The sequence below is a fragment of the Actinoplanes italicus genome (assembly GCF_003001815.1).
GTDB lineage: Bacteria > Actinomycetota > Actinomycetes > Mycobacteriales > Micromonosporaceae > Actinoplanes > Actinoplanes italicus.
On sequence record NZ_PVMZ01000005.1, the window covers coordinates 457,549 to 512,926 of the forward strand.

The 55,378-nt window shown below is 70.3% G+C and carries 58 protein-coding genes and 1 pseudogene (2 of these 59 running past the window's edge); 23 read left to right on the forward strand and 36 right to left on the reverse strand.

The genetic code is table 11. The features are described 5' to 3' along the window. The 14 genes from CLV67_RS15880 to CLV67_RS15945 form a co-directional block, all read right to left on the reverse strand. Positions 1-1,414, reverse strand: partial view of a PQQ-dependent sugar dehydrogenase gene (locus CLV67_RS15880; protein ID WP_106318938.1) — the 5' portion only. Its footprint begins 1,388 nt before the window's first position; the window shows 1,414 of its 2,802 coding nt (coding positions 1-1,414); the start codon lies at positions 1,412-1,414; the stop codon falls past the left edge of the window. Between the two features lie 135 nt (positions 1,415-1,549). Continuing rightward, a complete protein-coding gene (locus CLV67_RS15885) occupies positions 1,550-2,587 on the reverse strand; it encodes a polyprenyl synthetase family protein (protein ID WP_106318940.1) in 1,038 nt (345 codons plus the stop codon). An 11-nt stretch (positions 2,588-2,598) separates the two neighbouring features. Beyond that, positions 2,599-3,954 (reverse strand): alkaline phosphatase family protein, encoded by a 1,356-nt coding sequence (locus CLV67_RS15890; protein ID WP_106318942.1) that lies wholly within the window; start codon positions 3,952-3,954, stop codon positions 2,599-2,601. Next, positions 3,951-5,069 (reverse strand): metabolite traffic protein EboE, encoded by a 1,119-nt coding sequence (gene eboE, locus CLV67_RS15895; RefSeq protein ID WP_106318944.1) that lies wholly within the window; start codon positions 5,067-5,069, stop codon positions 3,951-3,953. Before eboE ends, CLV67_RS15890 begins: the two co-directional genes overlap by 4 nt. Continuing rightward, a complete protein-coding gene (locus CLV67_RS15900; protein ID WP_106318946.1) occupies positions 5,069-5,920 on the reverse strand; it encodes a TatD family hydrolase in 852 nt (283 codons plus the stop codon). Before CLV67_RS15900 ends, eboE begins: the two co-directional genes overlap by 1 nt. 19 nt (positions 5,921-5,939) lie before the next feature. Further along, positions 5,940-6,461, reverse strand: a complete 522-nt coding sequence (locus tag CLV67_RS15905; RefSeq protein ID WP_106318948.1) for an EboA domain-containing protein — start codon at positions 6,459-6,461, stop codon at positions 5,940-5,942. Between the two features lie 13 nt (positions 6,462-6,474). Continuing rightward, positions 6,475-7,308, reverse strand: a complete 834-nt coding sequence (locus CLV67_RS15910; protein WP_106318950.1) for a sugar phosphate isomerase/epimerase family protein — start codon at positions 7,306-7,308, stop codon at positions 6,475-6,477. Continuing rightward, on the reverse strand, positions 7,305-8,147 hold the full coding sequence (locus CLV67_RS15915; RefSeq protein ID WP_106318952.1) for an SCO3242 family prenyltransferase: 843 nt from the start codon (positions 8,145-8,147) through the stop codon (positions 7,305-7,307). Before CLV67_RS15915 ends, CLV67_RS15910 begins: the two co-directional genes overlap by 4 nt. Further along, positions 8,144-9,289: an inositol-3-phosphate synthase gene (locus CLV67_RS15920; RefSeq protein WP_106318954.1), complete on the reverse strand. Its 1,146-nt coding sequence runs from the start codon at positions 9,287-9,289 to the stop codon at positions 8,144-8,146. The genes CLV67_RS15915 and CLV67_RS15920 overlap by 4 nt, the downstream gene beginning before the upstream one ends. 324 nt (positions 9,290-9,613) lie before the next feature. Next, a complete protein-coding gene (locus CLV67_RS15925) occupies positions 9,614-10,828 on the reverse strand; it encodes a Gfo/Idh/MocA family protein (protein WP_106318956.1) in 1,215 nt (404 codons plus the stop codon). A gap of 22 nt (positions 10,829-10,850) precedes the next feature. Then, positions 10,851-11,906: a substrate-binding domain-containing protein gene (locus CLV67_RS15930; protein ID WP_106318958.1), complete on the reverse strand. Its 1,056-nt coding sequence runs from the start codon at positions 11,904-11,906 to the stop codon at positions 10,851-10,853. A 100-nt stretch (positions 11,907-12,006) separates the two neighbouring features. Next, on the reverse strand, positions 12,007-13,101 hold the full coding sequence (locus CLV67_RS15935; RefSeq protein ID WP_106318960.1) for an ABC transporter permease: 1,095 nt from the start codon (positions 13,099-13,101) through the stop codon (positions 12,007-12,009). Continuing rightward, the gene (locus CLV67_RS15940) at positions 13,098-14,648 is read right to left on the reverse strand and encodes a sugar ABC transporter ATP-binding protein (protein ID WP_106318962.1); all 1,551 of its coding nucleotides are present in this window, start codon (positions 14,646-14,648) and stop codon (positions 13,098-13,100) included. Before CLV67_RS15940 ends, CLV67_RS15935 begins: the two co-directional genes overlap by 4 nt. Before the next feature lie 58 nt (positions 14,649-14,706). Beyond that, positions 14,707-15,882, reverse strand: a complete 1,176-nt coding sequence (locus CLV67_RS15945) for an ROK family protein (RefSeq protein WP_106318964.1) — start codon at positions 15,880-15,882, stop codon at positions 14,707-14,709. 208 nt (positions 15,883-16,090) lie between these two features. On the opposite strand from CLV67_RS15945, the gene CLV67_RS15950 reads away from it, so the two are divergent. Then, on the forward strand, positions 16,091-16,411 hold the full coding sequence (locus tag CLV67_RS15950) for a hypothetical protein (protein ID WP_106318965.1): 321 nt from the start codon (positions 16,091-16,093) through the stop codon (positions 16,409-16,411). Here CLV67_RS15950 and CLV67_RS15955 read toward each other — a convergent pair. Further along, the gene (locus tag CLV67_RS15955; protein WP_106318966.1) at positions 16,373-17,371 is read right to left on the reverse strand and encodes a GlxA family transcriptional regulator; all 999 of its coding nucleotides are present in this window, start codon (positions 17,369-17,371) and stop codon (positions 16,373-16,375) included. The two genes, CLV67_RS15950 and CLV67_RS15955, sit on opposite strands and share 39 nt — an antisense overlap. Before the next feature lie 98 nt (positions 17,372-17,469). On the opposite strand from CLV67_RS15955, the gene CLV67_RS15960 reads away from it, so the two are divergent. Next, complete coding sequence (locus tag CLV67_RS15960) at positions 17,470-18,411, forward strand: NADP-dependent oxidoreductase (RefSeq protein ID WP_106318967.1); 942 nt, start codon at positions 17,470-17,472, stop codon at positions 18,409-18,411. On the opposite strand, the gene CLV67_RS15965 is transcribed toward CLV67_RS15960, so the two are convergent. The 6 genes from CLV67_RS15965 to CLV67_RS15990 all read right to left on the reverse strand — a co-directional run bounded on the left by CLV67_RS15965 (position 18,392) and on the right by CLV67_RS15990 (position 21,644). Then, positions 18,392-18,961 carry an AAA family ATPase gene (locus tag CLV67_RS15965; protein ID WP_106318969.1) on the reverse strand — a complete coding sequence of 190 codons (570 nt, stop codon included), beginning with the start codon at positions 18,959-18,961 and terminating at the stop codon, positions 18,392-18,394. The genes CLV67_RS15960 and CLV67_RS15965 overlap by 20 nt on opposite strands. Continuing rightward, positions 18,949-19,839 (reverse strand): PhzF family phenazine biosynthesis protein, encoded by an 891-nt coding sequence (locus tag CLV67_RS15970; protein WP_106318971.1) that lies wholly within the window; start codon positions 19,837-19,839, stop codon positions 18,949-18,951. Before CLV67_RS15970 ends, CLV67_RS15965 begins: the two co-directional genes overlap by 13 nt. Beyond that, positions 19,839-20,402: a carboxymuconolactone decarboxylase family protein gene (locus tag CLV67_RS15975; protein WP_106318973.1), complete on the reverse strand. Its 564-nt coding sequence runs from the start codon at positions 20,400-20,402 to the stop codon at positions 19,839-19,841. Before CLV67_RS15975 ends, CLV67_RS15970 begins: the two co-directional genes overlap by 1 nt. A gap of 68 nt (positions 20,403-20,470) precedes the next feature. Further along, positions 20,471-20,752 carry a winged helix-turn-helix transcriptional regulator gene (locus CLV67_RS15980; RefSeq protein ID WP_106319146.1) on the reverse strand — a complete coding sequence of 94 codons (282 nt, stop codon included), beginning with the start codon at positions 20,750-20,752 and terminating at the stop codon, positions 20,471-20,473. A gap of 140 nt (positions 20,753-20,892) precedes the next feature. Then, on the reverse strand, positions 20,893-21,414 hold the full coding sequence (locus tag CLV67_RS15985) for a GNAT family N-acetyltransferase (RefSeq protein ID WP_106318975.1): 522 nt from the start codon (positions 21,412-21,414) through the stop codon (positions 20,893-20,895). A gap of 35 nt (positions 21,415-21,449) precedes the next feature. Beyond that, a complete protein-coding gene (locus CLV67_RS15990; RefSeq protein WP_203736977.1) occupies positions 21,450-21,644 on the reverse strand; it encodes an imine reductase family protein in 195 nt (64 codons plus the stop codon). Between CLV67_RS15990 and CLV67_RS15995 the strand changes: the two genes are divergently transcribed. The 5 genes from CLV67_RS15995 (at position 21,643) to CLV67_RS16015 (ending at position 25,131) form a co-directional block, all read left to right on the forward strand. Further along, positions 21,643-21,912, forward strand: a complete 270-nt coding sequence (locus CLV67_RS15995) for a winged helix-turn-helix transcriptional regulator (protein WP_239166182.1) — start codon at positions 21,643-21,645, stop codon at positions 21,910-21,912. The two genes, CLV67_RS15990 and CLV67_RS15995, sit on opposite strands and share 2 nt — an antisense overlap. Before the next feature lie 101 nt (positions 21,913-22,013). Next, a complete protein-coding gene (locus CLV67_RS16000; RefSeq protein WP_239166181.1) occupies positions 22,014-22,538 on the forward strand; it encodes a SigE family RNA polymerase sigma factor in 525 nt (174 codons plus the stop codon). After that, positions 22,535-23,749: a hypothetical protein gene (locus tag CLV67_RS16005; RefSeq protein WP_106318976.1), complete on the forward strand. Its 1,215-nt coding sequence runs from the start codon at positions 22,535-22,537 to the stop codon at positions 23,747-23,749. Before CLV67_RS16000 ends, CLV67_RS16005 begins: the two co-directional genes overlap by 4 nt. A 74-nt stretch (positions 23,750-23,823) precedes the next feature. Further along, the gene (locus CLV67_RS16010; protein WP_106318978.1) at positions 23,824-24,501 is read left to right on the forward strand and encodes a class I SAM-dependent methyltransferase; all 678 of its coding nucleotides are present in this window, start codon (positions 23,824-23,826) and stop codon (positions 24,499-24,501) included. 48 nt (positions 24,502-24,549) lie between these two features. After that, positions 24,550-25,131, forward strand: a complete 582-nt coding sequence (locus tag CLV67_RS16015; RefSeq protein WP_106318980.1) for an NADPH-dependent FMN reductase — start codon at positions 24,550-24,552, stop codon at positions 25,129-25,131. Between the two features lie 213 nt (positions 25,132-25,344). Here the strand turns inward: CLV67_RS16015 and CLV67_RS16020 are convergent, their stop codons facing one another. From CLV67_RS16020 to CLV67_RS16035, 4 genes are read right to left on the reverse strand one after another with little or no spacing between them, the layout of a single operon-like run. Beyond that, positions 25,345-26,082: a VOC family protein gene (locus CLV67_RS16020; RefSeq protein ID WP_106318982.1), complete on the reverse strand. Its 738-nt coding sequence runs from the start codon at positions 26,080-26,082 to the stop codon at positions 25,345-25,347. 21 nt (positions 26,083-26,103) lie between these two features. Continuing rightward, positions 26,104-26,751, reverse strand: a complete 648-nt coding sequence (locus tag CLV67_RS16025) for a maleylpyruvate isomerase family mycothiol-dependent enzyme (protein WP_106318984.1) — start codon at positions 26,749-26,751, stop codon at positions 26,104-26,106. Further along, complete coding sequence (locus tag CLV67_RS16030) at positions 26,748-27,206, reverse strand: SRPBCC family protein (RefSeq protein WP_106318986.1); 459 nt, start codon at positions 27,204-27,206, stop codon at positions 26,748-26,750. Before CLV67_RS16030 ends, CLV67_RS16025 begins: the two co-directional genes overlap by 4 nt. Then, positions 27,203-27,550, reverse strand: coding sequence for an ArsR/SmtB family transcription factor (locus CLV67_RS16035; protein ID WP_106318988.1), 348 nt, complete (start codon positions 27,548-27,550; stop codon positions 27,203-27,205). Before CLV67_RS16035 ends, CLV67_RS16030 begins: the two co-directional genes overlap by 4 nt. A gap of 138 nt (positions 27,551-27,688) precedes the next feature. Between CLV67_RS16035 and CLV67_RS16040 the strand changes: the two genes are divergently transcribed. The 5 genes from CLV67_RS16040 (at position 27,689) to CLV67_RS16060 (ending at position 34,405) form a co-directional block, all read left to right on the forward strand. Continuing rightward, a complete protein-coding gene (locus tag CLV67_RS16040) occupies positions 27,689-28,630 on the forward strand; it encodes an SDR family oxidoreductase (protein ID WP_106318990.1) in 942 nt (313 codons plus the stop codon). An 11-nt stretch (positions 28,631-28,641) separates the two neighbouring features. Next, a complete protein-coding gene (locus CLV67_RS16045; RefSeq protein ID WP_106318992.1) occupies positions 28,642-29,526 on the forward strand; it encodes a helix-turn-helix transcriptional regulator in 885 nt (294 codons plus the stop codon). A gap of 165 nt (positions 29,527-29,691) precedes the next feature. Continuing rightward, positions 29,692-30,468 carry an inositol monophosphatase family protein gene (locus CLV67_RS16050; protein ID WP_106318993.1) on the forward strand — a complete coding sequence of 259 codons (777 nt, stop codon included), beginning with the start codon at positions 29,692-29,694 and terminating at the stop codon, positions 30,466-30,468. A 101-nt stretch (positions 30,469-30,569) separates the two neighbouring features. Further along, positions 30,570-32,978 carry a methyl-accepting chemotaxis protein gene (locus tag CLV67_RS16055; RefSeq protein WP_203736976.1) on the forward strand — a complete coding sequence of 803 codons (2,409 nt, stop codon included), beginning with the start codon at positions 30,570-30,572 and terminating at the stop codon, positions 32,976-32,978. After that, complete coding sequence (locus CLV67_RS16060) at positions 32,975-34,405, forward strand: chemotaxis protein CheW (RefSeq protein ID WP_146169172.1); 1,431 nt, start codon at positions 32,975-32,977, stop codon at positions 34,403-34,405. The genes CLV67_RS16055 and CLV67_RS16060 overlap by 4 nt, the downstream gene beginning before the upstream one ends. 11 nt (positions 34,406-34,416) lie before the next feature. Here the strand turns inward: CLV67_RS16060 and CLV67_RS16065 are convergent, their stop codons facing one another. Beyond that, positions 34,417-35,616 (reverse strand): DUF1996 domain-containing protein, encoded by a 1,200-nt coding sequence (locus tag CLV67_RS16065; protein ID WP_106318997.1) that lies wholly within the window; start codon positions 35,614-35,616, stop codon positions 34,417-34,419. Between the two features lie 450 nt (positions 35,617-36,066). Here CLV67_RS16065 and CLV67_RS16075 point away from each other — a divergent pair, with 450 nt between their 5' ends. From CLV67_RS16075 to CLV67_RS16085, 3 genes are read left to right on the forward strand one after another with little or no spacing between them, the layout of a single operon-like run. Next, a complete protein-coding gene (locus CLV67_RS16075) occupies positions 36,067-36,765 on the forward strand; it encodes an HAD family hydrolase (protein WP_106318998.1) in 699 nt (232 codons plus the stop codon). A 37-nt stretch (positions 36,766-36,802) separates the two neighbouring features. Continuing rightward, complete coding sequence (locus CLV67_RS16080) at positions 36,803-38,020, forward strand: RCC1 domain-containing protein (RefSeq protein WP_106319000.1); 1,218 nt, start codon at positions 36,803-36,805, stop codon at positions 38,018-38,020. Positions 38,021-38,071: 51 nt separating this feature from the next. Next, the gene (locus tag CLV67_RS16085) at positions 38,072-38,788 is read left to right on the forward strand and encodes a nucleoside/nucleotide kinase family protein (protein WP_203736975.1); all 717 of its coding nucleotides are present in this window, start codon (positions 38,072-38,074) and stop codon (positions 38,786-38,788) included. Here the strand turns inward: CLV67_RS16085 and yiaA are convergent. Then, on the reverse strand, positions 38,767-39,225 hold the full coding sequence (gene yiaA / locus CLV67_RS16090) for an inner membrane protein YiaA (RefSeq protein ID WP_106319002.1): 459 nt from the start codon (positions 39,223-39,225) through the stop codon (positions 38,767-38,769). The two genes, CLV67_RS16085 and yiaA, sit on opposite strands and share 22 nt — an antisense overlap. 227 nt (positions 39,226-39,452) lie before the next feature. On the opposite strand from yiaA, the gene CLV67_RS16095 reads away from it, so the two are divergent. Beyond that, on the forward strand, positions 39,453-40,004 hold the full coding sequence (locus CLV67_RS16095; protein WP_106319004.1) for a DMP19 family protein: 552 nt from the start codon (positions 39,453-39,455) through the stop codon (positions 40,002-40,004). Positions 40,005-40,050: 46 nt separating this feature from the next. On the opposite strand, the gene CLV67_RS16100 is transcribed toward CLV67_RS16095, so the two are convergent. Continuing rightward, the gene (locus CLV67_RS16100; protein ID WP_106319006.1) at positions 40,051-41,652 is read right to left on the reverse strand and encodes a peptide chain release factor 3; all 1,602 of its coding nucleotides are present in this window, start codon (positions 41,650-41,652) and stop codon (positions 40,051-40,053) included. Between the two features lie 133 nt (positions 41,653-41,785). Between CLV67_RS16100 and CLV67_RS16105 the strand changes: the two genes are divergently transcribed. From CLV67_RS16105 to CLV67_RS16120, 4 genes are all read left to right on the forward strand, one after another. Next, positions 41,786-42,697, forward strand: a complete 912-nt coding sequence (locus CLV67_RS16105) for an SPFH domain-containing protein (RefSeq protein WP_170153886.1) — start codon at positions 41,786-41,788, stop codon at positions 42,695-42,697. A 7-nt stretch (positions 42,698-42,704) separates the two neighbouring features. Then, entirely contained in the window at positions 42,705-42,926 is a 222-nt protein-coding gene (locus tag CLV67_RS16110) for a type II toxin-antitoxin system antitoxin (protein ID WP_106319010.1), read from the forward strand. A gap of 2 nt (positions 42,927-42,928) precedes the next feature. After that, positions 42,929-43,555 (forward strand): GOLPH3/VPS74 family protein, encoded by a 627-nt coding sequence (locus tag CLV67_RS16115; RefSeq protein WP_106319012.1) that lies wholly within the window; start codon positions 42,929-42,931, stop codon positions 43,553-43,555. A gap of 282 nt (positions 43,556-43,837) precedes the next feature. Further along, complete coding sequence (locus CLV67_RS16120) at positions 43,838-45,385, forward strand: ricin-type beta-trefoil lectin domain protein (protein WP_239166180.1); 1,548 nt, start codon at positions 43,838-43,840, stop codon at positions 45,383-45,385. Here CLV67_RS16120 and CLV67_RS16125 read toward each other — a convergent pair. Then, entirely contained in the window at positions 45,382-45,798 is a 417-nt protein-coding gene (locus tag CLV67_RS16125) for a winged helix-turn-helix transcriptional regulator (protein ID WP_106319155.1), read from the reverse strand. The genes CLV67_RS16120 and CLV67_RS16125 overlap by 4 nt on opposite strands. Before the next feature lie 60 nt (positions 45,799-45,858). On the opposite strand from CLV67_RS16125, the gene CLV67_RS16130 reads away from it, so the two are divergent. Then, entirely contained in the window at positions 45,859-46,725 is an 867-nt protein-coding gene (locus CLV67_RS16130; RefSeq protein ID WP_106319157.1) for an aldo/keto reductase family oxidoreductase, read from the forward strand. Here CLV67_RS16130 and CLV67_RS16135 read toward each other — a convergent pair. From CLV67_RS16135 to CLV67_RS16145, 3 genes are all read right to left on the reverse strand, one after another. Beyond that, the gene (locus tag CLV67_RS16135; RefSeq protein WP_170153887.1) at positions 46,722-49,232 is read right to left on the reverse strand and encodes an MGH1-like glycoside hydrolase domain-containing protein; all 2,511 of its coding nucleotides are present in this window, start codon (positions 49,230-49,232) and stop codon (positions 46,722-46,724) included. The genes CLV67_RS16130 and CLV67_RS16135 overlap by 4 nt on opposite strands. A gap of 59 nt (positions 49,233-49,291) precedes the next feature. Then, complete coding sequence (locus CLV67_RS16140; RefSeq protein ID WP_106319016.1) at positions 49,292-50,890, reverse strand: DUF885 domain-containing protein; 1,599 nt, start codon at positions 50,888-50,890, stop codon at positions 49,292-49,294. A 208-nt stretch (positions 50,891-51,098) separates the two neighbouring features. Next, positions 51,099-52,316: an MFS transporter gene (locus CLV67_RS16145; protein ID WP_203736974.1), complete on the reverse strand. Its 1,218-nt coding sequence runs from the start codon at positions 52,314-52,316 to the stop codon at positions 51,099-51,101. Between the two features lie 75 nt (positions 52,317-52,391). On the opposite strand from CLV67_RS16145, the pseudogene CLV67_RS53370 reads away from it, so the two are divergent. Continuing rightward, positions 52,392-52,619 (forward strand): annotated as a pseudogene (locus CLV67_RS53370) (sensor domain-containing protein); the annotation flags it as partial. Positions 52,620-52,677: 58 nt separating this feature from the next. After that, a complete protein-coding gene (locus tag CLV67_RS16155; protein ID WP_106319018.1) occupies positions 52,678-53,136 on the forward strand; it encodes a hypothetical protein in 459 nt (152 codons plus the stop codon). Between the two features lie 381 nt (positions 53,137-53,517). On the opposite strand, the gene CLV67_RS16160 is transcribed toward CLV67_RS16155, so the two are convergent. From CLV67_RS16160 to CLV67_RS16175, 4 genes are all read right to left on the reverse strand, one after another. Beyond that, complete coding sequence (locus CLV67_RS16160) at positions 53,518-53,847, reverse strand: STAS domain-containing protein (protein ID WP_106319020.1); 330 nt, start codon at positions 53,845-53,847, stop codon at positions 53,518-53,520. A 93-nt stretch (positions 53,848-53,940) separates the two neighbouring features. Beyond that, on the reverse strand, positions 53,941-54,609 hold the full coding sequence (locus tag CLV67_RS16165) for a hypothetical protein (protein WP_106319022.1): 669 nt from the start codon (positions 54,607-54,609) through the stop codon (positions 53,941-53,943). Then, complete coding sequence (locus tag CLV67_RS16170) at positions 54,606-55,322, reverse strand: hypothetical protein (protein ID WP_146169174.1); 717 nt, start codon at positions 55,320-55,322, stop codon at positions 54,606-54,608. Before CLV67_RS16170 ends, CLV67_RS16165 begins: the two co-directional genes overlap by 4 nt. Beyond that, positions 55,312-55,378 carry the 3' portion of a hypothetical protein gene (locus tag CLV67_RS16175; protein WP_106319026.1) on the reverse strand. 1,328 nt of this gene lie beyond the right edge of the window, so the window shows 67 of its 1,395 coding nt (coding positions 1,329-1,395); its start codon lies off the right edge, out of view; its stop codon occupies positions 55,312-55,314. The genes CLV67_RS16170 and CLV67_RS16175 overlap by 11 nt, the downstream gene beginning before the upstream one ends.

Sequence of the window (55,378 nt, forward strand, 5' to 3'; positions counted from 1 at the left end):
CGTCGCCGCTGAAGTAGCCGGTGCCGTAGTCGAGCACGTAGAGCGAGCCGTCGGGGCCGAACGCGAGGTCCATGACCTGCTTGCCGTTCCACGGGAAGGTCGAGATCTCGCCGACCGAGCCGTCGGTGCCGACGTGGATCGGCTTGATCCAGCCGCGCCCGAACTCGGCCGCGAAGAAGTGCCCGTCCAGCGACTGCGGGAACTTCGTCGTGGAGGTGCTGGACGCGTTGTACCGATAGACCGGGCCGCCCATCGGCGACTCGGAGCCGCCGCCGAACTCCGCGGGGGTGCCGGCGTCTCCGCCGTACCGGATCCATGAGGTTTTGGCGGCCGGAAGGGTCCCGAGGCCGGTGTTGCGCGGTGAGTTGTTGACCGGGCCACCAGCGCAGTTGTACTTCGCGCCGACGGTGCCGTTGGCGAAGTTGAAGTCGGCGTACGTCTCGGCGGCGGTGTTGGTGCCGGTGCAGTACGGCCAGCCGTAGTTGCCGGGTGACGGGACACGGTTGAACTCGACCTGACCGCTCGGGCCGCGAGTCGACGACGATCCGGCGTCCGGGCCGTAGTCGCCGACGTAGACGACACCCGTCGCCTTGTCGACGGTCATCCGGAACGGGTTGCGGAAGCCCATCGCGTAGATCTCCGCGCGGGTCCCGGCTGTTCCGGCGGCGAACAGGTTGCCGGACGGCGAGGTGTACGTGCCGTCAGCGTTGACCTTGATGCGCAGGATCTTGCCACGCAGGTCGTTGGTGTTGCCGGCGGTCCGCTGAGCGTCGAAGGCCGGGTTGCGGTTGGCCCGCTCGTCCAGCGGCGAATAGCCGTCGGACTGGAACGGGTTGCTGTCGTCGCCGGTCGACAGGTACAGGTTGCCGGCCGCGTCGAAGTCGATGTCGCCGCCGACGTGACAGCAGATGCCGCGGGAGGCCGGCACGTCGAGGATCGTGCGCTCGGCGCTGAGCTTCCAGTCCGCGGTGAGGGTGAACCGGGACAGCCGGTTGACGCCGTTGAACGCGGAGAAGTCGGTGCCGGTGTCCGGAGCGTCCCCGGCCGGGGTGCTCAGCGGTGGGGCGTAGTACAGGTAGATGAACCGGTTGGTGGCGAAGCCGGGGTCGACGCCGACACCCTGCAGGCCCTCCTCGTCGTGGGTGTAGACGGCGAGGTTGCCGACCACGGCGGTGTCGCCGGAGGCGGTGGTGCGGCGCAGCGTGCCGTTGCGGGCGGTGTGCAGCACCGAGCGGTCCGGCAGCACGGCCAGGCTCATCGGCTCACCCACCTCGGGCTCGCCCTTGGCCAGTGTGACCTGCTGGAAGTCAGCCGGGTCGACGGGGTGAGCCTGGGCTGGTGCCTCGAACACCGCTAGGGCGAGTGCCGCGACGGAGGCGACAGCCCACCATCGGCGGCGCAGTGAAATGGACATGGGGGTGCCATCCCTTCGAACCATGAGGAATGCGGGTGGTTGTCGCGCCGCCGACTACACCCTGACGTAACACTTAAGTGCCTTGCCCGAAACACTAAAGAAACCATCGACTTTTGTCACTACGGGCGGAACTTTTCAACGCTGGCGATCAACTGTTTCGTGCGCCAGCGCGGTCAGACGGGCCGCCACCTCGGCCGGGATCGGAGAACCGGCCAGCGCCGCCAGGGCCGACTCCACGCGCAGTTTGATCAGCCGCTCGACGCCGTCCAGAGCGCCGGTGTCGATGATGATCCGGCGCAGCTCGGCCGCGCCCTCCTCGTCCAGGTCCGCACGACCGAACAGCGCCCGGATCCGGGCCGTCTGCCGGTGGTCGGCCGCTTCCCGTGCCAGCGCCATGAGCACCGTGCGCTTGCCCTCGCGCAGGTCGTCCAGTATCGGCTTGCCGGTCACCACCGGATCACCGAACACGCCCAGCACGTCGTCACGCAGCTGGAACGCGTCACCGAGCGGATCACCGAACGCCGCATAGGTGTCCAGCAGGTCGTCACCGGCCCCGGCCAGGGCCGCGCCGATCTGCAGCGGCCGCGTCACCGTGTACCGGGCCGCCTTGAGCCGGATCACGGTCAGGGCACTGGCCGCCGACCCGTCACCCACGCCGGACACCAGGTCCAGGTACTGCCCGGCGATCACCTCGGTACGCATCGCGCCGTAGACGGCGTAGCCGCGGCTCACCTGCTCGTCGCTCAGGCCGCAGCTCTGGAACATCTGATCCGCCCACGCCGCGCACAGGTCGCCGCAGAGCAGCGCGGTGTTGCGCCCGTAACTGGCCGCGTCACCGCGCCACGCCGACCGGGTGTGCAGGTCGGCGAAGAGGGCGTGCACCGACGGCTCACCGCGACGGCGCTCACTGCCGTCCATGATGTCGTCGTGGATCAGCGCGAACGCGTGGAAGATCTCCAGCGCCGCGGCCGCCGTCACGATGCCCGGGCCGTCCTCGCCGCCCGCGCTGCGCCAGCCCCAGTAGCAGAACATCGGCCGCAGCCGCTTCCCACCGGACAGCAGGAACCGCTGCAGGGTGCTGAACAGCCCCCGCGGCGCCCCCTCGGGCCACTGCGGGCCCTGTCCGCTCAGGAAGTCGGCGAGCCGGTCGTCGAAACGGGCCCGCAGTGTCACGCCGCCCTCCCCTACCGCTCGGCCAGGCGCAGCAGCAGGCTCTTGACCTCGGTCGCGCCGATCCGGTCGACCGCACCGATGGTCTCTGAGCACAACAGCAACGGGGAGTCCGCCGCGTCGTCCGGCAACCGGCCGTGCGAGCCGCGCACCGCCCGCGCACCGGCGTCCAGGCCGACCACTCGCATCATGTAGCGCATGCCGAGCTTCTTGCGGGCCAGCGCACCGGCCGCCCGCCGTTTCGCCGCTCCCGGATCGGCCGGGTCGAAGAACAGCTCGGCCGGGTCGTAGCCGGGTTTGCGGTGGATGTCGACGAGCCGCGCGAAGTCCGGGGCGCGGTCGTCGTCGAGCCAGTAGTAGTAGGTGAACCACGCGTCCGGCTCGGCCACCAGCACCAGCTCCCCCGAACGCTCGTGCCCGAGACCCTCGTGCACCTCGGCCACCCCCGGCAGATCCTTCAGCAGCGCCGACACCTCCGGTACGTCGGCCGGGTCACGCACGTACACGTGGGCCACCTGGTGGTCGGCGACGGCGAACGCCCGGGACGTCCACGGGTCCAGGTATTCCATGCCGTCCTGGGTGTAGACGCGCAGCAGGCCCCTCTCCCGCAGCAGCCGGTTCACGTCGATCGGCCGGTGCACCGGTGTGATCCCGTACTCCGACAGCGCCACGATCGTCGCCCCGCGCGCCCTCGCCGCGTCCAGCAGCGGGCCGAGCACCTCGTCCAGCTCGGCCGCGGCCGCCGCGGCCCGTGGGTCGTCGGGGCCGAAGCGCTGCAGGTCGTAGTCCAGGTGCGGGACGTAGACGAGGGTCAGGTCGGGGTCGTGGTCGGCCATCACCTGCTCGGCGGCCTTGCAGATCCACTTCGACGAGGCCAGGCCGGCCCCCGGACCCCAGTACGTGAACAGTGGGAACGTGCCGAGCTTCGCCGTCAGCTCGTCGTGCAGCTCGGGCGGGTCGGTGTAGCAGTCGGGCTCCTTGCGACCGTCCGCGTAGTAGATCGGCCGGGGCGTGACCGTCCAGTTCACGTCCGCGCCCATGGCGTACCACCAGCAGATGTTGGCGACCGTGTAATCCGGATCCGTGCGCCGGGCAGCCTGCCACACCTTCTCACCGCCGACCAGGGCGTGATGCTGCCGCCAGAGGAACACCTCGCCCAGGTCGCGGAAGTACCAGCCGTTGCCGACGATCCCGTGACCGGCCGGTGTCTCACCGGTCAGCAGGCTGGCCTGCACCGAGCAGGTGACCGCCGGCAGCACCGGGTCGAGCCGCGCCTGGAAACCACCGTCGGCGACCGAGCGCAGCCGGGGCATGTGCTCCAGCAGCTTCGGGGTCAGGCCGACCACGTCGAGGACCACGAGCTTGTTCATGCGTTCACCTGCCCACTCAGCACGTCACGGGTCCACGCGAGCTCACCGGCGATGCCATCGGCCAGCTCGGCCGGCGAGGTGGGCCGGTGCCCCGCCGGCAGCACATCCCAGGTGTACGTCTCCACGTCGAAGTGGTCGCACGACACCACACCCAGCGCCTCGCGGAGCACCCCCGTGGTAGCCGTGAGCGGCGGTTCCGGTGGTGTGTGCACCGGTACGTGGAAGTGCACCCGCCACGGCCCGGCCGGGTTCTCGGCCAGCGCGATGTCGAGGTCGTCGCAGCTGTGCCCGCCGGCGCTGCGGGTCTGGTGCAGGAACCGCGGCTCGGCGTAACGCTCCAGCACCGGCCGGGCGGCGACCGGATCGGCGACCTCCAGAGCGGCCGAGACCTGCACCTTGACGACCGGGATACCTGCCGTGGCCAGGCGTTTCACCGCGTCGGCCGGGTCCTCCCACGCGCACGCCAGGTGCGCCAGGTCGAGGCAGACACCGAGCCGGTCGGTGTCCGCGCCGGCCAGCATGCCGACGGCCTGGGAGGTCGTCTCGGCCACACAGCCGGGCTCGGGTTCGAACGCCACCCGTACCAGCCGCCCGGTCTCCCAGGCGATCTCGGTGAGACCGTGCGCCAGCCGGTCGAGCATGTGCCGGGCCGCGTCCTGCTGCACGGTCGTCCAGGGCTCGCGCCAGGCCAGCGGCAGCGTCGACACCGAACCCCGCTCGGCGTCGTCGGGCAGCAGGTCGACCAGGATCCGGGCCAGGTCCAGCGTGTACTCCAGGCGCTCCGGAGTGGTCCAGTCCGGGTGGTAGACGGCGTGCTTGACCACCGGAGCCTGGAACGCCTCGTACGGAAAGCCGTTGAGCGTGACCACCTCCAGCCCGCGCACGTCCAGCTCGGTGCGCAGCTGCCGGCGGGCCTCGCCGTCGTCGGCCAGGGCGGCGGCCATCGGCGCGGCCAGCCACAGCCCGAGCCCGAGCACGTCGGCGCCGAGCCGTTCCCGGATCGCGACGGCGTACGTGTCGAGCTGCCCGATGATGCCGGGCAGGTCCTCGGCCGGATGCACGTTGGTGCAGTAGCTGAGGTGGACCTGCCGGCCGTCCTGCTGACGTACCCGCATCAGCTGCCCCCTCGCAGGATCGAGCTGCCCTCGAAGAGCGGCCCGGTGTCGGCGGTCTCGCTCAGATCGAGGCGCCCGGACTGGCCGTAGAACTCCACCGGATTACGCCACAGCACCCGGTCCACGTCGTCCTCGCTGAATCCCGCCTCGAGCATCGCCTCGCCGGTGCGCCGCGTCAGCAGCGGATCGGATTTGCCCCAGTCTGCGGCCGAGTTGACCAGCACCCGTTCCAGGCCGTGGGCGCGCAGGATCTCCACCATCCGCGGCGGCGACATCTTGGTGTCCGGATAGATCGAGAAGCCCATCCAGCAGCCGGTGTCGTGGACCTCGCCGACGGTCACCTCGTTGAGGTGGTCGACGACCACCCGGCCCGACGAGATACCGCTCTCACGGACCACGTCGAGGGTGCGTTTCACGCCCTGCGCCTTGTCCCGGTGCGGGGTGTGCACCAGTGCCGGCAGCTCGTACTCGACGGCCAGCGCCAGCTGCACGGAGAACGCCTCGTCCTCCTCGGGCGTCATGGCGTCGTACCCGATCTCGCCGACCGCCACCACCGAGTCCTTGTCGAGGTAACGCGGGATCAGCTCCAGCACCGGACGGCAGCGCGGGTCGTTGGCCTCCTTCGGGTTCAGCGCGATGGTGGCGAAATGGCGGATACCGAACTGGGCGGCCCGGAACGGCTCCCACCCGACGAGCGAGTCGAAGTAGTCGGTGAACGAGCCCGGGTTGGTGCGCGGCTGGCCCAGCCAGAACGCGGGCTCGACGACGGCACGGACCCCGGCCGCGGCCATCCGCCCGTAGTCGTCGGTGGTGCGTGAGGTCATGTGGATGTGGGGGTCGAAGATGCGCACGGGACCTCCAAGGGGATGGTCAGGGGATGCGTTCGAGCAGGCGGTAGGCGTCGGCGGGCAGCCGGCGACCGGCGGCCTCGCGCTCCGCGCGGAGAGCGGAGACCATCACGGCCAGCTCACGGTCGGCTCGTTGGTCCAGGTTGTCGACTTCTTCCAGCGGTACGCCCACGAAGACGCACTTGAGCACCGCGTGCCGCCAGGCGTGCTGGTCGAGGTGCCGGGCGTACGGCCCGAGCGCGGCCCCGATCAGCCGGGTGTCGTTGGTGCGCAGCGCGTCGTGCAGCAGCGGCACCGCCTCGACGTCGAGCGGCAGGTCCGGCAGCGCCCGCAGGACGGCCAGCTTCTCGTTCGAATCGCCGTGCCTGTACAGGTCGTCGATCCAGTAGGGCACCGCCTCGGCGGGCAGGGCGTGCAGCAGCCGGATCCGGGCCTCCTCGGCCGGCCGGTAGTGGCGGCCGGCCGCCGCGAAGAGGCGGACGATCGCTCGGGGACTGTCACCGACACGTGCGACGGCGTCGGTGAGCCAGGCGTTCTGTTCCATGGCACCTCCTCGTCTACTTCTCGGCGGCTCTCAGAAACTCCAGGGATCGCGCCGCCACCGTGGGGGCGGCGTGTGAGTGGCGGGGCAGTTCGACGGCGACGAGCCCGGTGTACCCGGCGGCGGACAGGGCCGCCAGCACCGGCGGGAAGTCGATCTCCCCGGTGCCGAACTCGAGGTGCTCGTGAACGTCGCGTCGCATGTCGTCGATCTGGACGTTGACCAGGTACTCGGCCACCGACGTGACACAGTCGGGCACCGGGATCGGTTCCAGGCAGCGGCAGTGCCCGATGTCCAGGGTGATGCCGAACGCGGCCGGTGAGCCGAGTTCCGCGTGCAGCCGTCGCCAGGCGGCGATGTCCGGCACGAGCATGCCCGGCTCCGGTTCGAAACCGAGGGTCACGCCGCGCTGCTGCGCCGCCCAGACCGTACGGGCGCAGCCGTCGACGAGCCGCTCCCAGGCGGTGGCCTCGCCGACGCCTGCAGGACGGACCCCGGCCCAGAACGACACCGCCTCGGCACCCAGGTCGGCGCCGATGTCGACGGCCCGGCTCAGGAACTCCAGGCGCAGCTCCCGGTCGTCCTCCAGCAGGGTCGGTGAGTGCTTGCGCCACGGGTCGAGCAGGTAGCGGGCGCCGGTCTCGATCACCACGGACAGGCCCAGCTCCTGCAGCCGGTGGGAAACCTCGCCGACGCGGCGGGACAGCTCACCCGCGAACGGATCCAGGTGATCGTGGTCGAGAGTGAGTGCCACGCCCTCGTATCCGAGGTCGGCGATCACCGCCAGCGCGTCGTTCAGCCGGTGGTTGGCGAACCCGTTGGTGCCGTATCCGAATCGAAGGCCGCTCATGTCGGGCTGACCTTCCTCGCAAGGAGTCCGGCCAGAACCGCGGTTCCGGCCACCGCCACGCCGGCGGCCGGGCGGCCCGCCCGCGCGGTCAGAGCGCCCTGCAACGCCGGGAACGCGGTGATTCCCGCGACCACCGCGCCCTGTAACGACGCCGCATCCGGGCTGGTCAGGGCACGTTGCTGGGCGGCGCCGAAGCGGGCCGCGTACCAGGCCGCGAGCAACCCGGGAACTGTCGCCTTCCTCGAGGCGGCGACACCCGCGACCACAGCGGTCCCGGCCAGGGTCGAGGCCGGCAAGGACGCGGTGGCTCCGGTCGTCTCCCGGCGGGACAGCAGAGTGATCAGGTAGGTGTGGGCGGCCACCGTGAGCGCCGCCGGAAGTGCTGCCCGATGTCGCCCGTGGCCGACACCGAGCAGCACATCGAGCCCGCGACAGGCCGCCATCACGGCCGGTCCGGCGGCGGTCTGCTTGGCCACCAGGTCGTACGCCCAGACCGCCCCGGCCAGCGGAACCGCGACCGCGGCGGCGCGACGGCCACCGGCCAACGCGGCAATCGTCAACCCGGCACCGGTGAGTCCGGCGGCGACCCCCAACGCGGCACCGGGAGTGACCCGGCCCGACGGGATGGGCCTGCCAGGTCGTTCGACCGCGTCGATCTGCCGATCCGACCAGTCGTTGGCAGCCATCCCGGCCCAGTACAGGCAGACCGACGCACCGGCCAGCGCCAGGGTCCGCGGGCGCAGGGTGCCGGCGGCGGCGGCGCCGGCCACGACGTCGCCGGGGACCGAGAGGGCGGCGGGTGCGCGTACCAGCTCGGCCAGATCCCGCCAGCCGGTCACGGTTGTGCCTGGTCGAGGGCGGCCACGAACTCGGTGAGCACCCGGAACTGGTCGGCCAGGCTGTGCGAGACGTCGCCCGGTGGATCCTTGAAGAAGAACGCCAGCTCGGTCAGCGCCCCGGACCGTCCGGCGGCGTGGGCGGCGCCGGTCAGCCGGGCCAGGTCCAGCACGAGCGGGGCGGCCAGCGCCGAGTCGCAGCCGTGCCAGGTGAACTCCAGGCGCATCCGGGTGCCCAGGAAACCGGCGAACGTGATCAGGTCCCACGCCGTCTTGAAGTTGCCGATGTCCTCGACGTACTCGATCCGGACCGTGCCCTGCGGCTCCTGACCCAGCGTCTCCCCCAGGACACGCTGCTTGCTCGTGGTCTTGGCGTTGTTGGCGGCCGGATCGGCGAGATTGGCGCCGTCGCCGCCACCGAGCAGATTGATCCCCGACCACGTACGCACGTCGAGATTGCGCTGCGCGAACATCGGCGCCAGCACCGACTTGAGCAGGGTCTCGCCGGTCTTGCCGTCGCGGCCGCCGTACGGCAGCCCCTGTCTGCGGGCGAGCTCGTCCAGTGCGGGCAGGCGGGCGCCGGTGGACGGGGTGAAGTCGATGAACGGGCAGCCCGCCAGGAACGCCGCGTAGGCGTGCAGCGCGCTCGACGGCAGGACCGGCTCCGGTTCGCGCAGGGCGGCCTCGAGCAGCGCGAGATCGTGGTGGGCGCGATGGCCGTCGGGGACCGCCTCGGTCGAGGCGACGTTGACGACCACGACCCGGTCCAGGCCGTGCCGCTCCCGGAACTCCACCAGGTCGGCGACGATCAGGCCTGCGGTCGCGGACTGGGTCGCGGCCTCCGGCAGCGGCCGGATGTCGGCGTCCACGGCGGCCAGGTCGGACTGCACGGCGGCCAGCAGCGACGCCGGGAGGACACCGGCCGCGGCCAGCGCCTCGGCCTTCTTGGTCAGGGGAACGGTGGACGGATCGTGGCCGCCGAAGACCAGGTCACCGAAACCGGGGAGGGCGGGACTGCGCAGACCGGGCAGTTCGGTGACGCATCCGGTCGGGGCGGCGAGGCCGGCGCGCAGGGCGAGAGCTCCGACAATGCTGGTGACCGCGACGCTGCCGCGACCGCCGACCAGCCATACACCCAGGGACATGAATCCTCCGCTTCCTTGCTTCCGTGCAAAACGAACCTTTTTCAACCTGCCTTCGGCCCGGACTCGCCGACGGTGGCGGGTTGCTGGGCACATTGAAAAAAGTTCATGCGGGGCAGTGCTTGGCAGACAGGCGGAACCGGTGCGGCGTTTCCGGCCCCGCCTGCCGTCAGGGGTGCCGCGGTTCACCCGGTGCGGCGGGGAATCCCGTCCACGCCGCGCCGGGTGGCGGTCCTCTCCTCCGCCGCCCGTCCGGACACGGGGCGCACCGTGTCCGGACCCTCGCGGGCGGCGGAGAAGCTCGGTCGTTCGGCCGTCAGGGAAGTCTCAGGCGGCCACCTCCGCCAGGATCGGCTCCACGTCGGTCCAGGCGGATCCGTGGTCGGCCGACCGGCTGACCGCGTCCAGCACGAGCTGGACCTGCAGCGCGTCGGTGAACGACGGGTTCAGCGGACCCCCGGTCGCGATCGCCTCGAGCAGGTCGCGGGCCTGATGGGTGAAGGAGTGCTCGTAGCCGATGCCGTGACCCGGCGGCCACCAGGCCGACAGGTACGGGTGATCGCCCTCGGTCACCAGGATGGTGGTGAAGCCCTGCTCGGTGGACGGTCCGGTGGCGTCGAAGAACTCGAGCTCGTTCATCCGCTCGAAGTCGAAGGCGACCGAACCCTTCGAGCCGTTGATCTCCACCCGCAGACCGTTCTTGCGGCCGGTGGCGAACCGGGTGGCCTCGTAGGTGGCGATCGCACCGCCGTCGAGCCGGGCCAGGAACAGCGCGGCGTCGTCGACGGTGACCAGGCCGGTCGCCGCCGGCCCGTTGCCGTCCCCGGCCGCGGCGCTCAGTCCGCTGGACGCCTGCGGCAGGGGGCGCTCCTTGACGAACGTCTCGGTCAGCGCGGTCACCCCGGTGATGCGCTGACCGGTGACGAACTGGGTGAGGTCGATGATGTGCGCCCCGATGTCACCGAGCGCACCGGAGCCCGCCTTGTCCTTCTGCAGCCGCCAGACCAGCGGGAACTGTGGATCGGTGATCCAGTCCTGCAGGTAGACGGCCCGGATGTGCCGGATGTCGCCGACCCGCCCGTCGGCGATGAGCTGCCGCATCAGGCTGACCGCCGGCACCCGGCGGTAGTTGAATCCGCACATCGACCGTACGCCCGCCGCCTCGGCCCGGACGGCGGCGGCCGCCATCTGCCGGGCCTCGTCGATCGTGTTGGCCAGCGGCTTCTCGCACAGGACGTGCTTGCCAGCCGCGAGGGCCGCGATCGCGATCTCAGCGTGGCTGTCACCGGGGGTGCAGACGTCGATCAGATCGATGTCGTCACGGGTCACCAGTGAACGCCAGTCGGTGGTGTGCTCCTGCCAGCCGAGCTTGGCCGCCGCAGCCGCGACGTTCGCCTCGTCCCGGCCGCAGACCGCCGTCATCCGGGCGTGCAGTGGCAGATCGTAGACGCGGTTCACGGTGCGCCACGCCTGTGAGTGCGCGGCGCCCATGAACGCGTAGCCGATCATGCCGACCCGCAGTTCCGAGTTGTGCGTGGACAAGATGGGTCTCCCCCCGTAACGGTCAGAACCCGAGCTTCACGTAGTCGCTCGCGTTCTCCTTCGTGATGGTCTCCGAGGCCAGGACGATGTCCTTGGGCACCCGCAGCTCCACCAGGTCGGACATGCCCTTGTTCTGGCCGATCAGGCGGGCCAGCGAGATGGCCGACGAGGCCATCGACGGGCTGTAGGTGACCGTCGCCTTGAGCACCGTGTTGTCGGCCTGGATCGTCTCGATCGCCTGCTTCGAGCCGGCGCCGCCGACCATGATGAACTCCTTGCGCCCGGCCTGGTTGATCGCGGCCAGCACGCCGACGCCCTGGTCGTCGTCGTGGTTCCAGAGCGCGTCCATCTTCGGCAGCGCCTGCAGCAGCTGCGCCGCCTCCTGCTGGCCCGAGTCGACGGTGAAGCGGGCCGCCCGCCGGTTGGCGACCTTGAACCCGGCGGCCTGCAGCGTGTCGGTGAAGCCCTTGGACCGTTCCTGGGTCAGCTCCAGCTCGTCCATGCCGGCGATCTCGCCGATGATCGGCGCGCTGACGTTCTTGGCCTTCATCTGGGCGATGATGTAGTCGGCCGCGGCCACACCCATGCCGTAGTTGTCACCCTTGATCTGGGTGCGGTACGCACGGGCGTCGGGGAAGGCCCGGTCCAGGTTGACGACCGGGATCCCGGCGGCCATCGATTCGAGACCGAACGAGTTGAGCTCCTTGCCGTCGTGCGGCAGCAGCACGATGACGTTCGGCTTCTGCCCGATCAGCGCGGACAGCGCCGCCCGCTGGGCGGCCGCGTCGGCACCCGCCTCGACCGTCTTGAATTCGACGTCCGAGTACGCCTGGGCCTGCGCCTTGGCGTTGTTGGTGATGGCCGCGATCCAGCCGTGGTCGGCGGCGGGTGCGGAGAAGCCGATGACGACCTTCTGGCCGGGCGCCGCGTTGCCGCCGGCCGCGCCGGTGTCCTTGGTCTGCGCCGTGGTCGGCGCGGCTTCGTTGCTGGTGCAGGCGGTGAGAAGGGCTCCCGCACCGACCGCGGCGCCGCTGAAGAGCAGCCGGCGTCGCGACAGGTCGGGGTTGATCTTGGCCATAGCCATCTCCTATGTCTCGTCTCACGAGGACGGGGGTGTGCAGGGTGTGCGGGACCCGGCGGCCGTCCCCTGGACGGTCACCCGGTGGTAACTGTGGAGCTCAGCCGGCCGTGGTCGCCCTGTTTCGGGCGAAAAACCGGGTGAGGGACTTGAATCGGAACTGCTGGACCAGGACCGCGGCGACGATGATGCCGCCCTTCACCATGTTCTGGGCCTCGGTGGAGAGCCCGTTGATGGCGAACAGATTCGTGATCGTCGCGAAGATCAGGACGCCGAGGATGGAGCCGACGATCGTGCCCCTTCCACCGCTGAGCAGGGTGCCGCCGATGATCGCGGCGGCGATGGCGTCCAGTTCGTAGAGGTTGCCCATGGCGGCCTGCGCCGAGGTGGCCTGCGAGGTCAGCATGATCGCGGCGATGCCGCAGCACAGACCGGACAGCCCGTACAGCAGCATGGTGTGCAGCTTGACGTCGATGCCGGCCAGCCGGGCAGCCTCCGGGTTGCCGCCGACGGCCACCGTGCGCCGGCCGAACGTGGTGCGGTTGAGCAGCACCCAGCCGGCCACTGCCACGACGGCGAGGATGTAGACCAGCAGCGGGACGCCCAGGACCCGGTCACTGGCGAGACTGTTGATGAAGGAGTTCGAGGAGATCTGCGTCTGCTTGCCGGAGATCGCGGCGGCCAGGCCCCGGGCCGAGACCAGCATCGCCAGGGTGGCGATGAAGGGCACGAGACGGCCGTACGAGATGAGCACTCCGTTGACCAGGCCGACCGCCACACCCACGACCAGGGCCGTGAAGATCATGCCGACCGTGCCGTACGACTGCGTGGCCAGCGTCGTGCACCAGACCCCGGCCAGCGCGACGATCGCGCCCACCGAGAGGTCGATCCCGCCGCCGATGATGACGAACGTCATCCCGACCGTGACCACGCCGACGACCGACGCCAGCTGCAGGATCGACACGATGTTGTTCCACACCCACGTGGAGTCGCTGTAGAGCTCCGGCTGAGTGACCGCGCCGATGACGATCAGCGCGACCAGCACACCGACCAGCACCAGGTTGCGGGCCACCGACTCACCGGACTCACCGGCCCACGACCGCTTCTGACCGCCGTTCGCCGGCGCGTGGCCGGTCTTGGCCGGTTCCACCGGTGGCGACTGCGCCGGCAGACCGGTGCCTTCGCTGAGGGTCATGCGGGCGTCCCTTCCATCAACGACCCCGACATGACGAGGTCGAGCACCGTGTCTTCGTCTATTTCGTGCGAGGGCGCCTCACGGACGACCCGGCCCTCCCGCATGACCAGCACGCGGTCGGCCAGGCCGAGCACCTCGGGCACCTCGCTGGAGACCAGCAGCACTCCCACCCCTTCCGAGGCGAGTCTGCGGATCACCCGGTACAGCTCGGCCCGTGCGCCGACGTCCACGCCGCGGGTCGGCTCGTCGAGCAGCAGCAGACGGGTGTCGCCGAGCAGCCAGCGCCCGACCACCACCTTCTGCTGGTTGCCACCGGAGAGCGTGCCGACCGCCCGGCGTACGTCCAGCGGCCGCAGGTCGAGCGACCCCGCGATGCGGTCGGCCTCGGCCCGTTCGCGGCCGGCGTTGGTGAACCCCAGGCGGGCCAGGCCGCTGAAGGTCGCCAGCGTCATGTTGCGGTAGATCGGTTCACCGAGCAGCAGCGCCTGACTCTTGCGCTCCTCCGGGGCCATGCCCATGCCGGCGCGGACGGCCGCGCCGACGCTGCCGGCCCGCAGCTTGCGGCCGCCGAGCTCGACGGTACCGGTGTCGGAGCGGCGGGCTCCGTAGATCGTCTCGAGCAGTTCGGAGCGGCCGGAGCCGACCAGGCCCGCGATGCCGACGATCTCGCCGGCCGCGACGCTGAGCGACACGTCACGGAACTCGCCGGCCCGGCTCAGGTTCGTGACCTTCAGCAGCTCCGCGGTCTGCGGCGGCTCCTCCGGGCGGGGCGGGAAGACGTACTCGATCGTGCGGCCGGTCATGCGGCTGACCAGTTCGCTCGTGGGCGTACCGGCGGCGGAGAGGTTCTCGGCCGTGGTCCGGCCGTCCTTGAGCACCGTGACCCGGTCGCCGATCTCGCGGATCTCCTCGAGCCGGTGCGAGATGTAGATGACGGCGATGCCCTGGGCGGTGAGCCGCCGGATGATCCGGAACAGGTTCTCCACCTCGTCGTGGGCGAGCACCGCGCTGGGCTCGTCCATGATCAGCAGCCGGGCCTCCTGGGAGAGGGCGCGGGCCATGCTGACCACCTGCTTGCCGGCCGGCTCCAGGGCGTGGACCATCCGGCGGGCCGGGATCTCCTCGTGCCCGAGCGAGCCGAGGATCTGCCGAGTCCGGTCGGCGATCGTGCCGCGCCGCACGAACCCGAACCGGCGCGGTTCGTGGCCGAGGAAGACGTTCTCCCCCACCGACAGGTCGTTGACGAGGTCGAGCTCCTGGTAGATGGTCGCGATACCGGCCTTCATGGCCGCCTGCGGGTTGGCGAACTGGACCGGTTCCCCGAGCCACTCGACCGTGCCGGCGTCCGGCCGGTGCACCCCGGACAGCACCTTGATCAGGGTGGACTTGCCGGCGCCGTTCTGCCCGAGCAGGCAGTGCACCTCGCCGGCCCGGACCTCCAGCTGCACCCCGTCGAGAGCGCGGACGCCGGGAAAGGTCTTGACCACATCGGTGAGGCGCAGCACGACGTCGGGCTCGACTCCGGTCGGTTCAGCATGCGTGCTCATGCCTGCTTCTCCTCGGTCAGGGGCTGTGTCCTGCCGATCACGGGCTGCGTCCTGCTGTTCATGACGCCTGCTCGAACGCGACGTCGCTGGCCAGCACGGCAGCACCGGTGACACCGGCACGCGAGCCCAGCTCGGAGAGGACGATGGGGAGGTTGCCGGTGGCCAGAGGCAGCGACCGGCGGTAGACCGCACTGCGGATCTCTGCGAGGAGGATGTGGCCCAGCTGGGCCAGTCCTCCCCCGATCACGATCATGGACGGGTTGGCGAAGCTGACCAGCGACGCCAGGACCGAACCGATCCGGTGCCCGCCCTCGCGGATCAGTTTGATGCAGGTCACGTCGCCCTCGGTGGCACCCTCGGCCACGTCGCGGGCGGTCAGCGAACCGTTGGCGGCGAGCCGGTCGGCGAGCGCCTGGGAGTTGCCGGAGCGGGCCGCCACCAGCGCCTCGCGGGCCAGTGCCGTGCCGCTGAACAGGGCCTCGAGGCAGCCGACGTTGCCGCACGAACACATCGGGCCGTGCGGGTCGACCTGGATGTGGCCGATGTCCCCGGCGCATCCGTCGGTGCCCCGGTAGACCTCGTCGTTGAGGTAGATGCCGCAGCCTATTCCGGTGCCGATCTTCACGAACAGGAAGTCCTGCACGCTATGGGCCACCCCGCCGTGCTGCTCGCCGATGGCCATGATGTTCACGTCGTTGTCGACCACCGCGGGGCAGCCGTGCTCACGGGTCAGCAGTTCACGGACCCCGAACCGGTCCCAGCCCGGCATGATCGGCGGTGAGACCGGCACGCCGTCGCGGAAGCTGACCGGCCCCGGAACACCGATCCCGATGGCGTCGAGCCTGTCGTAGGCGCCGTCCACCCGAGCCTTGGCCAGCAACTCGTTGACCCGGTGCAGGGTCGCTTTGGGGCCGGACCGGATGTCGGCCTCCTCGGTGTAGTAGGCGATCGGCTCGAGACGGCCGTTGGTCACCTCCACATCGATGGAGCTGGCGCCCAGGTCGACCGCGGCGAACCGCAGCCGGGGGTGCAGCTCCACCAGCGTCGAGCGGCGACCGCCCCGGGAGGCGGCCATCCCGGCCTCGACGACATAGCCCGTACTCACCAGTCGCTCCACCTCGGCGAGCAACCGGGGCCGGGGCAGTTGCAGGCGATCGGCCAGCTCAGCCCGCGACGTGGCGCCCTCGTTACGGAGGAGCCGCAGCAGTCGCAGGTAGGGGGGATCGATCGTCATACGCACTGTTGGCCTCACACATCCGCACGCCGCTGGGCGTCGCGCCAGTTGATGTCACATCCGTGTTTCCTCGATGTGTTATATGCGCCACAGTAGAAGCCATTGGTTTGGCTGTCCATAGCTTCTCGAAGATCTAGTTCTAACTTTCGCCAGAACTTGCAAAAGACAGTGCCGCTGATCGAAAACGGACTCGTCTATCGTTCGATCCGTGACGCACACGAGTGACCGGACGAGGCTCTGGACTCTGGCTGCCGGCGGTGCGGCGCTGATGCTCGGCGCCTGGCTCGCGTACTGGTGGCTCGCCTACCCACGCCACGAGGTGTGCGCCATGAAACTGCCGGCGCCGGCCGGCTGCAGCTCCCTCGCGCGGACCCCCGTCGCCACGTTCTGGACCGTGGTCACCGGCACGCTCTACGCTGCCACGCTACTGCTCGCGGCATGGCGACCCGGCCGGAGATGGTGGTTCGCTCCGCTCTTCGGACTGTTCCTGTCAGCGGTCTGCGGCTACTTCGCGGTGCTGCACGCGTAGCGTGGCGTGATGGAAGGTCCGCCGGTAACTGTGCGGGCCGACGCCCGTGACGGCACGCAGGTGCTGACGGAACGACGCGGACGTGCCGAACCCGGCGCGCTGGGCGACCCGCTCCACCGGCAGGTCGGTGGTCTCCAGCAGGTGCCGGGCAAGGTCGATGCGCTGGCTGATGAGCCAGGAACCCGGCGTCGCCCCGGTCTCCTGACGGAACCGGCGGGTGAAGGTACGCACGCTCATCCGGGCGTGCTCGGCGAGCGTGGCCAGAGTCAACGGCTCGTCGAGGTGCCGCAGCGCCCACTCCCGCGTCGGCGCGGTGGACGCCTCCGTACGCTCCGGCACCGGCTGCTCGATGTACTGCGCCTGACCACCGTCACGCCACGGCGGCACGATGCATCTGCGGGCCACCGCGTTGGCGACCTCGCTGCCGTGGTCGCGGCGCACGAGGTGCAGGCACAGGTCGACACCGGCCGCGGCGCCGGCCGACGTCAGCACGTCCCCGTCGTCGACGAACAGCACCGTCGGGTCCACCGCGATCCTCGGGAAGAGCCGCTGGAAGTGGGTCGTGCAGTGCCAGTGGTTGGTCGCCGGGCGGCCGTCGAGCAGGCCCGCCGACGCGAGCACGTAGGCGCCGGTGCAGATCGACACCAGGCGGGTGCCCGGCCGGAGGTGCCCCAGGACTGATCTCGTCCGGTCATCGAGGAGCCCGTCGGTGAACATCGGCGCGATCGGCTCGAGTGCCGGGACGACGACCGTGTCGGCGGTGGCCAGGACCTCCGGACCGTGTTCGACGTTGATGCTGAAGTCGGCGGCGGTCGGCACCGGGTCGGCGCTCAGGCCCGCCGTGACGACCTCGTACAGCGCTGCCCCGGTGCGGTCGAAGGCACTGCCGAAGACCCGCTTGGGGATGCCCATCTCGAACGGATAGACGCCGGGCAGTGCGAGGACGACGACGCGATGCATGGCCAGATCTTTGCACATCTCGTCATTCAGGCCACTGTTCCGCGGCGGCTCACGACGCGACGCTGGTGACACAACGTCACGAGAGGATCTGTGCACTCATGCGCGCAATCACGCAAGACCGTCTGGGCGGACCCGAAGTACTCGTCGAGACGACCCTCGACCGCCCGGCACCCGGCCCCACGGAGATCCTGGTCCGGGTCCATGCCGCCGGCCTCAACCCGGTCGACGTCAAGTCCCGCGCGCACGGCGGTTTCCTCGGGCAGCCCCCTTTCGTGCTCGGCTGGGACGTCTCCGGAGTGGTGGAGGAGGTCGGCATCGGCGTGACCCTGTTCACTCCCGGTGACGAGGTGTTCGGGATGCCGTGGTTCCCCCGGCCGGCCGGGGCCTACGCCGAATACGTGACCGCACCTGCCCGGCACTTCGCCGCCAAACCCGCGGGCCTCGACCACGTGCACGCCGCCGGGCTCCCCCTGGCCGGACTCACCGCCTGGCAGGCCCTGGTCGACCGCGCCGAGGTGCTACCCGGTCAGCGCGTCCTGATCCACGCGGCGGCCGGCGGCGTCGGGCATCTCGCCGTGCAGATCGCCAAGGCCCGCGGGGCGTACGTGATCGGTACCGCCCGCGCCGGCAAGCACGAGTTGCTGCGGGAACTCGGCGCCGACGAGGTCGTCGACTACACGGCCGTGGACTTCACCGAGGCGGTCGAGCCGGTCGACGTGGTGATCGACCCGATCGGCGGAACGGACGGGCCCCGCTGCCTGCGCACCCTTCGCCCCGGCGGGATCCTCGTGTCGATCAACTCCCCCGCCGAGCAGGCGCTGGTCGCGCAGGCCGCGCAGCTGGGCGTACGCGCCGGGTTCCTGCTCGTCGAACCCGACCGGGCCGGGCTGCTCGGGCTCGCCGCGCTCGTCACCGAGGGCCGGCTGCGCGTGCTCGTCGAGGCTGAGGTCCCGCTGGCCGAGGCCGCAAAGGCGCACGAGCTGAGCGAGACCGGCCGGGCGACCGGCAAGATCGTCCTGACTACGGGCGCGGACCGCTAGCCGGCGCGGCCTTCTCGGCACACCGCGGGCAGCGTGCCGGGCACGGCGTCAGCGCCGCCGCCCGGCCGAGCCCGCTGGTGTGCAGGATCGTGGTCACCACGTCCTCGAAAGACATCGACTCGGGGATCACCCGCTCGCCGGGCACGCCGAGCAGGTCGCGTTCGGCGTACCAGCCCCGCATCGTCTCCGCGGTGACCGGGATGGGCTGCTCACGCCGCTCGTGCCGGCGGACCGTCTCGTCGAAGGAGACGTCCAGGTAGTAGCAGGCGCTGGGATACTCGGCGATCAGGGGACGCAGCGTGTCGCCGTACTGCCCGGTATGAAGGATTCCCTCGAGGATCACGTGATAGTCCGCGTCGAGGGCCGCCCGCACCATCGTGGCGATGAAGTCCGGCGCCACCTGCTCCGGCCCGCCGCCGTGCTCGCGCAGGATCACCCGGCGCACGTGGTCCTGCTCGATCAGGGCGGCACCACGACCGTACCTGCGGCGCGCCTCCCGGGCGGTGGTGGTCTTCCCGCTTCCGCTGTTGCCGCGAATCACCAGGAGCATGCCGGGTAGTGAACCAGCCCGCCGATCCGGGTGGTGATGCCGTCCGGTGTGCGGGCGGCGGTCGCGCGCACCGTCGAGGGGCGGCCGAGAGTGTCGCCCTGGTGGACCTCGATCCAGGTGCCGCGCCCAGTGTCCAGCAGGTGCGCGGCGAGGCAGCCGGCGCTGTTCGCGTTCACGATGTCCTCGTCGACTCCGATCACGGGGGCGAACATCCGAGCGGCGACGGTAAGACGGGGTGGCTCCCCTGGCGGCCCCACGGCCGGCTCCCCTTGCATCTCCACGGCCGGCTCTCCCGGCGGCTCCAGCGTGTAGGCGAAGCACCCGAGACAGCCGGCCCGGCGGCACTCGGCTGCCAGCCGGGCGAAGTCGGGCCGCATCGCCGTCAGTGTCCGGCGGTCGTGGACCGGCACGAGCAGGCGCCGGGTGCCGGGCGACGCCACCCGCAGGTCGCCGGCGACGTCATCCGGCGTCAGCCCGAGCGCCGCGATCAGGTCGCCACCGTCCCCGGCATGACGGGACAGCTCTATCAGGCCCTGGTCGAACCAGACCTCGATGCCGTCCCCACGCCGGGTGGCGGCCGTTGCGAAGGTCCTCCCGCCGGTGCGGAGTTGTCCGGCGCTGCCGCGATCCAGAAGGAAGGCCTGTGCCGCGAGCGTGCCGTGGCCACAGTTGAGCAGCTCGCCCGCGGCGGTGAAGAACCGGACCGCCGGAGTGTCGCCGACCTCGATGAAAGCGGTATGGGAGGTGCCGGCTGCCACCGCGATGGCACGGCGGCCGTCGTCGGTCAGCGTGGCGTCGTCGATCATGACGGCCGTCGGGCTGCCGCCCCTGCCGTCGCGGGTGCAGGCCGCCAGCACCGTCACCCGCGGGTCGCGCATCACACCGCGACGTCGGTGAAGCGGGGCGCGCCCGATTCGAGGGCGACGCGGGCGGCCCGGGCGGCGAAGCTGATCGCGTGATACCAGCCGCAGAGCAGGAACAGGTCGAGCAACTGCGGCTCGTCCAGGCTCTCGCGGGCGGTCTTCCAGAGCGTGTCGCCGACGTCCGAAGAGTCGTGCAGGGCGTCCGCCACCTGGATCAGCGCCCGTTCGCGGGCCGAGGTCCAGCACGGATCGCCGGGGCTTCCGTGGGTCAGTGAGGTGATCTCGGCGGGGGTGAGACCGGCACGGCCGGTGAAGAACATCAGGTGTACGCCCCACTCGTACTCACATCCGCAGCGTGCGCAGGTGCGAAGAATGACGAGTTCCCGCTCGCGCAGCGTCAGGGACAGCTGCCGGCCGAGTTCGTATCCGCCCCACTGACTCATCGCGACGGTCATCGGCATGTTCCTGGCGAAGGTCCGGAACAGGCCGATCGGCGGCACACCGTCCGGCATCATCGCGGCCAGCTGGTCGGCGACGTTGGGGGCGAAGGGCGGTTCGAGAGCGGGTATGCGAGCCATGGCGTCCTCCCATGCTTCGATTTCAGAAGCACGGTACCGCTTCTGTTTTCGAAGCACCACGGCTCGGCTCAGTCCTGTTCGCCGAGACGGTCGGACCACCGGCCGGACCACTGCACGAGCGGAAGCAGAGCCTGGTGCGCGTCACGACCCAGATCGGTCAGCGCGTACGTGGTATCGGGCTGCTGGTCGACCAGATGCACCCCGGCCAGTTCGGTGAGCCGCTGGCGCAGCACGCTGGAGGACATGTTGTCGCAGCGCTGCTGAAGCGCCCGGAACCCGACCGGCCCGTGCCGGAGCTCCCAGACGATCCGCAGGTTCCACCGCCGCCCGAACAGATCAAGGGCAGCCATCAGCGGACGCCCGGTCTCCGATCCGCGCACCGGCCGCCCTGGCTTGGGCACCGCCATCGCACACCCACTCCCACCGCTTCGATTTCCGAAACCCTAACCTCGAGCCGCGCCACCCAGCCGGGTCAGAGGCTGACAGCCGCTCACCGCAGACGCCGCTCGAGGACCTGGCCCGGCCACGGCTCCTTCGAGGGCCGGGCCACCTCGAAGGCGTCGGTCGCAGTGAACCCCTGACGCTCGTAGTAGCGGACCAGCGCCCGATCCGGGCCGGCGTAGCAGTCGACCCGCACAAGATCCACGCCCTTCGCCCGGGCCAGTGTCCCGGCGTGTTCGAGCAGCCGGCCGCCGATCCCGCGACCGGGCCGGCTCCGGTCGGTCACCAGCAGCCGCACGTATAGCTCCGGTTCCACGGCCGGCGGCACGTAGTCCGGTGCGGCACCGACCGCCAGCGCACCGATCACGTCATCGCCGTTCACCGCCACGTACAGATCGCTGTCACGCACCAGTGTGGTGGTGGCGGCGTGACGTCCGGGCTCGGAACCCCACTGGCCGGTACGGCCCTGGGCGGCCAGCCACACAACGGCACCGTCCATCAGCGCCAGGACGGCGGGCAGATCCCGCTCGTCCCCAGGCCGGATCGTGTCCTCGATCTGCTCGGAATCCATGCATCCTCCACCGTCATACGCTCCGGCTCATCGTCTCAGGCCGCCCTGATGCTCTCGATGATCCGCGCGAACCCGTCGTCACCGTGACCGGCGTCGACCTGGCGCCGGATCAGTGATTGCACCATGTCGACGACCCCGGTGCCGATGCCCCGGTCGGCGCTGGCCGCCACGATCGTCCCGAGGGCGGAGAAGTTCCGACTCTGCTGACCGCCGGCGAACATGACGTACATGCCGGCCAGCAGGGCCAGGTCGGACAGCGAGGCCCGGGTGGGATCGGAGCCGACGTGGGTGCTCGTCGCCCAGATGTCGAACAGGGGACGGCGACGTCGTAGTGAGGAGGACGGCCTGGTCAGCCGTGAGGTGTACGCCGAGGTGCCGCCCAAGGCCGAGTACTCGCTGACCGCGGACGGGATCTCGCTCAACGCCGCCCTGGAGTCACTCGGCGCGTGGGGCACCGAACGCATCCGCCGCATCGGCGCCGAGAAGATCGCGGTGTGATTGCGGGCCGTCCTCAAGAGTCCGGGTGTAACCGCCGGCGCGCGCCACGCGTGTTACCCCGAGCGGCCGGGACCGTCGGGCGCCACGAGAGAGAGGGCACCGTGGTCGATTTGCACCATGCGCGCGAGGTGGACACCGGGCAACCGCCCGATCTGGATTTCGACGGCTTCTACGCCGCCCACTTCCAATCGCTGACGATCCAGCTGTACGCGTACACGGGGGACCTGGCCGACGCTCAGGACGTTGTGCAGGAGGCGTTCCTGCGTGCACTGGCCAGATGGGACCGCCTGACCACACTCGACGATCCATTGGCCTGGGTACGCCGGGTCGCCTGGAACCTGGCCACCAGTCAGTGGCGCCGCGCCCGCACGGCCGCGCTCTTCCTGCGCAGGCACCGCCCGGAGGACACTCCCGCCCCCGGCCCGGATCGGGTCGCGCTGGCCGAGGCGCTCGCCACGCTGCCCGCCCAGCAACGCCGGGTGGTGATCCTGCACTACCTCGCCGACCTGCCGGTACGCGACATCGCGGCGCAGATCGGCGCGCCCGAAGGAAGCGTCAAGGCGTGGCTGTCCCGCGGTCGTACGGCACTGGCCGCCCGGCTCAGCGAGAAGGAGGACGGACGATGACCAACCTCGATCACGACCCGCTGGCGGCCGCGTTCGACGACTTCCGCGGCCGGGTGGCGCCCTTCGTGAAGCCGGCCGGCGCCGACCGTACCCGGGAGGCCATGCGCACACGCACCCGCCGGCGCGGTCTCGCCGCGGCAGCGTTGACCGTGCTGGTCATCGCGATCCCGCTGACCGTCCAGGCCGTGTGGAGAACCGATCCGCACGGTCTGCCGGCGGCGCCGGTCCTCCCGGATCCGCGGGTCTCCGCGTCCACCCACTACTTCGTCGGACCGGGGCAGAACTCGCGTCCCTCACGTACCGCTCCGGAGGGCGGCATCGCCGAGGCGACGCTCTACTCCTCCGTGATCGACCTGCCCGCGTGGCCGGAACAGTCGAGCAGAGCCGGCTGTCCGGCCGGTCCGGTCGAGTTCCAGGACGGTGACACGCAGAACGGGCGGGTGACTCTCTGGATCGCCGGGGTCGTACACGCCGATGCCGACCGGGACGGCCGCGCGGAGACGTTCGCCCGAATCTTCTGCATGAGCGACAACGACATCGCGTCACGGATCCTGGCCCTCACGAACGGCTCCGGCGGTGGGGTCCGAACCGTCGGCACGGTCATCGAGCAGGCGGCCGACGCGGTCGCGATCTGCGGTATCCGTGCGGGCACGGACGGCGCGATCCAGGTCGAGATCGCTGATTTCCCGATGGCCTGGCGGTGCGCCGAGAGGCAACTCGCGAACGAGCGGTACATCTCCCGGCAGTGGCTGACGTTCACCTGGAACGGGTCGTCCTTCGTCCAGCAGGGCGAGGCGGACCGCACGGTCAACCCGTACGCCTCGGATCTGAAACTGACCGGCACCGATCTCGTGATGACCCGGCAGGCGAACGGCCGCTGGACGGGTTCGATGACGCTGACCGTACGCAACCTCGGCGCCTCGAAGATTCCCTACCGGACGCAGAGCATCATCATGGCCGGCATGAAGCTGATCGATCCGCCACCCGGCTGCACGATGGGCAAGCCGCAGGCCGGGATGGTGGACGTGTTCTGCACCGGCGCCGAACTCGCCGCCGGCGGGACCCGCACGCTGACGCTGAACATCGACACACCGAAGCGAGCCCGGCTCACCTTCGTGCCATCCACCGAGCTGCTGCCACTGAACAACGGCTACAACGACCCCGACGAGTCCAACAACAACGCGCCACTCGCCATCGAGTTCCGCGACTGACCCACACGGCGGTCCCCCGTCGAGACGGTAGGTTCGCCGTCACGACTGTCTCGACGGGGGAAGGACGGCTTGGCATGGACGCCAGGACCGAGGAATTGCGGCACGCGCACGACGTGCTGTCGGACTGGTATGCGAAAAACCTGGTCGGGGTGCTGGAGAGCATGCCGGTCGAGCGGGCGATGCTGGACATGTTCGCCGAGATGACGCTGGCCGTGGGTCCGGAAGTGGCGGACGTCGGCTGCGGCACGGGACGGCTTCTGCCGTACCTGGCCGGCCGGGGCCTGTCCCCGCGTGGGGTGGATCTGTCGCCCGGGATGATCGAGACGGCGCGGCGCGAGAATCCGGGCTTCGAGTACGCGGTGGCCGACGTGCGCGCGCTGCCGTTCGAGGACGCCTCACTGGCCGGGGTGGTGTGCTGGTTCTCGCTGATCTACCTGGCGCCGGACGCCCGGGACCGCGCGTTCGCCGAGCTCGCGCGGGTCGTACGGCCGGGCGGGTGCCTTGTCACGGCTTTCAAGCACGGTGACGGCACCCTGCACCGCAACGGGCCGAGCAGCAGTCTCGGTGTCGACTTCGAACGGTACTGGATGTCGGCGCGGGAGATGGAGGACCGCTTCGCCCGGGCCGGGTTCGACATGGTCTTCCAAGGCCACACCCCGCCCGAGGATGGCGGCCCGCCCTACGGTTACATGCTGGTCCGCCGGTCAGCTGACGCCGAGCTCCCGGGACATCGAGTCCGCCGGCCGCGGTAGCCACCGGCGGCTGACGTTCCACACCTTTCGGAAAGGCAACACACGCTCATGCCCAAACTCATGGTCATCATCGGCTCGACCCGTCCCGGCCGCGCCGGACTGCCCATCGGCGACTGGTTCGCCGACCGCGCCCGCGCTCACGGCGACTTCGACGTGGACGTGGCCGACCTCGCCGAGATCGGCCTGCCCCTGCTCGACGAGCCACACCACCCGCGGCTCCGGCAGTACGTGCACCAGCACACCCGCGAGTGGAGCGCCCGTGTCGAGAGCGCGGACGCGTTCGTCATCGTGACCCCGGAGTACAACTACGGCTATCCCGCCGCGGTCAAGAACGCGCTCGATCATCTGGCGCGCGAATGGGCGTACGCCCCGGTCGGTTTCGTCTCCTACGGCGGCATCGCCGCCGGGACCCGCGCGGTGCAGCAGCTCAAGCAGGTCGTCACGACCCTGCGGATGATTCCCGTCTTCGAGAGCGTCAACATCCCGTTCCACGCCCAGCACATCGCCGACGGCACCTTCACCCCACCACCCGGCACCGACGACGCCGCGAAAGCGATGCTCGGCGAACTCGCCAAGGTCGAGGCGGGGTCGCGCAGCCTGCGTGCGGACACCCGGATCACCTTGACCTGAGCGGACGCGAGGGTGGCATGACGGTCTTCTTGTGCAGGGGTTGCGGGGCGACCCTGACGGTTCCGGTGTCACAGACCGTCATGCTCGACCCACCACCGGACCTGCGGGTACCGCTGTGGCAGGCCGCGGTCGCGGAGTCGATCGCCCATGTGGTCGTCGCGTCCGGAGGGTCCCCGGTGTCGGCGAGGCCCGACTCAACAGCGAGGCCAGGGACTAGAGGACGCAGAACTCGTGGCCGTCCGGGTCGATCAGGCAGGTCCACGGGACATCGCCCTGGCCCAGGTCGAGGTCGGTCGCGCCGAGCGTGCGAAGCCGGGCCACCTCGGCGGTCCTGTCGTCGGCGGGGTACGGCAGCAGGTCGAGATGCACGCGGTCCGGTGCGACCTTCTTCTCCGGCGTGCGGAGGAACTCCAGGTAGGGGCCGGTACCCTTGGCGGAGCGCAGCGTCGCGAAATCGTCGGTCACCGTATGCAGCGTCCAGTCGACAGCCCCGCCCCAGAACCGCGCCATTTCCCGCGGTTCCACGCAGTCGACCACCACCGCCGCGATCGGACCGGTGTCCCGGTAGACCTCGCGGGGCTCCAGCACGCAGAACTCGTTGCCCTCCGGATCGGCCAGCACCGTCCACGGGACGTCACGCTGGCCGACGTCGGTGGTGTCGGCCCCGAGGTCCAGGAGGCGCCGGACCAGCTCCGCCTGATGCTCCGGCGAGGTGGTGGCGAGATCGAGATGCATCCGGTTCTTGACCGGCGTCTTTGCCTCCGGCACGGGCACCACGTCGACACCGAGCACGAGCGGGTCCGGCCAGACCAGGCCACCGGCGGGGCCGACGTATGTGGTGACACCCTCGGATCCCGGGTACGCCGTCCAGCCGAGCGCCCGCGCCCAGAACTCCCCGACCGCACCGGCGTCGATGGCCTTGATGTTCACATGAGCGGGTCGGAGTGCCATGCGGACGATCCTATGGGTCCTTCAGGCGCGGGGCAGCCGGCTGCCGTCGGGCAGGGTCCGACCGCTCAACAGGGCGACCAGTGCGGTGCGTTCCGCGCGAACCGTCCGGCCCTCTCCCCAGCTCCAAACAGTATCGGCGACCTCGGCCGCAACGCCGGCCAGGTCGAGGCCGGACGCGGCGCCGTCAGCGGCCTCCAGCCGCACGCCGGTCAGGTCGAGTCCGAACATGGCCCCGCCAGCGGCGGCGAGCCGGTCGAGGACGGCGCTGATCGCACCGTCCGGCGCGACCGCGGGGCGGCCCAGCGCGATCGTCACATCCAGCGAATGGATCACCGCGTGGCTCAGGGCACCGGCTGCTCCACCTCCCGGTGGCTGCCATGCGTGCAGTGACGGTGATCGAAGCTGGTCGAGGAGGTCGGCGATCGGCAGGGACGCGTCCCTCTCGGCCACGGTGTCGGACAGGACCGTGAAATCGCCACCGGCCGCTGCCATCTCGGCGCCGAACCGCTCGGGGCTCAGCCGGACCGGCATCGTCACGTGGGCGATGACGTGCCGCACGAGCCACTTCTCACACAGCGACGGCGCGTCCCAGCTCTGGCCGGGGACGGCCTCGAGCAGGTCGGCCAATCCTCGACAGGTCGGTGCGACCCAGTTCTGCGGTGACGTCATGCCGGCTCCCCTCCACAACGGCGGGCCGAACCCGTCCGGCGTACGAGATGTTCGTCGAGTTTGTCCAGGGAGGTCAGGAAGCCGTCCCGGGATTCCGGTGTCCGCATCGCCTCGGGCACATGCCGCTGATGAATGACGACCGCGGTCGCGCCGCCGCCGAGGTCCTCGAGCGTGCTGGTCGTCCGCATGCCGCTGGCCGGTTCGATCCAGGCGAGCCTCTCGGGCGCCACGACCTCGGTGAACGTGGCGGCCATCCGATGGACGCCGTGCTCGCCGACGATGAGGGTCTCGAAACGACCGCCGGGCCACAGCTCGACGACGATGCCGTCGGCCGGGGTGGTCGTTCCTCGCGGTCCCCAGAAGTGCGCCAGCTCGGCGGGCTCGGTGAGGCAGTGCCACACCAGCTCGCGCGGCGCGCGGAAGACCCGCCGGTGGATGAACTCGTCGTCGGTCACCGGTCGTCACCCTCCTGCAGCTGGGCCAGGCGTGTCTCCAGGCCGTCCATCCGCTCGGCCCAGGTGCGCCGGCTCTCCTCGATCCAGGAGACGGCGACCGCCAGCGCCTCCGGCTCGAGCCGGCACGGCCGGGTCTGCCGATGCCTGCCGCGGCTGATCAGTCCGGACCGTTCGAGCACCCGGAGATGCTGGGACACGGCCTGCATGGTCATGGCGTAGCGCTCGGCGAGCTCCTTGACGGTCGCCTCGCCGGAGCTGAGCCGGACCACGATGTCACGCCTGGTCCGGTCGCCGAGCGCGGTGAACAGCGCGTCGAGCCGCTCTTCGTCGATAGTGGCGTCCATACCCCGTACTCAAGCATCTGCTTTATCAAGCGTCAACTGGAACTTCTGCTCAGCCTGGGATCGTCGGGCCGTGGTTAAGGTCCGGCGTCCGCCGCATTCTGGTGTCACACCCCAGCGAACGACACTCAGGAGCAGCTCATGGCCCGCAAACCCGTCAACATCACCGTCCCCGATCTGTCCGGAAGGCGTGCCGTGGTGACCGGCGGCAGCGACGGCATCGGCCTCGAGGTGGTGGCACGGCTGGCGGCCGCCGGAGCCGAGGTCGTCATGCCGGTGCGCAACGAGCAGAAGGGTGCGGCCGCGATCGCCGCCGTCCGGGACCGTACGCCGGACGCCCGCCTGTCCCTGCGTACGCTCGATCTCTCGTCCCTGGATTCCGTGGCGGCCCTGGGCGAGAGCCTGCGCCGCGAGGGCGAGCCGATCCACTACCTGATCAACAACGCCGGCGTGATGACGCCGCCGGACCGGCAGCTGACGGCGGACGGGTTCGAGCTGCAGTTCGGCACCAACCACCTGGGCCACTTCGCCCTGGTGGCGCACCTCATGCCGCTGCTGCGGGCGGGCCGGGCGCGGGTGACCAACCAGATCAGCGTCGCGGCGAACTCCGGCGCGATCAACTGGGACGACCTCAACTGGGAACGCTCGTACGACGGTATGCGCGCCTACAGCCAGTCGAAGATCGCCTTCGGGCTGTTCGCGCTCGAGCTGAGCAGGCGCAGCCGGCGCAACGACTGGGGCATCACCAGCAACCTGTCACACCCGGGCGTCGCCGCGACGAGTCTGCTGGCGGCGCGTCCGGAGGTGGGACGGACACGGCAGACCGCGGGCCGGCGGCTGATCGGGGCGATGTCGGCGGCCGGCATCCTCCTGGGCACCCCCGCGTCGGCGGCGCTGCCCGCCGTCCAGGCGGCCACGATCGGGCAGGACGCCACCTTCTACGGTCCCAGCGGGCCGGGGAACCTGGGCGGTGCCCCGGCGGAGCAGAAACTCTACTCACGGCTGCGCAGTGAGGAGGAGGCCGCACGCGTCTGGGCCGTCTCGGAGAAACTGACCAGGACGTACGAAGCAGCACCGCGGTGAAGGGGACCACAGTGCCCATCGATCGATCCGGACTCGCCGAGTTCCTGCGCCGGCGGCGTGAGTCGTTGCAGCCCGAGGACGTCGGCCTGCCCCGTGGGCAGCGCCGCCGGACGTCCGGGCTGCGGCGCGAGGAGGTGGCCACGCTCTGCCACATCTCCGCCGACTACTACAGCCGGCTGGAGCGCGAGCGTGGCCCGCACCCCTCCGAGCAGATGATCGCCTCGATCGCGCAGGGTCTGCACCTGTCGCATGACGAGCGGGATCACCTGTTCCGGCTGGCCGGGCACCATCCGCCGGTGCGCGGCGGTTCCGGTGAGCACATCAGCCCCGGTCTGCTGCGCATCTTCGACCGGCTGGCCGACACGCCCGCCGAGATCGTCACCGAACTCGGCGAGACCCTGCGGCAGAACCGGCTCGGCGTGGCTCTCAACGGCGACCTGACCCGGTTCACCGGCCCGGCCCGCAGCATCGGTTACCGCTGGTTCACCGATCCGGCGTGCCGTGCGCTCTACCATCCCGACGACCACCCGCTGCACTCGCGCGTCTTCGCCTCCGGGCTGCGACACGTCGTCACTCTTCGCGGCCCCCGCTCGTGGGCTGCCCACCTGCAGAAACTGCTGTTCGACAGCAGCGCGGAATTCCGCGAGGTCTGGGGGGAACATGAGATCGGCATCCGGTACGCCCACCTCAAACGCTTCGTGCATCCCCAGGTCGGCGCGCTGGAGCTGACATGCCAGGCGATGCTCGACCCCGATCAGGGGCATTCGCTGCTGGTCTACACGGCCGTGCCCGGTACCGAGAGCTACGAGAAGCTGGAACTGCTCGCCGTCATCGGAGCTCAGGATGTCTCCGGTACGGCGTCAGCCGGGACGCCGGGAACACGGCCAGCACGCTGAACAGGAAGGCCGTCACCTGAGTGACCGTGTCGTGGGTGCGGGCGACCACGAGGTCGGAACGTAGCGCCTCGTAGCGGGCGTCGAGGGAGTCCCGCACCTGCCCGGCCAGCTCCTCGATGGTCGCGCGATCGCCGCCGCGAACCTGAGGGGATAGGCTCCCGGACGATGGAACGAGATCTTCTCGCGGCCCGCGAGCTCGCCGCCGGCCTGGCGGTCCGCGCCGGGCGTCTGCAGCTGGAGCGGCGCGACACCCTGAAGATGGGCGCGCCCAAGGCCCACGTCAACGACGTCGTCTCGGATGTCGACATCGACAGTGAACGGCTCATCGTCGACGCGCTCCTGCAGCAGTGGCCCGACGACGCCGTCCAGGCCGAGGAAGGGCACGGCCGGCCCGGTACGAGTGGCTGGTCCTGGATCGTCGACCCGCTGGACGGCACCCGCAACTATGTGAGCCGCACCGGCCCGTGGTCGGTGTGCATCGCGCTCTATCAGGGCGATCAGCCTCGGATGGCGGTGGTGCACGACCCGGCCGCGGACGAGACGTTCAGCGCCGTCGACGGACGGGGTGCGCTGCTCAACGGCGAGCCGATCGCCGCGTCGAGCGAGCCCGAACTCGAGAAGGCCCTGGTGGGCGTCAGTTTCCAGCCCAATCCGCGTACCAAGGACCGCGCCGGCCGGGTGATCCGTCAACTGCTGCCGCTGGCCGGTGACATCCGCCGGATCCCCGCCGCGCTGAACCTCGTCTACCTGGCCGCCGGCCGGTTGGACGGCGGCCTGGCACTGGACACGAACCTCTGGGACATCGCCGCCGGGGCGCTGATCGCCCGGGAGGCCGGTGTCGTTCTCGGCGGCCACGGCCCGGAGTTCACCACCGAGCTGACGATCGGATCGGGCCCGGCGCTGTGGCCCACCCTGTCCGAGCAGGTCCGCGAAGTCGCCTGACAGGGTGCAGTACGGTCGCAGGGGCTAAGCGTTCCCGGCTGAGGTCGATGGTGCAGGCGGAGGTGTCCGGCAGGGGCGCCCGCCTGCACCGGGGAGACCAGATGACGGACCAGCCGCAGCCCGCCGACCTCGCCGGCGATCCCGCCTTCGCCGAAGCCTTCCGGGTCGTCGTGTCCGACGGCGTGCTCGGGCTGGTGATCGATGCCGAGAACGGCGACCTGGTCGCCGTGTCTGAGCACGTCGACGCGCAGTGGGTGGCCGGGCTGCTCGGCGCGGACGGGGTTCTCGCCGAGCTGGGCCGCGCCGCGCAGGAAGGCCGGCCCGCTGTGTTCGGCGCCGTCGGGCCCACCGGCGGCCAGGTTCGCTACGAGGCCGGCGTACGACTGGCCCGTGCCTCGAATCGTGGTCCGAAGCGCCTGGTCGTGGCATTGCGCGACACCACCGCCGAGCGTCGGGCGGTCGCGGAGTCCGAGGGCAGGGTCAACGCCATCGACCGCTCCCAGGCCGTGATCGAGTTCGATCTCGAAGGCACGATCCTGGCCGCCAATGACAACTTTCTGCAGACGCTCGGTTACCAGGCCCGCGAGGTGGTCGGCCAGCACCACCGCATGTTCGTCGAGACCGAGTACGCGAACTCGGCCGAGTACCGCACGTTCTGGGCGAGGCTCGGGCGCGGCGAGTTCGAGTCGGGCGAGTACCGCCGTCTCGGCAAGGGTGATCGCGAGGTGTGGATCCAGGCCACCTACAACCCGATCCTGGACCTGGACGGCCGCCCGCTGAAGGTGGTCAAGTTCGCCACCGACATCACCGTGGCGAAGCAGCGCAGCGCCGAGTTCGAGTCGACCGTCGCCGCCCTGAACCGCTCGCAGGCCGTGATCGAGTTCGACCTGCAGGGCACGATCCTGTCGGCCAACGACAACTTCCTGGCCGCGGTCGGTTACGCCCGTGACGAGGTGGTCGGCAAGCACCACCGGATGTTCTGCGAGGCGGCGTACACCGCGTCGGAGGACTACCGGGACTTCTGGCGCGGCCTGGCGCGCGGCGAGTTCCACGCGGGCGAGTACCGGCGGCTCGGCAAGGCCGGCAACGAGGTGTGGATCCAGGCGTCCTACAACCCGATCGTCGGCCCGGACGGCCGCCCGGTGAAGGTGATCAAGTTCGCCTACGACGTCACCCCGCAGAAGCTGCGCAACGTCGACTTCGAGGGCAAGCTCGACGCGATCAAGCGCTCCCAGGCGGTCGTCGAGTTCACCGTCAAGGGTGAGGTGCTCGACGCCAACGATTCGTTCCTGGCGCTCACCGGGTACCGGCCGGATCAGGTGATCGGCAAGCATCACCGGATGTTCTGCGAGCCGGAGCACGCGCAGAGCGCCGAGTACGCCAACTTCTGGGAGCGTCTGGGCACCGGCGAGTACCAGAGCGGCGAGTACAAGCGGATCGGCGCTCTGGGCAAGGAGGTCTGGATCCAGGCGACGTACAACCCGATCCTGGACACCGACGGCCGGGTGATGAAGGTGGTCAAGTTCGCCACCGACGTCACCGGCACGAAGGTGCGCAGCGCCGAGTTCGAGTCGAAGGTCAACGCCGTCGACCGGTCGCAGGCGGTGATCGAGTTCGACCCCGAGGGCATCGTGCTGTACGCCAACGACAACTTCCTGCGGACAACCGGCTACTCGCTGCGCGAGGTGGTCGGTCAGCATCACAGCATGTTCTGCAGCCCTGAGTACGTGGTCAGCCCGGAGTACCGGGACTTCTGGCTCAACCTGAACAAGGGCCAGTTCTCGGCCGGCCGCTACCACCGGCTCGGCAAGTACCAGCGCGACATCTGGATCCAGGCGACCTACAACCCGGTGTTCGACCTGAACGGCAGGCCCTTCAAGGTCGTCAAGTACGCCACCGAGATCACCGCGCAGGTGCAGATGGAGCAGCTGGTGCAGGCCAAGACCGCCGAGATGACCGCGACCGTCGGCGGCCTGGCCTCGGCGACCACGACCATCGCGCAGACCAGCGGACAGGCCCTTGAGCTGGCACGGCGCACGGCCGGCGACGCCGATCAGGGAGCCGCCGAGCTGCAGCGCTCGATCGAGGCGATCAAGTTGATCCAGGCGTCGACCCGGGAGATCGGGGAGATCGTCTCGGTGATGGGCGAGATCGCGAGTCAGACGAACCTGCTGGCGTTCAACGCCTCCATCGAGGCGGCCCGCGCCGGCGAGCACGGCGTCGGCTTCGCTGTCGTCGCCGGTGAGGTCCGTAAGCTGGCCGAGCGGTCCGGTGACGCGGCGCGCCAGATCGCCAAGCTGATCAGCGAGTCCGCCCTGCGTGTCAACGAGGGCGCCGACGTCTCCGACCGGGCGTGCAGCGCGCTCACGCGGATCCGGGAGAGCGCCCGCCAGACCGACACCGCGATCGGCCAGATCACCAGCTCGACGACCGCACAGCAGGAAGCCTCACACGAGGTGACCGCCCTGCTCGGCCAGCTTGCCGGCGCGTGCGGCGGATCGACGCCATGAGTACGGCGATGAACACCACGTACGGCCTGCTGCGGATCGCCGACGCCCAGGTGGCGCTGCCGCTGACCGTGCTGCGCGAGGTCATCCCCTGCCCGCGCGAGCTGGCGCCGGTGCCGGCCCGCGCGCCCGGTCTGCTCGGCGCGGTGCATCTGCGCGACGTGGTGATCCCGGTGCTCGACCTGGCATCGGCGCTGGACTGGCCGGTGGATGGGCGGACCGACCCGGTCATCGTGATCATCAGCGAGGGTGGCCGCATGCTCGGCGTGGTCGCCGACCGCATCGACGGCATCACCACGGTCCCCGACGACCAGCGCCACGACACCAGGGACACCGCCGACGACCTGGTCTTCTCCCACACCTTCGGGTACGAGGAGACCGGCGCCGTCGTCAGCATCCTGGACGCCCACGCCATCCTGTCCCTGCCGGGCGTCCCCACGGTCGCCGACCCCGCCGAGGTCCGGGTGGCCGCGGCGCAGCCGTCCGGTGCCGATCCGCGCACCGGCCGGCCGATGCTGCTCGTGCGATGCCGGGACTTCCGCCTGGCGGTGAGCCTCACCGACATCCACACCGTGCTGCCCCAGCTGGTCGTCGCCGACTCACCGCTCAAGGGCGACATGTGCCGTGGCGTCACCACGTACATGCGTGATCTGGTGCCGGTCGTCGACCTCGTGCAGGCGCTCGGGCTGGGTGCGGCGGCGGACTCGGGCGGTGCGCAGGGCCTGCTCTGGCGGTATCCGGGCGGCCTGGTCGCTCTGCAGGTCTCCGAGATCGTGGAGATCGTCACACTGGACGACACGCAGGTCCGCCCGCTGCCCACGCTCGGGATGCCGAACGCTGGCCGGTTCCTCGGTGCGGTGCTGATCCCCGGGCACGGCCAGCACCTGGTGATCGACCCCGACGGTCTGACCGGCGATCCGACGCTGCACGGGCTCAGCCGGCTCAACACCAAGCAGGAGACCGCCCGGTCGGGCCGTCCAGCGGGCGGCACCGCGAAGAGCGACCGTTACCTTACCTACCGCGCCGGAGTCGAGGTGGCCACACCGCTCGATCAGGTGGCCGAGATCATCGCTTACCCGGAGGACTTCTCGCCGCTGCCGGACGTCGGCACCGGCGTGATCGGGTTGTTCACCCACCGCGAGAGCGTGGTGTCGCTGCTGTGCCTGAAGCGGCTGATCGGCCAGCCGTCCGCGATCGACCCGGCGACGAGCCGGGTCCTGCTGGTCGAACATCAGGGCAACCATGTCGGGTACGTGGTGGACGGACTCGGCGCGATCGAGCACTCCGACTGGGAGCAGGGACCGGGGGCCGCCGGCCAGGCGCCGGGGCGCCTGGCCGAGAGCCCGCTCGTTCAGTTCGGCGCCGATCCGGACGGCCGGTTGCTGCCTCGGGTGGACCTGGCCGGATGGGCGGCGAAACTGAACGGCTGAAGGACGCGGAGTCAGTACGAGAACGGGTCGTAGCCGTCGTTGTTGCAGGTCCGCCGCTGGGCGATGCAGTTGCGGACCCGCTGGTTGAGCGCCTTGGAGTCCCACATCACGAACGCGTCGCCGTGCATCGAAGAGGCGCTCTTGCCGTCCGGGTCGGATGAGAGGTAGTAGCCGGCCTTGGTGCCCTTGGCCCCGTACGCGATGTCGAAGGTCAATGCCGGGATCCGCACCGGGTGTGACGCCGGGCAGCTCTCGTTGTTCCCGAACGCCACGTGGTCCTTGTGGTTGGGGCTGTCGAGGTGCTTGCCGTCCCAGCAGTCCGGGAACTGCAGCATGAAGTGCAGGCTGGCCGGCTCACCGCAGATCGGCCAGTTCCCGTTGTCGCTGCGCGCATAACCGTCGATGTCACCGGGCCCGTAGAAGGCACAGTAGAACTGACCCTGCGCGCCGCGCGGGGTCGGCACCTTCTTCTTGGCGTCCCCGGCGATCATTCGCAGGCCGTTCGGAATGGGCATGATGCCCTTCGAATTGTTCCGCAGCGAACGGTAGTAGACCCGGAATCCAGTGGTCTCGGCCGGTTTCTTCGTGGCCGCCTCGTACAGCGTCGGCACCCAGTAGGCGGAGTGGTCGACCGTCGGCTTGCAGGTGGTGGCCGTGAACTTCGTGAGGTCCTCGGCGGTGGTATGGGCGTCCACGGCCTTGTTACCGACGAACGAGTGCATGTGCGAGGCGCCCGGCAGGCCGGGGGCGACGATCGGGTCGTCCGGCTTGCGGTGGCTGTATTTGCAGTCGGCCCGGAACTCCGGCAGGTTTCCGGCGTTCACCGGCGGGTCGGCCTTCGTCTTCTTGAATGCGGCGACCTGCTCATTCCAGACAGCCGGGTCGACCGGAATCCAGCCGCCCCTGGCGACGACCGGTTTCGCGGCGGCCGACGGTTTTCCGGGGGCGGACGCGGATACGGACGGCTTGCGGGCGCCGGGCGTGGGCACGGATGCCGCCGCCGCGGTGGCGCTGCTCGTGCCGGACGGCAGCGGCAGGTTCGCGGCGACGTCCTGCGACGGCTCTGCCGTGTCGGGCCGGTTCGCCCACACGGCCGCGCCCGCGATCAGGACGACGGCGACGCCGGCCGCGGCGACGGCCAGGCCCCGCGAGCGCCGGGCATGACGGCCCGGACCCGGCGGCGTCGGCTCGATGGGTGCGGAAGACGGCACAGAAGACTCCCCAGCATGCGGAACAAGACTGAAACTCGCCGGAATGCTAGGCATCCCGCACGCGCGCCCGACAGGCACTTAAAACAAAGCAAAGAAAAGACTGGCCATGCGTACGCATTTCGCGGACCCGGATCGGAAAAGTGTTATCGCAGGTCACGCCGGCCGTCTCTGATAGTGCGCCAATGGACTGGCCGCGATGTCCTCACTCAACGAGCCGCCGCAATCCACTCGGACCTGTCGGTGGTGCCGTGCCCGGCCACCGGGGTGAGCTGGATCTGCCGGAGACGATCGACGTGGGCGTCATGTGCTGCTCGCCGGAGCGGGAGGCCCTCGAGGCCAGCTTCACCGGGTTCCGGGTCGGAAGCCGATCCCCCGCGAGGGATCGGCGCAGTCGTCCGGCTGTGCGCCCGGTCATGGCCGCCGGATTCACGCGCGGTTAGGGTCACCGCCATGCTGGAATCCGCCGCGCTTCCGTACGACGCCGTGCTCTTCGATTGTGATGGGGTGCTCGTCGACTCGGAACGCATCACGAACTCGGTGCTCCGGACGATGCTGCACGAGCTCGGCTGGCCGATCTCCGAGGCGGACTGTTTCCGCCTGTTCGTCGGGCGGGCGCTGCGCGACGAGGCCGGCGTGATCACCGCGAACACCGGGTTCGTCGTGACCGACGAGTGGCTCGGCGAATTCCGCAAGCGCCGCAACGACGCCCTGGTGCTGGATCTGCAGCCCATTCCCGGCGCGGTGGCCGCGGCCCGGGAGATCGACCGCGTCTACGGCGGGCGGTTGGCGTGCGCGAGCGGCGCCGACCGGCACAAGGTCGAGTTGCAGCTGGCCAAGGTCGGTCTGGACACCGTGTTCGCCGGCAAGATCTTCAGCGGGATGGAGACTCCTCGTAGCAAGCCCGCGCCGGACGTCTACCTGGCCGCCGCGGCCGCGCTGGGTGTCGACCCGGCTCGCACGGCGGTCGTCGAGGACACTCCGACCGGTGTCCGCGCGGGGGTCGCGGCGGGTGCCACCGTGTTCGGCTACTGCCCGCCCGCGAGCCCGTCGCACAGCATCCCGCAGGTGCTGATCGACGCGGGCGCCGCGCACATCTTCACCGACATGGCCGCGCTCCCCGGCATTCTGAGCGCCGCGCTCGCTCATTGACCCGCGGCCCGGCCCCACCGGGTGATCCACTGGGACCATGCCCGCGACCTGCGACAACGTGCGGCGCGGGAGTCGCTGTGCCGTCCTGCTGCTGGCGGTTCTGACGCTGGTCGCCCCGGCGCGGGCCGAGGCTGCCGTCTCGTGGTCGCTGGTGGCCGCCGGGCCCGTGTCGGTCTGCGCGCTCCGCGGTGACCGGACGCTCTGGTGCTGGGGCGGCAACGAGTACGGCCAGGTGGGCGACGGCACGACGGTCGACCGCAACGAGCCGGTCCAGGTCGCGGGTGGCGGTAGGTGGAGGGCCGTGACGGTCGGATCCCGGCACACGTGCGGCCTCCGCACGGACGGCAGCCTGTGGTGCTGGGGCGACGACACCAGCGGCACACCGGCCACTGTCGTTCCCGGCGACGGTCACGCCTGTGGCGTACGCACCGATGGCACGCTCTGGTGCCGGGGCGAGAACGGCGCCGGTCATGCCTGTGGCGTACGCACCGGCGGCACGCTCTGGTGCCGGGGCGAGAACGGCGCCGGTCAGATCGGTGACGGCGGCACCCGGGACGTGACCGAGCCGGTACGCGTGCACGCCGATCTGACCTGGAAGGCGGTCGCCACCGGGTCCGGATTCACCTGTGCCCTGACCGTCGCCGGTGCCCTGTGGTGCTGGGGCGACGACTCCAGCGGCCAGCTCGGCGACGGCACCCGCACGACGCACCTGTTCAGCGACGTCCCCCTGCGCGTCGGTATCGGCACCGGCTGGGACCGGGTCGTCCCGGCCGGCGATCACACCTGCGCGTGGCGCACCGACGGTTCCCGGCGGTGCTGGGGCGGCGAACCGCTCCGTCAACCGGCCGGCACCTGCACGGTCGGTCCCGGCCGGGGCCTCTGGTGCTGGGGCAGCAACCGGCAGGGGCAGGTCGGCAACGGCGACACGAGAAACGTCCCGGAGCCGGTACGCGTGGGCCGCGCCGCGACCTGGACGAGTGTCTCGACCGGCGACGAGTTCGCGTGCGGCAGGCGGACCGACGCGAGCCTCTGGTGCTGGGGCGACAACTTCCATGGTCAGCTGGGCGACGGCAGCCTGATCGAGCGGCACGCCCCGGTCCGCGTGGCGGGCTCCTGGCTCTCGGTCGGCACGGGAACCTCGCACGCGTGCGGGATCCGTACCGACCGGAGCCTGTGGTGCTGGGGCGACAACGAGCACATGCAGCTCGGCGTCGCCACCGTCACACGGCGTCCGGTACCGGTGCCGCCCGCCTGACCCGCCTTCGTTTGGGAGGTGGCAGGTACGGAGATACGAATGTGCATGTCGATGCGTCTGCGTCCAGGCGAGATTGAGGCCACCGGCTGGCGGTTGGTCACCGTCGGTGATGCCGTCTCGCGGCTGTTCGCGGCGTCGCCGGGGGTGTCCGGGCGTCCGCGGGTCTTCGCGATCGACGGCCGGGGAGGTGCCGGAAAGACCACCCTGACTGAACGTCTGCGCAGGTCGGTACCGGGTTCGGCGGTGGTGCACACCGACGATGTAGCGTGGCATCACGCCTGCTTCGACTGGGGCGATCTCCTGATCGAGAAGATCCTTCAACCCCTTCACGGGGGTACGGGAGTGAGCTTCCGCCCGGACGCGTGGGTCAGTCGCGACCGGCCCGGGTCGATCGCGGTGCCCGCCGGTGCCCCCGTGGTCTGGGTCGAGGGCACCGGCGTGATACGTGCCGAACTCGCGCCGTGGCTGGACGCGTCGATCTGGCTGCAGGGCGATCTCGACGAGCAGGAACTCCTGCTGACCGCCCGCGACGGCGACTCGCCCGAGCAGCGTGAGCACGTCGCGAACTGGCTGTCCGAGGAGTTGCCGTTCCTGTCCCGGGAGCGGCCGTGGTCCAGGGCCACGATGGTCGTCGCCGGCCCCTCGCCGGCCGGGCTCGGGCCGGAGGACCTGCTCGTGGCCCCGCCGGTCAGCGGACGGAGTCCCCACCGACTCGACCGATCCGCGGCGTCTCGTGACCCGTCGCGTCAGCGGTCGTCGGATCCGTAGGCCTCGGTGTGCAGCCCGGCGGGCGACGACGCCTGGTACTGCAGGGTGTCGCGCACGTTCTTCTGTACCGCGACCGCCGCGAACAGCGACATCGCGAACGCGAGACCGTAGAAGCCCTTCTCGCTCAGCAGCATTCCGCTGTTCACCAGACCGACCACCAGCATCACGATGGCGATCGCGACTGCCAGCCACGACAACCCCATGTACAGCGCCGACACCGGCAGACCCTCGGCCCGGTCACGCACCGACTTCTGCAGCGAGACGGCCGCGAACAGGCCCAGGACGAGCACCGCCGCATAGAAGCCCTTCTCGCTGGCGACCATCTCGGCGTTCCACAGGCCCACGCCGAAGGCCACGATGCCGAGGAACAGTGCCGCCCAGGAGGCGCCCACGAAGGCGGGGGTCGGCTTGGCCGAGGACGGCGACGGATGCGACACAGAGGGCTCCCGGCAGTTTCGTGAGGATCGAAGGTTCCGACGCGGCGACGATCACTGAGCGCAACCCCGTAGAGCACAACATGCTAGGACAGCCGCGCCAGCCCGGTCGTCACTGTTTCGGCTCGGCATGGACAGCGATCGGCGCGTCAAGCGTTCCCTGCTCGGCCGAGGTTGCCGGTCGGCGCGCCGGGTGCGTCGTTGATCAGCTTTGATGGTTGGATCTACTGATGTTCGATGTCTCCGCCCCGCGGCTCGTCGTGTCCTCCGAAGCTCTGGCGACCGATGACGAGTCGGTGATCCGATCGTTCGCGTCCATCATCAGCGTCATGCTGGAGGAGGGCGCCGCGGCGGAGCATCTCGCCGACGGAGCGCTCGCCGCCTACCACACCGACTTCTACCTGACGCAGGTCGGCAACGGCGGCTTCGCCCAGTTCCTGTGGAACGGCGGCCGCGATGCCGAAGTGCTGCTCCAGGTCCGCGACGGCCTGTCCCGCTTCGGCGGCGAAGCGCACCAGGCGGTGTTCGAGCACTCGGTCGCGGGCTGGAACGCGCTCAGCCCTGACGAGCAGGCGGAGTTCGCGGCGAGCGGCCTGTTCGGCAGCAACCCGCTGCGCGACCGGCTCAGCAGAACCGACGACGAGTACTTCGCCCTGCACTTCACCGACCCGCTCGCCGACCGGCTCGCGGCATGGCTGCGCACCCATCCGGCGCTCCAGTCCGTTCCCCGTGCCGAGCTGGAGCGTTACGTGGCGGCCCGGATGGCAGCGGTCACCGCCTGAACCCGACGGCCCGGCGTGAGCCGCCGGTCGGCGGGTCGGGTGCGGGCTAGGCCTGGCCGGTGTCCATCGGCGCGTCCAGACGCAGGTCGGGGTGACGGCCGGCGATGGTCCGCATCCGCCACCGGTGCGGGAACACCGCGAGCAGGGCGCCGTCACGGACCCGGGTCATCACCTCGACGTTCGACTCGGTGCGGAGGATCTCCTTGCCGGCCGCGTCGGTGATGGCCGCGATCTCGTACGGCAGATGGTCGAGTTTGACCTTGACCCCGAACTCGGTCTCCAGGCGGTAGGTGGCGACCTCGAACTGCATGGGTCCGACCGCGGCGAGCACCGCGAGGTCGCCGCGCTGCTCCGACTTGAGCACCTGGACGACGCCCTCGCCGTCGAGCTGCTCGATGCCGCGCCGGAACCGCTTGAAGGCCGACGTGTCGTCGGTGCGCACCACGGCGAAGTGCTCCGGCGGGAACGACGGCAGCGGAGGGTACTGGACCTGCTCGCTGACGTAGAGGGTGTCGCCGATACCGAGCGCCGTGGCGTTGACCAGGCCGACCACGTCACCCGGGAAGGCCTCGTCGATGGTCTCGCGGCCCTGGCCGAAGATCTGCTGGGCGTACTTGGTGGCGAACGGCCGTCCGGTGCCGGAGTGGGTGACGATCATGCCGCGCTCGAAGCGGCCGGAGCACACCCGCATGAAGGCGACCTGGTCACGGTGAGTGCGGTTCATGTTCGCCTGCATCTTGAACACGAAACCGGAGAACGCGCTGTCGACCGGCTTGTCGGTGCCGGCGACCGTCGGCCGGGCCTCCGGCGGCGGTGCCAGCTCGACCAGGATGTTCAGAAGCTGACGTACGCCCAGGTTGGCGACCGCCGCGCCGAACAGCACCGGGGTGGTGGTCGCCGAGAGGAACGCCGCCTGGTCATGGTCGGCGCCGGTCATGGCGAGCAGCTCGAGCTCCTCGGTGGCGGTCTCCCAGTCGGCGCCGTACTGCTCGGCGGCCTCGGCGTCGCTCATCTCCTCCTCGATGGCGAGGTCGGCGCCACCCGGGGAACGCTGCATGCGGATGAACGTGCCCTCGCGGCGGTCGATGACGCCCTTGAACTGCCCGGCGATGCCCACCGGCCAGGTGAGCGGGGTCGGCTTGAGCCCGATCCGCTGCTCGATCTCGTCCATCAGGGCGAGCGCGTCGTTACCGGGACGGTCCCACTTGTTGATGAAGGTGATCACCGGGATACGGCGCTGGCGGCACACCTCGAACAGCTTGAGCGTCTGCGGCTCGAGGCCCTTGGCGGCGTCGAGCAGCATCACGGCGCTGTCGACCGCGGTCAGCACCCGGTAGGTGTCCTCGGAGAAGTCGGCGTGGCCGGGGGTGTCCAGCAGGTTGATGACCGTGTCGCCGTAGGAGAACTGGAGCGCGGCCGAGGTGACCGAGATGCCGCGCTGCTGCTCCATGGCCATCCAGTCGGAGACCACGCCGCGGCGGTCGCCCTTGCCGTGCACGGCGCCGGCCTGCCCGATCACCCGTGCGTGCAGGGCCAGGGCCTCGGTCATCGTCGACTTACCGGCGTCGGGGTGCGAGATCACCGCAAACGTACGCCTCCGGGCCGCCTGCGCGGCGACCCCCGCGGACGACAGCACACTCTGACTCACGATCTCCCACTTTCCTTGCCGACCAACCCTCCAACCTTACGGTCGCCGCCGAACGGGACCGCCAACGGACCCGGGTCGAAAAAGTGATATCAGTTTGCTACTGTCGAGACATCGCCACATGAGGAGGCCTCACATGACCGAACACCTCGACCTCCCCGCCCCGCAGGTACGCGAGCGCGCCGCCCGTGACATCTCGGGCTGGCCCGTCCTGATCTCGTGCCTCGTCGCCGTCCTCGTCAGCATCGCGGTCTTCGTCGTCGCGGTGCAGCAGGACAGCGACGCGGCCATCGGCGGCCTGCTGGGCCTCACCGTCCTGATCCTTCTCGCCGCCGCGTTCGCCGCGATCGGCCTCACCCCGGTCGCGCCCGGCGAGGCCCGCGTCCTGCAGCTGCTCGGCCGCTACACCGGCACGGTCCGGTCCGACGGGCTGCGCTGGGTCAACCCGCTGACCGCCCGCCGCCGGGTCTCCACCAGGATCCGCAACCACGAGACCGACGTCCTCAAGGTCAACGACGCCGACGGCAACCCCATCGAGATCGCCGCCGTGGTCGTCTGGCAGGTGGAGGACACCGCCCGCGCGGTCTTCGAGGTCGACGACTTCATCGAGTTCGTCGCCATCCAGACCGAGACCGCGGTCCGGCACATCGCCAACAGCTACTCCTACGACTCGCACGACACCACGCTGATGTCGCTGCGGGACAACGCCGACGAGATCACCGCCCGGCTGTCGGAGGAGATCGGCGTGCGTGTCGCCGCGGCCGGGGTGAAGATCATCGAGTCGCGGCTGACCCGTCTCGCCTACTCCCCCGAGATCGCCCACGCCATGCTCCGCCGCCAGCAGGCCAACGCCGTCGTCGCGGCGCGCACCCGGATCGTCGAGGGCGCCGTCGGCATGGTGGAGCTGGCACTGCAGCGCCTCGCCGACCACGACGTCGTCGACCTCGACGAGGAGCGCAAGGCCGCGATGGTCAGCAACCTGCTGGTCGTGCTCTGCGGCGACCGCGACACCCAGCCCGTGGTCAACGCGGGATCCCTTTACTCCTAGGCCCACCATGGCTACCGAGCGAAAGAAGCTGCTGCTCCGGCTCGATCCGGCCGTGCACGACGCGCTGGCACGGTGGGCCGGGGACGAGCTTCGCAGCACGAACGCACAGATCGAGTACCTGCTGCGCAAGGCTCTCGCCGACGTCGGCCGCCTCCCCGGAGGCGTCAGCCGGATGCGAGGACCGGGCAGGCCCCCCGCCACACCCGAGCCGGAAGCAGAAGAGGAGTGACCATGACACTGCCCGGCAGCCTCCCCCAGCGCATCTTCCTGCTGGCCCACGATCCCGACAAAGGCCGGTTCCGCGTGGGTACCGAGATCGGCGCGATGACCCGTGCCGCGGTGCTCGCCGACCTCTACCTCAAAGGACTGCTCACCGACGAGAACGGGCGTGCCACCGTCGCCGGCCGGCACCCCGTGGCCGACCCCGTGCTCGCCGCGGTTCTCGAGGAGATCAAGGCCGCCAAACCACGCAAGTGGCAGCACTGGGTCGACCGGCGGCAGAGCCCGACGGTCAAGGCGGTACGCCAGCAGCTCAACGACGGCGGATGGGTTCGCGTGGAGCCGTACAAAGCCCTCGGGATCTTTCCTTTGACCAGGGTGACCATCCGGGATCCGCGGGTTCGCAAAGAACTGCTCAGCCGGGTCCGGGGCGCCCTGCGCGACCCGGCCGGCAAGGTCGACCACACCGACGCGGCCATGGTCGCCATCGTCGCCGCGGGAGGCCTCGGCATCGTGCTGGACCGCAAGACGAGACGCGCCGAGAAGCAGCGCATCCAGCACCTCAACGACCTCAGCGGGCCGATCGCCCAGGCCCTGCGCAAGTCGATCGAGGCGTCCGCGGCGGCGGCCGCGGGCTGACCGGGCGAGGTGGTGGGCGGCCGTCCCCGCCCACCACCGTCATCCCCCCGATGTGGCTCTCGTCAGGGCTGGATGTTCCAGCGCTGGTTCCTCGGCGACCACCACCCGGTTACGGCGGATCCGGATCGGCCGAAATGTTTCAGTGAGGTTTATTGACGATTAAGCATCGAAGGATGAGAATCGCTGTGAGAGCGCTCTCTCTCCTCCATCCCCAGCTCCATGCCGTCGCCACGACCCGCCACAACCGGGCCGTGCGGTCGTGTGTGCGTGAAAGGACCCTCGATGCCACGCCCTCTCGTCAAGGCACTCGCCATAGGCGGGGCGACGCTCACCGCGGTCGCCCTCACTCCTCTCGCCGGTCACGCCGACCCGAAGCCCGCACCACCGGCAGCCGTCGCGCCCGCCGACCTCGGACTCGCGCCCGGCATGCTCGCCGCGATGCGCCGTGACCTCAAGCTCGACGACGACCAGATCGCCCGGCGGCTCACCACCGAGGCGGCCGCACCCGTCGTCGAGCAGCGGCTGCGCAAGACGCTCGGCGACCGGTTCGGTGGCGCCTGGATCCCGTCCGGCGCGACGCGGCTCACCGTGGCCGTCACCAGCGAGGCCGACGCGGCCGCGGTCCGCGCCGAGGGCGCCGTCCCGGCCGTCGTCAAGCGCAGCGCACGCGACCTCGCGGCGGCGCAGGCCAGGCTCGACCGCAACGGCAAGGCGGCACCGGACTCCGTACGCGGCTGGTACGTCGATACGGCGACCAACAGCGTCGTCGTCACCGTCAAGCCGGGCGCCGAGGCCCAGGCCCGCGCGTTCGCCAAGGACAGCGGCGCCGGCACGGTCACCGTCAAGACCGCCACCGAGGCGCCGAAGCCGATGTACGACACCCGCGGCGGCGACCAGTACGTCATCAACGGCAACACCCTGTGCTCGGTCGGGTTCTCGGTCGCCGGCGGCTTCGTCACGGCCGGACACTGCGGCGGGACCGGCAGCCCGACACTCGGATTCAACAACCAGGCGCAGGGTACGTTCGCCGGCTCCTCCTTCCCGGGCAACGACTACGCGTGGGTCCGTACCAACGGCAACTGGGTCTCGCAGCCCTGGGTGAACAACTACTCCGGCGGGAACGTGCTGGTCGCGGGCTCGCAGGAGGCGGCGATCGGCAGCTCGATCTGCCGGTCCGGCCGCACCACCGGCTGGCGCTGCGGCACCCTGCTCGGCAAGAACGAGACGATCAACTACGCGCAGGGCAGCGTCTCCGGCCTGAGCCGCAGCAACGCGTGCGCGCAGCCGGGCGACTCCGGCGGTTCGTGGATCTCCGGCAACCAGGCGCAGGGCGTCACCTCCGGCGGCAGCGGCAACTGCACCACGGGCGGCACGATGTGGTTCCAGCCGGTCAACGAGATCCTTTCGGTGTACGGCCTCTCACTCACCACGACCGGCGGCGGTGGTGGCGGCGGCGCCGTGATCAGCAACTGGAACAACAAGTGCCTCGACGTGCCGAACGGCAACTTCTCCGACGGCGTGCTCGTGCAGATGTGGAACTGCAACAACTCGGCCGCCCAGAAGTGGGAGGCGGTCGGCGGTGCACTGCGCACCGGCAACAACAAGTGCCTCGACATCCCGTGGGGCTCGACCGCGAACGGCGCGGTCCTGCAGATCGTCACGTGCAGCGGCAACCCTGCCCAGCAGTGGGTGCTGAGCGCCGCCGGTGACCTGGTGAATCCGCAGGCCAACAAGTGCATCGACATCCAGGACTGGAACGGCAACGACGGCGCGCGGCTGCAGCTGTGGGAGTGCGCCGGCACCCTCAACCAGAAGTGGCGCCGCGGCTAGGCCTCACTCCGGGCGCGGTTCTCGAGCACCTCGTCCATGTGTGACTCGGCCCACCGTTTGAGGCCGCGCATCGTCTCGTGCAGGGAGAGTCCCAGGTCGGTGAGCTCGTAGGAGACGGTGACGGGCACGGTCGGCACCACGGTGCGGGTGACCAGCCCGTCCCGCTCCAGCGAGCGCAGCGTCTGGGTCAACATTTTCTGGCTCACGCCGGCGAGCAGGCGGGACAGTTCCGAGTACCGCATCGGCCGCGGCTCACCGGCGCAGTCGGGGCCGCTGCCGAGCGCCGACAGGATCAGCGCGACCCACTTGTCGGAGATCCGTTCGAGCAGCTTGCGGCTGGGGCACACGGCCAGGAAGGCGTCGTACCGCGCCTTGGCCTGTTCTCTCTTCTGTGCTGCCGTCGTCATCGCCACCACCTACGCACTTCAAGGTGCCTACTTCCCGTTGGGGAGTAACTCTCGCACAGTGTGTTCATGGCTTCCACTTCACTTCCCGGCGGCACCTGGCCGCTGGGCGATCTGACCGTCACCCGCTTCGGATACGGCGCGATGCAGCTCGCCGGGCCGTGGGTGATGGGCCCGCCGGCCGACCACGACGGGGCGCTCGCCGTCCTGCGTGCGGCCGTCGACCTCGGCATCACCCACATCGACACCGCCGATGCGTACGGCCCCCGCGTCACCAACCAGCTGATCCGGGAGGCGCTTCACCCGTACCACCAAGATCTGCACATCGTGACGAAGGTCGGCGCCACCCGTGACGCCCAGGGTGGCTGGCCCCCGGCTCGGGACCCTCGGAGCCTGCGCCGGGCCGTGCACGACAACCTGGAGGTTCTCGGCCTGGAGACCCTCGACGTGGTCAACCTGCGGCTCGGCGACGCCGAAGGTCCGCAGCCCGAGCCGGTGGCCGAGGCGTTCGGCACACTCGTCGACCTGCAGCGTGACGGCCTGATCCGGCATCTCGGGGTGAGCAACGCGACGCCCGGGCAGGTCGCCGAGGCGCGGTCGATCGCGCCGATCGTGTGCGTGCAGAACATGTACAACCTGGCGCACCGCCACGACGACACACTGATCGACGAACTCGCCGCCGACGGTATCGCCTACGTGCCGTTCTTCCCGCTCGGCGGGTTCAGCCCGCTGCAGTCGTCGGCGCTGTCCGCGGTCGCCGCCCGGCTGGAGACGACGCCGATGTCGGCGGCGCTGGCCTGGCTGCTGCAGCGGTCGCCGAACATCCTGCTGATCCCGGGCACGTCGAAGGTGGCCCACCTGCGCGAGAACGTCGCCGGGGCGGCCCTGCGGCTCGCTCCCGACGACGTCGCCGAGCTGGACGAGATCGGCCGTTAGCGGCCCACGCTGGGGCGCAGCTGCCACTGCTGGTCGTTGCTGTTGTTGTCCCGGTACTGCTGCACGTTCGCGCTGTCGGCGGTCGACATCGAGTCGACCGCCAGCAGCTTGCCGCTGTGCCGGTTGAGCAGCTTGAAGTTGCCGTTCCCGGCGTCCACGGGCAGCCACAGATGGTCGGCGGTGCCGTTGTCGTCGAACTGGACGACCTGGGCGCTGTCGGCCGTGGACATGCCGGCGACACCGAGCACCTTGTCGCTGTTGAGGTTCCTGATCCGGAACCAGCCGTCGCCGTTGTCGACGAGCTCCCAGCGGTGGTCCATCGTGCCGGTGTCGCCGTACTGCTGCACCGGCGCGCTGTTGGCCGTGGACGCGTTGCTCACGGCCAGCAGCTTCCCGCTGTGCCGGTTGAAGATCTTGAAGGTGGGCCGGCTCCACACCTGCAGCTCGCTCAGGCCCCAGCCGACACCACCGCCCCGGTTGGGCGCCACCACCCGCAGCCGGGTCGCGGTGACCGGTGCGAAGGTGTGCCGGGTGAGCCCGTTGGCGAGCGGCGACGCGCCGGTCGCGGCGGTCAGCCACTCGGTGCCGGTGTAGTACTGCAGCTCGTAACTCGTGGGGACGCGCACTCCGCCGCCGTCGTCGTAGAAGTACAGCCGCACGTCGTCGACGGTCACCGGGCGGCCGAAGTCGACACCGACGTGGTCGGTCGCGTTCGGCGAGCTGTACGTGGTCCAGCGCGTGTTCTGCGGGACGTTGTTCTCGAAGATGTTGCCGTCGATGGTGCGCCACGCGTTGTCGACGGTGAACGTGTAGGACGCGAAGGGCTGCGTGGCCCCGTTGCCGTGCCGCTGGGTGTTGGCGGCGATGTTGACCCGCTCCCCGGTCGGCTGCGTCACCGGGCCACCGACATTCACGGTCAACGGATTCAAACCCGGCTGCGCCGCCGTCTGTACGCCGTCGACGTACACCTTCAGGCCGGCGCCACGGCCGTACCGGCTACCGGTGCGGTCCCAGAGCACGGTCAGGTTGTGGCCGTGGTACGGCGCGTTCTCCAGCAGGAAGTAGTCCCAGCTCGACGGGGCCAGCGGCTTGATCGTGACCGCGTTGTCGGCACGGCCGTCCACGCCGATGAGCCCGGAGATCACGTTGTCGACGTACGTCGAGTGGTTGTAGTCCTCGCTGTGGCCGTTCCCGTCGTAGATCCAGCGGTTCTCGTCCGGGTGGTGGGCCTCGGCCACGTAGGGGACGCCGTTGCGGTACTGCGTCAGCGCGTACTTGCGAAGCAGATCGACGAAGTCGGCGTTGTCGGCGTAGGGCTGTGCCGGATAGTCCTGCAGCAGATTGGCAAGACCGGAGAGAACCTGCGAGGTGGCGTACGGCCACGACGGCCCGTTCCAGCGGCAGCACCCGCTCAGCGCGTCGCGCATGAACTGTGGGCTGCGCCGCTCCGCGGTGGTCGGCCCGTAAACGGAGTAGAACCCCTGCGGATCGGTGACCTGCGCCCAGGCGGCCGACCGGTTCGCGTCCGGCATGTTGAACATCCACGGTACGAACCCGATGTGCTCGCGGGTGTCGAGCTTGCCGAGGTTCGGGTTCTGGTCGCGCATCACGTGGAAGTAGAAGTTGCGCTGCGGATCCCACAGCCGGGCGTCCATGCCGGTCTTCAGCGCCGCCGCCCGCGCGTTGTAGGTGTTCGCGGTCGCGGAGTCGCCGTTGAGCACGGCGATCGCCGCGATGGCCCGCGCGTCACCGTACTGGTAGGCGTTGATGCTCGGCCGGTACCCGGCGCCGCCGTGATAGGGGTCGGGTGACTGGTAGGACGCTGCCGACAGCTCGCTGGCGTCCCAGACCGGCACCTGCCAGTACAGGCCGAGAGCGGCGTTGAACTGCACGTTCCACCGGTCGTAGAACCGCTGCAGGGCCGGCTGCTGCGCGGTCACGAAGGCTCGGTCACCGTTGATCTGGTAGCGGTTCCAGACCGCGCTGGCCGCCCAGAAGCTGTACTCGTGACCCCAGTCGGTGGTGTTCGGGTTGACCGCCTCCTCCGCCGGTTTGGGACCCGCTCCGGGACCGGTGAGCCAGTAGTTGATGTAGTCGTCGAGGTACTGGCTGTTGCGTACCCACCGGCCCTCGTTGATGTGGTGCCCGGCGGCGGCCGAGATGCCACCGTAGGGCGCCCCGTAGAACACCGGGTTGAGGAACTCGCTGGAGATCCAGCCGTACTGCGGCCCGGTGTAGACCAGGTGCTCCTTCCACGTCTTCCACCGGTAGTAGTAGACGTCCTGGATCTGCCGGTCGGGCACCTCGAGGAACGGGATGTTCGCCCGATACCAGGCCGGGTCGTTGAACCCGCCGACGAACGAGTCCTTGTTCAGAAATGTGGTCCCCGCACCCACCGCCGGATACGGGCCCGGCGGATCGGCGGCGGTGGCCGGTTCGGTCCCGGCGGCGAGACCGCCGCCGGTCAGGACCAGGACGGTGGTGGCGGCAAGCAACCGTCGCAGCATCGGCGGACTCCTCGAGGACGACATCTCTAAGGAATCCAACCTGTTAAATGTCACGCGTGTCAATCTCTGATGGAACGTGAGCGAAAATGTGCACTGCTTTCGATCCAACGCTCGATGATCGTCGCGAGGACGCCGAGCGGCACGGGACCGGCGCCCAGCACCCGGTCGTGGAAGGCGACCTCGTCGTAGCGGCTGCCGAGCGCGACGCGGGCGCTTTCGCGCAGTCTCAGAATCTCCCGGGCGCCTACGCTGTACGCGAGCGCCTGACCGGGCCACGCGATGTACCGGTCGACCTCCTTCCGCACGCCGGTTTCCGAGCCGACGGTGTGTTCGCGCAGAAAAGCCCGCGCCTGCTCCCGCGACCAGCGACGGGCGTGCAGGCCCGTGTCGGCGACCAGGCGGGCGGCACGGATGGCGGCCATCGACACCTGGCCCAGACGCGTCAGCGGTGAGGAATAGAGGCCCAGTTCCCCGGCGAGTTGCTCGGCGTAGAGCGCCCATCCCTCCACGTAGGCCCCGAGCCGGGTGTCCACATAGCGGCGGTAGCCGGGCAGCTCGTGGAGCCCTTGGGCGGCGACGGCCTGGAAGTGATGACCCGGCACAGCCTCGTGGAAGATCAGCGCCTCGAGACCGAACCGGGTGCGCTGATCGGGTTCGGCCGTCCCGATGAACACCGTGCCGGGACGACTGCCGTCCACGGCCGGCGGTACGTAGTAGGCGGCCGCCGCCGACGCCGCGTCCTCGGCCGGCACCTCCTGCATGGCACACGGCGCCGACGCCGCGAGCGACGTGATGTCGGCGGCCCGCGCCTCCGCCCGTCGCAACGCCGACGCCACCGCCGCCCGGACCTCGTCGGCGCTGGTGAAACGCAGTGCCGGATCGTCACGCAGCCGAGCCCGCACCGCCACCGGATCGCTCAGCCCGAACGCCTCCACGCCGAGCCGCGACCAATGCTCGTCGAGTTCGGCGAGCAGCCGTACGCCCAGGTCGTGAATCTCCTCCGGGGTTTTCGCCAGCGTGGTCTGCGCGGCGACGGCAGCCCGGTAGCCGGCCTCTCCCCCGCGCACCGCCCAGATGCCGGCGTGGTCGTCGTCGCGGGCGACCGCGGCCGGCTCCCCACTCAGAGCTTCGGCCAGGCGGCGCATCGCGGGCCGCACCTCGTCCTCGATCAGCCGCCGGTTCGGATCGCCGGCACCGATCGGCCGGTCCAGGTGGGCCCGCAGCTGGGCGACGGCCTGCTCGATGCCGGCCCGGGTGCTGGGGCGGCCCCGGGCGGACGCGTCACGGTAGCGCTCGGCGAGGCCGTCGAAGAAGGCGGCCGCACCCGGCAGGCGCTGGTCGCCGCCCGCCGTGAAGTAGGAGCCCTGCGGGGAGCCGATGACCATGGCCGAGGCGTTGGCCTCCCAGAGGCAGTGCTCGGCCTCGTCGGCGGCGGTGTCGGCCATCCAGCGCAGCACCTGACGGTCGATGTCGTCGCCGTCCGCGATCTCGGCGTCCCGCGCGGTCCGCCGGAAGTCCGCGGCGGCGGCCCGGTCGGCTTCCGGCCGCGGATCGGGCAGCATCGCGTCATAGGCGGTCAGCCCGACCAGACTCGCTCCCAGCGGGTCGTGACTGTTGAGCCGGTGGAAGAAGGCGGCGCCGAGTTCACGTACGGTCACCGCGCAATCCTTACAGAACCAAGCCCGCCGATGTTCCCTCCGCACCCGGATCGATGGTCATTGGGTACTCGGCGACAGCCATCCCAGTACCCTCGGCTCGGCATACAACCTTGCCACCGACCTGACCTCGCTGGGCGAGCACGAGCGGGCGCGGGCGATCGACGAGGACACACTGGCTCGCCGGCCTCGATCGCACCGGCGACACGGGTCAATGCCGCCCGCTCGCTGGGGCCGTCCCGGCCGGTTCGCTTTCCCCGGCGGCCATCCCCTCCTCCGCCGCCACCGGCACGAGCAAGGCCGCGATCAGGGGGAACACCGCCACCACGGCGAAGCTCGGCGCGAAACTGACCGCCCCGATCGCCATGGCGATGACCGGTGGGGTGGCGGCGGTCATCACGTTCTGGCCCGTGGTCTGGATGCCGAGGGCGCGACCGGCCCACGCGGATCCCGCGTATTCGGCGACGGCGGTGAAGGACAGGCCGTTGCTGCTCACCGCCACCACGCCGAGGAACAGCAGGACGGGAACGGCAACGCTGGACCCGGCCGCGGCCGCAGCGGCCAGGACCAGCATCCCCGCGCCGGTGGTCACCGCGATGATCCGCATCGGACGTAGCCGGCTTCCGGTGCGGTCGGACCAGTAGCCGGCCGCAAGACGGCTGAAAGCGCCGCACACCTGCGCCCCGGCCAGCAGATGTCCGGCGGCCAGAGCGCTCCAGCCGCGAGCGTCGGTGAGGAACACCAGCGCAAAGGTGGTGATCGTGAACTGCGGAACGACCAGGAGCGCGCTCGCGGCATGAACACGCCACAGGACGGGCGTGCGATAGGGCGCCCCGACGCCCGACGCGGGACCGGTGGCCTTCTCGGCGGTCGCGGCGGATGGGACCGGGGCCGGATCGCGGACCAGCAGGAACGCTGCCGTAGCCGCGGCCAGGAACAAGGCGGAGAGGAACAGCAGGGGCACGCCGGTGCCGCCGGAGGCTAGGGCGGGCAGGGTGGCCGCGGCCAGGGCGAGGCCCATCGGCTGGGCGCTCTGCCGGATTCCCATCGCCAGCGCCCGCTCGTGGCGGGCGAACCAGCCGAGGATCAGCCGGCCGCTCGCCAGCACCGAGGCACCGGCCGCGCCCGACAGCGCCAGCAGCACGGCCAGGCTGGCGGTGCCGGGCGCCCACCGGGCGGCGAGCAGGAAGAGTCCGGCAAGCCCGAGGCCGGTGGACAGCACGACGCGCTCACCCCACCGGTCGGCCGCGGCGCCCCACGCGATCAGGGTGAGCATCACGCCGGCCGTGGGGCAGGCGACCAGAAGACCGGCCTGTTCCAGGGAGAGCCCCTCGTCGCGGAACGCGGGGATCAGGTAGGCCAGGCCGTACTGCGACGTGCTGCCCGCGATCATCGCCAGCATCCCGACGATCAGAACCAGCCAGCGCATCCGGTCACTTCGCATGTCCAGGACCCGTCCCTTCCTCGGTACGCCGGCCGGCGAATCCCGTTGATCTCATCACGCGTGACGCCGAGCCAGGCGGAGTGCTCCGATCGACGCGACGAGCGCGACGACGGCGCAGGCCACCGAGGTCACCAGCACGGCAGGCCAGGGCACCACGATCACCGCGTCCCGCCGGATCCCGGTCTGGTCTCATGGCTTCGCACGCGCTACACCGAAGGCGGTACGTGGCGTTCGCTGGGCTTCGCCGCCCTGCTGATGATCGCGCTCTGGCCGATCGACCTGCTGGCGGTGGGTGCTGGCAGTCTTGACCTTCCTGCGGTCGTGAACCCACTTCGAGGAGGCCGCCATGAACGCGGACGACGTCATGGCTCGCATCGGTCACGGTGTGGAGCTGCACCACCAGCGGGGCGACCGGGAAGCGGCCCGCCTGCTGTTCGCACGGGTCTGGGCCGAGATCGGCGGCGAGCAGGGCGACCCGCTGCACGTCTGCGTCCTTGCGCACTCGATGGCGGATGTTCAGGACGACATACGGGAGGAACTCGTCTGGGACCTGCGGGCGCTGACGGCGGCGGGCCGGCTGACCGATGATCGGGTGGCGGCCGCGGGGGTGCCGCTGTCGCTGGCCGGGTTGTATCCGTCGCTGCATCTCAACCTGAGCGAGTGCTATCGCCGGCTCGGGGATCTCGATCTGGCACGCGAGCATCTGCGGGAGGCGAGAGCCGGGATCGGTGTGCTCGGCGACGACGACTACGGCCGGCTGATCAGGGGTGGTCTGGAACGCCTGGAGGAGCTGCTGGCCGAGTGAGGATGAGGCTCAGTTCGGAGGCGAAGTGCCTCGTCGACTGCAGGGTGGCCGAAGCGGCGTCGAGTCGCGCTCCGGGGCGGATCTGGCGGGTCGAGGTGAGGTCGCGCCGTAGTGCCTGCAGCTCTGCGAGGTGGGCGTCGATCAGGTTGAGAACATCACTGTGCATGGAGCGCCCCGGGTGAACGAATCGTGATCTCGTCATCGGTTGCGACGCGGCACTGTCCGTGGCCGACGCCTTTACAACCGGTTGCGAGCGTAGGGCAGCAAGATGAACGGACGGTGCAGTACCGGCTCAGTTCGATGAAGTGGGAACGTCATACATCGGCCGTGAGCTCGGCAGAAACGATCACGATGCAGCAGGAAGAGACGTCTGTCACTCGACTATCGGGCGGCGATGTGGCGGAGACGGTGAGGTGGGATTCCGGCCGCGGTGAGCGATGCGGCGATCGTCGCCGGTGAATGGTCGAGGAAGACCGCGACCTGATGATCGTCGCCGAGTCCGCAGGCGGCCGCGAGGGTCCCCAGGCTGATCGGGTCGAGCTCCTCGACTTTGGCCAGGTCCATGACGAGGCGCAGCGGCCGGGTGCGGCGGATGGCCTCGACCAGGGTGCAGCGGAGCCCGACCGCGGCCTCCGCGTCGAGGGTGCCGTGCAGCTGGATGACGAGCGTTCCATCAGGACTCGTATTGACGTCCACCGTTGCGACGGCCATCGAACGACCTTCCGTAACCCCGTGTTCTCCGAGCCGTCAACAGTAGAACCTTGCCCAGGCCCGGTCGAGGGTCCACAGGAAGAGTTCACCTCATCACGGCGAGGTCACGGCGGCGTCCGCGGCGTCCAGCAGGTCGATCAGCTCGTCCTCGGTCGGCACGTCGATGCGGTCGGTCCAGCGCAGCGTCGCGACGACCGTGTCGAAGAGCAGGCAGACCGCGTTCAGCACCTCGCTCTCCAGGTCGCCGTCGGTGAGGACGGTGTAGGTGAGCAGGGCCCAGACACCCGCCACCTCCGGATGCGCGATGTAGTAACTGACCTTCAGCGACGGCGGCTTGCGGCCCACCGCGTCGCTGGCGACCACCTCGGTGATACGCGCCGCCGGGCCGCCGCCGATCTCCAGGCGGTTGCCGTTCGGGCCGGCGTCGGCGAGCAGCGAACCGAGCAGCGCCTGTGGGTCCGGCGCGTCGTCGGGTTCCTCGATGACCGTCAGGAGCAGGGAGCCGGGCACCCGCCAGCCGTTGTGATACTCGGTCAGCGGCAGCAGCACGGCTCGGGCCCCGCCACGGGCCGCGTCATCGGTCGCGTTGGTGAGTTCGGTACGCAGCATCTTGCGGAACGGGGCCGCCTTGTCCCGTGGCAGCGAGTCCGGCAGCCGTGACTTGATCAGGGCGTCGATGGTCCGCGACCGGAGCCGGGCCGACTCCGGCGTGGTGGGGATGTGCGCCCAGCCGTCGGGAACGATCAGCTCGAAGTCGATCACTGGTCAGCCTCTTCCGGAAGCGTGACGCCGGCGGTGGGAAACGTGACACCGGCGGCGGGGAACGTGACGCCATCGGCGGGGAGCGTGACACCGTCGGCGGCGATCGTGGTCATCAGCTGTTCGACGCCGGCGCCGATCACGGCCATCTGCGGCATCTCGAAGACGCGGGTACGCAGAACGACGTCGAGCCCGCTGTCGAGGCGCATGGCGGCGTCGACGCGCCCGTACGCCGTGCCGTGCGGTGTGCGGCCGACGGCGAACACCCGGACGCCGTCAGCGCCGGGAACGCTGACGTAGTGCAGCACCGGCTCACGGGCGTCCTCGGGCAGCCCGTGTGCGCCGACGACCTCCATCAGGTATTCCGGGTCGTCGGCGCGCGGCCGGTGGAACTCGGCGACCAGCGGGATCGGCGCCCAGCGGACCTGGCCGTCGTGGAAGGCGGTGCCCCACGCCAGCCGGGCGTAGCCGGGCAGGTCGTCGGCCTTCTCGATCAGCACTCGGGCGGTCTCCCGGCCGACGGCCTCGGCGGTGAAGGGGAACTCCCCCGCGGTCCAGGCGGTCCGCGCGGTGTCCAGGGTGCGGCCGGCCCATTTGCCGAAGAACTCGACCATGTGCTCGGTGAAGCGTTGTTCGGCACCCTCGGCGGCCAGGGGCACGAACTCCCAGTAGAACGGGATGTCGGTGAGAGTCACGAGATCGGCGTCAGTTGACATCGGGGATCCACTCCTCGAGGCGGCCGCCGGAGTAGATCAGGCCCGGCCCGAAGGTG

Bases quoted from the DNA above. Each gene is read 5' to 3' on its own strand.
- CLV67_RS15975 (WP_106318973.1), bottom strand. From the start codon at position 20,402: ATGGCTCGCATACCCGCTCTCGAACCGCCCTTCGCCCCCAACGTCGCC.
- CLV67_RS16025 (WP_106318984.1), bottom strand. From the start codon at position 26,751: ATGACGTCACCGCAGAACTGGGTCGCACCGACCTGTCGAGGATTGGCC.
- CLV67_RS16010 (WP_106318978.1), top strand. From the start codon at position 23,824: ATGGACGCCAGGACCGAGGAATTGCGGCACGCGCACGACGTGCTGTCG.
- CLV67_RS16110 (WP_106319010.1), top strand. From the start codon at position 42,705: ATGGCTACCGAGCGAAAGAAGCTGCTGCTCCGGCTCGATCCGGCCGTG.
- CLV67_RS15995 (WP_239166182.1), top strand. From the start codon at position 21,643: ATGCCGGCCAGCAGGGCCAGGTCGGACAGCGAGGCCCGGGTGGGATCG.
- CLV67_RS16120 (WP_239166180.1), top strand. From the start codon at position 43,838: ATGCCACGCCCTCTCGTCAAGGCACTCGCCATAGGCGGGGCGACGCTC.
- CLV67_RS16135 (WP_170153887.1), bottom strand. From the start codon at position 49,232: ATGCTGCGACGGTTGCTTGCCGCCACCACCGTCCTGGTCCTGACCGGC.
- CLV67_RS16145 (WP_203736974.1), bottom strand. From the start codon at position 52,316: ATGCGCTGGCTGGTTCTGATCGTCGGGATGCTGGCGATGATCGCGGGC.
- CLV67_RS16050 (WP_106318993.1), top strand. From the start codon at position 29,692: ATGGAACGAGATCTTCTCGCGGCCCGCGAGCTCGCCGCCGGCCTGGCG.
- CLV67_RS16035 (WP_106318988.1), bottom strand. From the start codon at position 27,550: ATGGACGCCACTATCGACGAAGAGCGGCTCGACGCGCTGTTCACCGCG.
- CLV67_RS16060 (WP_146169172.1), top strand. From the start codon at position 32,975: ATGAGTACGGCGATGAACACCACGTACGGCCTGCTGCGGATCGCCGAC.
- CLV67_RS15940 (WP_106318962.1), bottom strand. From the start codon at position 14,648: ATGAGCACGCATGCTGAACCGACCGGAGTCGAGCCCGACGTCGTGCTG.
- CLV67_RS15910 (WP_106318950.1), bottom strand. From the start codon at position 7,308: ATGAGCGGCCTTCGATTCGGATACGGCACCAACGGGTTCGCCAACCAC.
- CLV67_RS15890 (WP_106318942.1), bottom strand. From the start codon at position 3,954: ATGAACAAGCTCGTGGTCCTCGACGTGGTCGGCCTGACCCCGAAGCTG.
- CLV67_RS16020 (WP_106318982.1), bottom strand. From the start codon at position 26,082: ATGGCACTCCGACCCGCTCATGTGAACATCAAGGCCATCGACGCCGGT.
- CLV67_RS15945 (WP_106318964.1), bottom strand. From the start codon at position 15,882: ATGACGATCGATCCCCCCTACCTGCGACTGCTGCGGCTCCTCCGTAAC.
- CLV67_RS16115 (WP_106319012.1), top strand. From the start codon at position 42,929: ATGACACTGCCCGGCAGCCTCCCCCAGCGCATCTTCCTGCTGGCCCAC.
- CLV67_RS15980 (WP_106319146.1), bottom strand. From the start codon at position 20,752: ATGGCTGCCCTTGATCTGTTCGGGCGGCGGTGGAACCTGCGGATCGTC.
- CLV67_RS15970 (WP_106318971.1), bottom strand. From the start codon at position 19,839: ATGCGCGACCCGCGGGTGACGGTGCTGGCGGCCTGCACCCGCGACGGC.
- CLV67_RS15930 (WP_106318958.1), bottom strand. From the start codon at position 11,906: ATGGCCAAGATCAACCCCGACCTGTCGCGACGCCGGCTGCTCTTCAGC.
- CLV67_RS16095 (WP_106319004.1), top strand. From the start codon at position 39,453: ATGTTCGATGTCTCCGCCCCGCGGCTCGTCGTGTCCTCCGAAGCTCTG.
- eboE (WP_106318944.1), bottom strand. From the start codon at position 5,069: ATGCGGGTACGTCAGCAGGACGGCCGGCAGGTCCACCTCAGCTACTGC.
- CLV67_RS16040 (WP_106318990.1), top strand. From the start codon at position 27,689: ATGGCCCGCAAACCCGTCAACATCACCGTCCCCGATCTGTCCGGAAGG.
- CLV67_RS16160 (WP_106319020.1), bottom strand. From the start codon at position 53,847: ATGGCCGTCGCAACGGTGGACGTCAATACGAGTCCTGATGGAACGCTC.
- CLV67_RS15960 (WP_106318967.1), top strand. From the start codon at position 17,470: ATGCGCGCAATCACGCAAGACCGTCTGGGCGGACCCGAAGTACTCGTC.
- CLV67_RS15955 (WP_106318966.1), bottom strand. From the start codon at position 17,371: ATGCATCGCGTCGTCGTCCTCGCACTGCCCGGCGTCTATCCGTTCGAG.
- CLV67_RS16015 (WP_106318980.1), top strand. From the start codon at position 24,550: ATGCCCAAACTCATGGTCATCATCGGCTCGACCCGTCCCGGCCGCGCC.
- CLV67_RS16055 (WP_203736976.1), top strand. From the start codon at position 30,570: ATGACGGACCAGCCGCAGCCCGCCGACCTCGCCGGCGATCCCGCCTTC.
- CLV67_RS15965 (WP_106318969.1), bottom strand. From the start codon at position 18,961: ATGCTCCTGGTGATTCGCGGCAACAGCGGAAGCGGGAAGACCACCACC.
- CLV67_RS16170 (WP_146169174.1), bottom strand. From the start codon at position 55,322: ATGTCAACTGACGCCGATCTCGTGACTCTCACCGACATCCCGTTCTAC.
- CLV67_RS16085 (WP_203736975.1), top strand. From the start codon at position 38,072: ATGCGTCTGCGTCCAGGCGAGATTGAGGCCACCGGCTGGCGGTTGGTC.
- CLV67_RS15920 (WP_106318954.1), bottom strand. From the start codon at position 9,289: ATGTCCCTGGGTGTATGGCTGGTCGGCGGTCGCGGCAGCGTCGCGGTC.
- CLV67_RS16080 (WP_106319000.1), top strand. From the start codon at position 36,803: ATGCCCGCGACCTGCGACAACGTGCGGCGCGGGAGTCGCTGTGCCGTC.
- CLV67_RS15905 (WP_106318948.1), bottom strand. From the start codon at position 6,461: ATGGAACAGAACGCCTGGCTCACCGACGCCGTCGCACGTGTCGGTGAC.
- CLV67_RS16105 (WP_170153886.1), top strand. From the start codon at position 41,786: ATGACCGAACACCTCGACCTCCCCGCCCCGCAGGTACGCGAGCGCGCC.
- CLV67_RS15990 (WP_203736977.1), bottom strand. From the start codon at position 21,644: ATGTACGTCATGTTCGCCGGCGGTCAGCAGAGTCGGAACTTCTCCGCC.
- CLV67_RS15935 (WP_106318960.1), bottom strand. From the start codon at position 13,101: ATGACCCTCAGCGAAGGCACCGGTCTGCCGGCGCAGTCGCCACCGGTG.
- CLV67_RS16075 (WP_106318998.1), top strand. From the start codon at position 36,067: ATGCTGGAATCCGCCGCGCTTCCGTACGACGCCGTGCTCTTCGATTGT.
- CLV67_RS16005 (WP_106318976.1), top strand. From the start codon at position 22,535: ATGACCAACCTCGATCACGACCCGCTGGCGGCCGCGTTCGACGACTTC.
- CLV67_RS15985 (WP_106318975.1), bottom strand. From the start codon at position 21,414: ATGGATTCCGAGCAGATCGAGGACACGATCCGGCCTGGGGACGAGCGG.
- CLV67_RS16155 (WP_106319018.1), top strand. From the start codon at position 52,678: ATGAACGCGGACGACGTCATGGCTCGCATCGGTCACGGTGTGGAGCTG.
- CLV67_RS16130 (WP_106319157.1), top strand. From the start codon at position 45,859: ATGGCTTCCACTTCACTTCCCGGCGGCACCTGGCCGCTGGGCGATCTG.